The 57,671-nt window shown below is 70.4% G+C and carries 47 protein-coding genes, 1 tRNA gene, 1 pseudogene and 1 CRISPR repeat array (1 of these 50 only partly in view); of the genes and pseudogenes, 26 read left to right on the top strand and 23 right to left on the bottom strand.

What is annotated here, in order from left to right; translation table 11 throughout:
• Positions 1-1,138: the 5' portion of a polyamine aminopropyltransferase gene (locus tag ACFRFC_RS11415; protein ID WP_382680829.1), read on the bottom strand. 512 nt of this gene lie to the left of the window's left edge; the window shows 1,138 of its 1,650 coding nt (coding positions 1-1,138); it begins with the start codon at positions 1,136-1,138; the stop codon falls past the left edge of the window.
• Between the two features lie 410 nt (positions 1,139-1,548).
• The gene (locus ACFRFC_RS11410; RefSeq protein WP_382680828.1) at positions 1,549-2,070 is read right to left on the bottom strand and encodes a DUF2617 family protein; all 522 of its coding nucleotides are present in this window, start codon (positions 2,068-2,070) and stop codon (positions 1,549-1,551) included.
• 924 nt (positions 2,071-2,994) lie between these two features.
• Here ACFRFC_RS11410 and ACFRFC_RS11405 point away from each other — a divergent pair.
• Complete coding sequence (locus tag ACFRFC_RS11405; RefSeq protein ID WP_382680826.1) at positions 2,995-4,185, top strand: pyridoxal phosphate-dependent aminotransferase; 1,191 nt, start codon at positions 2,995-2,997, stop codon at positions 4,183-4,185.
• Positions 4,186-4,357: 172 nt separating this feature from the next.
• Here the strand turns inward: ACFRFC_RS11405 and ACFRFC_RS11400 are convergent, their stop codons facing one another.
• Positions 4,358-4,894, bottom strand: coding sequence for a YbjN domain-containing protein (locus ACFRFC_RS11400; RefSeq protein ID WP_382680825.1), 537 nt, complete (start codon positions 4,892-4,894; stop codon positions 4,358-4,360).
• A gap of 364 nt (positions 4,895-5,258) precedes the next feature.
• Positions 5,259-7,862: an ATP-dependent chaperone ClpB gene (clpB, locus tag ACFRFC_RS11395; RefSeq protein WP_382681086.1), complete on the bottom strand. Its 2,604-nt coding sequence runs from the start codon at positions 7,860-7,862 to the stop codon at positions 5,259-5,261.
• Between the two features lie 155 nt (positions 7,863-8,017).
• Here clpB and ACFRFC_RS11390 point away from each other — a divergent pair, with 155 nt between their 5' ends.
• The gene (locus tag ACFRFC_RS11390; protein ID WP_382680824.1) at positions 8,018-8,428 is read left to right on the top strand and encodes a pyridoxamine 5'-phosphate oxidase family protein; all 411 of its coding nucleotides are present in this window, start codon (positions 8,018-8,020) and stop codon (positions 8,426-8,428) included.
• Between the two features lie 145 nt (positions 8,429-8,573).
• Here the strand turns inward: ACFRFC_RS11390 and ACFRFC_RS11385 are convergent, their stop codons facing one another.
• Positions 8,574-8,909 carry a hypothetical protein gene (locus tag ACFRFC_RS11385; protein WP_382680823.1) on the bottom strand — a complete coding sequence of 112 codons (336 nt, stop codon included), beginning with the start codon at positions 8,907-8,909 and terminating at the stop codon, positions 8,574-8,576.
• Between the two features lie 342 nt (positions 8,910-9,251).
• On the opposite strand from ACFRFC_RS11385, the gene ACFRFC_RS11380 reads away from it, so the two are divergent.
• Both ACFRFC_RS11380 and ACFRFC_RS11375 read left to right on the top strand, forming a co-directional pair.
• Positions 9,252-10,229: a helix-turn-helix transcriptional regulator gene (locus ACFRFC_RS11380; RefSeq protein ID WP_382680822.1), complete on the top strand. Its 978-nt coding sequence runs from the start codon at positions 9,252-9,254 to the stop codon at positions 10,227-10,229.
• A gap of 55 nt (positions 10,230-10,284) precedes the next feature.
• Positions 10,285-11,274, top strand: a complete 990-nt coding sequence (locus ACFRFC_RS11375) for a helix-turn-helix transcriptional regulator (protein ID WP_382680821.1) — start codon at positions 10,285-10,287, stop codon at positions 11,272-11,274.
• Here ACFRFC_RS11375 and ACFRFC_RS11370 read toward each other — a convergent pair.
• The 7 genes from ACFRFC_RS11370 to ACFRFC_RS11340 all read right to left on the bottom strand — a co-directional run bounded on the left by ACFRFC_RS11370 (position 11,231) and on the right by ACFRFC_RS11340 (position 20,132).
• Complete coding sequence (locus ACFRFC_RS11370) at positions 11,231-12,268, bottom strand: LuxR C-terminal-related transcriptional regulator (RefSeq protein WP_382680820.1); 1,038 nt, start codon at positions 12,266-12,268, stop codon at positions 11,231-11,233. The two genes, ACFRFC_RS11375 and ACFRFC_RS11370, sit on opposite strands and share 44 nt — an antisense overlap.
• A 1,123-nt stretch (positions 12,269-13,391) precedes the next feature.
• Positions 13,392-14,498: a substrate-binding domain-containing protein gene (locus ACFRFC_RS11365; protein ID WP_382680819.1), complete on the bottom strand. Its 1,107-nt coding sequence runs from the start codon at positions 14,496-14,498 to the stop codon at positions 13,392-13,394.
• A 229-nt stretch (positions 14,499-14,727) separates the two neighbouring features.
• A complete protein-coding gene (locus ACFRFC_RS11360) occupies positions 14,728-15,189 on the bottom strand; it encodes a heat shock protein transcriptional repressor HspR (RefSeq protein WP_382680818.1) in 462 nt (153 codons plus the stop codon).
• A 5-nt stretch (positions 15,190-15,194) separates the two neighbouring features.
• On the bottom strand, positions 15,195-16,379 hold the full coding sequence (gene dnaJ, locus ACFRFC_RS11355) for a molecular chaperone DnaJ (protein ID WP_382680817.1): 1,185 nt from the start codon (positions 16,377-16,379) through the stop codon (positions 15,195-15,197).
• Between the two features lie 108 nt (positions 16,380-16,487).
• Positions 16,488-17,147 carry a nucleotide exchange factor GrpE gene (grpE, locus tag ACFRFC_RS11350; RefSeq protein WP_382680816.1) on the bottom strand — a complete coding sequence of 220 codons (660 nt, stop codon included), beginning with the start codon at positions 17,145-17,147 and terminating at the stop codon, positions 16,488-16,490.
• Complete coding sequence (gene dnaK, locus ACFRFC_RS11345; RefSeq protein ID WP_382680815.1) at positions 17,144-18,985, bottom strand: molecular chaperone DnaK; 1,842 nt, start codon at positions 18,983-18,985, stop codon at positions 17,144-17,146. Before dnaK ends, grpE begins: the two co-directional genes overlap by 4 nt.
• 94 nt (positions 18,986-19,079) lie before the next feature.
• Positions 19,080-20,132, bottom strand: coding sequence for an MraY family glycosyltransferase (locus tag ACFRFC_RS11340; RefSeq protein WP_382680814.1), 1,053 nt, complete (start codon positions 20,130-20,132; stop codon positions 19,080-19,082).
• 526 nt (positions 20,133-20,658) lie between these two features.
• Here ACFRFC_RS11340 and ACFRFC_RS11335 point away from each other — a divergent pair.
• The 6 genes from ACFRFC_RS11335 to ACFRFC_RS11310 all read left to right on the top strand — a co-directional run bounded on the left by ACFRFC_RS11335 (position 20,659) and on the right by ACFRFC_RS11310 (position 28,816).
• The gene (locus ACFRFC_RS11335) at positions 20,659-22,968 is read left to right on the top strand and encodes a (Fe-S)-binding protein (protein ID WP_382680813.1); all 2,310 of its coding nucleotides are present in this window, start codon (positions 20,659-20,661) and stop codon (positions 22,966-22,968) included.
• Positions 22,969-23,264: 296 nt separating this feature from the next.
• Positions 23,265-23,813: a GntR family transcriptional regulator gene (locus tag ACFRFC_RS11330; protein WP_382680812.1), complete on the top strand. Its 549-nt coding sequence runs from the start codon at positions 23,265-23,267 to the stop codon at positions 23,811-23,813.
• Positions 23,810-24,610 (top strand): GntR family transcriptional regulator, encoded by an 801-nt coding sequence (locus ACFRFC_RS11325; RefSeq protein ID WP_382680811.1) that lies wholly within the window; start codon positions 23,810-23,812, stop codon positions 24,608-24,610. The genes ACFRFC_RS11330 and ACFRFC_RS11325 overlap by 4 nt, the downstream gene beginning before the upstream one ends.
• A gap of 115 nt (positions 24,611-24,725) precedes the next feature.
• Entirely contained in the window at positions 24,726-25,997 is a 1,272-nt protein-coding gene (locus ACFRFC_RS11320) for an FG-GAP repeat domain-containing protein (protein ID WP_382681083.1), read from the top strand.
• Positions 25,998-26,266: 269 nt separating this feature from the next.
• The gene (locus ACFRFC_RS11315; protein WP_382680810.1) at positions 26,267-27,697 is read left to right on the top strand and encodes an FG-GAP-like repeat-containing protein; all 1,431 of its coding nucleotides are present in this window, start codon (positions 26,267-26,269) and stop codon (positions 27,695-27,697) included.
• Between the two features lie 138 nt (positions 27,698-27,835).
• A complete protein-coding gene (locus tag ACFRFC_RS11310) occupies positions 27,836-28,816 on the top strand; it encodes a Yip1 family protein (RefSeq protein ID WP_382680809.1) in 981 nt (326 codons plus the stop codon).
• 48 nt (positions 28,817-28,864) lie between these two features.
• On the opposite strand, the gene ACFRFC_RS11305 is transcribed toward ACFRFC_RS11310, so the two are convergent.
• Positions 28,865-29,368, bottom strand: a complete 504-nt coding sequence (locus tag ACFRFC_RS11305) for a phosphoribosyltransferase (protein WP_382680808.1) — start codon at positions 29,366-29,368, stop codon at positions 28,865-28,867.
• Entirely contained in the window at positions 29,365-29,940 is a 576-nt protein-coding gene (dcd, locus tag ACFRFC_RS11300; protein ID WP_382680807.1) for a dCTP deaminase, read from the bottom strand. The genes ACFRFC_RS11305 and dcd overlap by 4 nt, the downstream gene beginning before the upstream one ends.
• A gap of 619 nt (positions 29,941-30,559) precedes the next feature.
• Between dcd and ACFRFC_RS11295 the strand changes: the two genes are divergently transcribed.
• A tRNA-Gly gene (locus ACFRFC_RS11295) sits at positions 30,560-30,633 on the top strand.
• Positions 30,634-31,050: 417 nt separating this feature from the next.
• On the opposite strand, the gene ACFRFC_RS11290 is transcribed toward ACFRFC_RS11295, so the two are convergent.
• The 4 genes from ACFRFC_RS11290 to ACFRFC_RS11275 all read right to left on the bottom strand — a co-directional run bounded on the left by ACFRFC_RS11290 (position 31,051) and on the right by ACFRFC_RS11275 (position 35,176).
• Positions 31,051-31,530: an ASCH domain-containing protein gene (locus ACFRFC_RS11290; RefSeq protein ID WP_382680806.1), complete on the bottom strand. Its 480-nt coding sequence runs from the start codon at positions 31,528-31,530 to the stop codon at positions 31,051-31,053.
• Positions 31,527-33,581: a GNAT family N-acetyltransferase gene (locus tag ACFRFC_RS11285; protein ID WP_382680805.1), complete on the bottom strand. Its 2,055-nt coding sequence runs from the start codon at positions 33,579-33,581 to the stop codon at positions 31,527-31,529. Before ACFRFC_RS11285 ends, ACFRFC_RS11290 begins: the two co-directional genes overlap by 4 nt.
• Before the next feature lie 201 nt (positions 33,582-33,782).
• Positions 33,783-34,934, bottom strand: coding sequence for a tyrosine-type recombinase/integrase (locus tag ACFRFC_RS11280; protein WP_382680804.1), 1,152 nt, complete (start codon positions 34,932-34,934; stop codon positions 33,783-33,785).
• Positions 34,934-35,176, bottom strand: a complete 243-nt coding sequence (locus tag ACFRFC_RS11275) for a helix-turn-helix domain-containing protein (protein ID WP_382680803.1) — start codon at positions 35,174-35,176, stop codon at positions 34,934-34,936. Before ACFRFC_RS11275 ends, ACFRFC_RS11280 begins: the two co-directional genes overlap by 1 nt.
• A gap of 738 nt (positions 35,177-35,914) precedes the next feature.
• On the opposite strand from ACFRFC_RS11275, the gene ACFRFC_RS11270 reads away from it, so the two are divergent.
• The 4 genes from ACFRFC_RS11270 to ACFRFC_RS11255 all read left to right on the top strand — a co-directional run bounded on the left by ACFRFC_RS11270 (position 35,915) and on the right by ACFRFC_RS11255 (position 40,445).
• Positions 35,915-36,736, top strand: a complete 822-nt coding sequence (locus ACFRFC_RS11270) for a helix-turn-helix domain-containing protein (protein ID WP_382680802.1) — start codon at positions 35,915-35,917, stop codon at positions 36,734-36,736.
• 6 nt (positions 36,737-36,742) lie between these two features.
• Positions 36,743-37,432: a hypothetical protein gene (locus ACFRFC_RS11265; RefSeq protein ID WP_382681081.1), complete on the top strand. Its 690-nt coding sequence runs from the start codon at positions 36,743-36,745 to the stop codon at positions 37,430-37,432.
• A 728-nt stretch (positions 37,433-38,160) separates the two neighbouring features.
• Positions 38,161-38,745 (top strand): plasmid mobilization protein, encoded by a 585-nt coding sequence (locus tag ACFRFC_RS11260; RefSeq protein ID WP_382680801.1) that lies wholly within the window; start codon positions 38,161-38,163, stop codon positions 38,743-38,745.
• A complete protein-coding gene (locus tag ACFRFC_RS11255; protein WP_382680800.1) occupies positions 38,742-40,445 on the top strand; it encodes a mobilization protein in 1,704 nt (567 codons plus the stop codon). Before ACFRFC_RS11260 ends, ACFRFC_RS11255 begins: the two co-directional genes overlap by 4 nt.
• Before the next feature lie 243 nt (positions 40,446-40,688).
• On the opposite strand, the gene ACFRFC_RS11250 is transcribed toward ACFRFC_RS11255, so the two are convergent.
• From ACFRFC_RS11250 to ACFRFC_RS11240, 3 genes are all read right to left on the bottom strand, one after another.
• Positions 40,689-40,850 carry a hypothetical protein gene (locus ACFRFC_RS11250; protein WP_382680799.1) on the bottom strand — a complete coding sequence of 54 codons (162 nt, stop codon included), beginning with the start codon at positions 40,848-40,850 and terminating at the stop codon, positions 40,689-40,691.
• A 161-nt stretch (positions 40,851-41,011) separates the two neighbouring features.
• Complete coding sequence (locus ACFRFC_RS11245) at positions 41,012-41,974, bottom strand: FAD-dependent oxidoreductase (RefSeq protein ID WP_382680798.1); 963 nt, start codon at positions 41,972-41,974, stop codon at positions 41,012-41,014.
• 10 nt (positions 41,975-41,984) lie between these two features.
• Entirely contained in the window at positions 41,985-43,430 is a 1,446-nt protein-coding gene (locus ACFRFC_RS11240; protein WP_382680797.1) for a carph-isopro domain-containing protein, read from the bottom strand.
• 206 nt (positions 43,431-43,636) lie between these two features.
• Here ACFRFC_RS11240 and ACFRFC_RS11235 point away from each other — a divergent pair, with 206 nt between their 5' ends.
• The 9 genes from ACFRFC_RS11235 to ACFRFC_RS11195 are packed head-to-tail and all read left to right on the top strand — an operon-like array spanning position 43,637 to position 52,977.
• On the top strand, positions 43,637-44,239 hold the full coding sequence (locus tag ACFRFC_RS11235) for an ATP-binding protein (protein WP_382680796.1): 603 nt from the start codon (positions 43,637-43,639) through the stop codon (positions 44,237-44,239).
• 44 nt (positions 44,240-44,283) lie between these two features.
• The gene (locus tag ACFRFC_RS11230) at positions 44,284-45,594 is read left to right on the top strand and encodes a glycosyltransferase family 4 protein (protein ID WP_382680795.1); all 1,311 of its coding nucleotides are present in this window, start codon (positions 44,284-44,286) and stop codon (positions 45,592-45,594) included.
• On the top strand, positions 45,591-46,589 hold the full coding sequence (locus ACFRFC_RS11225) for a D-2-hydroxyacid dehydrogenase (protein WP_382680794.1): 999 nt from the start codon (positions 45,591-45,593) through the stop codon (positions 46,587-46,589). Before ACFRFC_RS11230 ends, ACFRFC_RS11225 begins: the two co-directional genes overlap by 4 nt.
• A gap of 3 nt (positions 46,590-46,592) precedes the next feature.
• The gene (locus ACFRFC_RS11220; RefSeq protein ID WP_382680793.1) at positions 46,593-47,708 is read left to right on the top strand and encodes a radical SAM protein; all 1,116 of its coding nucleotides are present in this window, start codon (positions 46,593-46,595) and stop codon (positions 47,706-47,708) included.
• Complete coding sequence (locus tag ACFRFC_RS11215; RefSeq protein ID WP_382680792.1) at positions 47,708-48,826, top strand: hypothetical protein; 1,119 nt, start codon at positions 47,708-47,710, stop codon at positions 48,824-48,826. The genes ACFRFC_RS11220 and ACFRFC_RS11215 overlap by 1 nt, the downstream gene beginning before the upstream one ends.
• A 16-nt stretch (positions 48,827-48,842) precedes the next feature.
• A complete protein-coding gene (locus ACFRFC_RS11210) occupies positions 48,843-49,634 on the top strand; it encodes a radical SAM protein (RefSeq protein WP_382680791.1) in 792 nt (263 codons plus the stop codon).
• A gap of 21 nt (positions 49,635-49,655) precedes the next feature.
• On the top strand, positions 49,656-51,383 hold the full coding sequence (locus ACFRFC_RS11205; protein ID WP_382680790.1) for a carbamoyltransferase C-terminal domain-containing protein: 1,728 nt from the start codon (positions 49,656-49,658) through the stop codon (positions 51,381-51,383).
• On the top strand, positions 51,380-51,994 hold the full coding sequence (locus ACFRFC_RS11200) for an HD domain-containing protein (protein ID WP_382680789.1): 615 nt from the start codon (positions 51,380-51,382) through the stop codon (positions 51,992-51,994). Before ACFRFC_RS11205 ends, ACFRFC_RS11200 begins: the two co-directional genes overlap by 4 nt.
• Positions 51,991-52,977, top strand: coding sequence for a glycosyltransferase (locus ACFRFC_RS11195; protein WP_382680788.1), 987 nt, complete (start codon positions 51,991-51,993; stop codon positions 52,975-52,977). The genes ACFRFC_RS11200 and ACFRFC_RS11195 overlap by 4 nt, the downstream gene beginning before the upstream one ends.
• 15 nt (positions 52,978-52,992) lie before the next feature.
• On the opposite strand, the gene gltX is transcribed toward ACFRFC_RS11195, so the two are convergent.
• Both gltX and ACFRFC_RS11185 read right to left on the bottom strand, forming a co-directional pair.
• Positions 52,993-54,363: a glutamate--tRNA ligase gene (gene gltX / locus ACFRFC_RS11190; RefSeq protein ID WP_382681078.1), complete on the bottom strand. Its 1,371-nt coding sequence runs from the start codon at positions 54,361-54,363 to the stop codon at positions 52,993-52,995.
• Between the two features lie 168 nt (positions 54,364-54,531).
• Positions 54,532-55,280, bottom strand: a pseudogene (locus ACFRFC_RS11185) (DUF317 domain-containing protein).
• 146 nt (positions 55,281-55,426) lie between these two features.
• Here ACFRFC_RS11185 and ACFRFC_RS11180 point away from each other — a divergent pair.
• Positions 55,427-55,720 carry a hypothetical protein gene (locus ACFRFC_RS11180; protein WP_382680787.1) on the top strand — a complete coding sequence of 98 codons (294 nt, stop codon included), beginning with the start codon at positions 55,427-55,429 and terminating at the stop codon, positions 55,718-55,720.
• A gap of 154 nt (positions 55,721-55,874) precedes the next feature.
• Entirely contained in the window at positions 55,875-56,501 is a 627-nt protein-coding gene (locus ACFRFC_RS11175; protein ID WP_382680786.1) for a hypothetical protein, read from the top strand.
• 139 nt (positions 56,502-56,640) lie between these two features.
• Positions 56,641-57,645: direct repeats of the CRISPR family, unit length 29 nt; unit sequence GGGCTCAGCCCCGCACACGCGGGGAGCGG.
• Positions 57,646-57,671 lie beyond the last annotated feature (26 nt).

Here is a 57,671-nt window from a genome sequence, read left to right as displayed (position 1 = left end):
GGTCGCCGTGGACATGGCCGTTGAGGGCGGCGAGGGCCGGGTCCTGGCGGGCCAGCCGGATCACCTCGGGGTCGATCTCCACGATGTCCACGCGCCGCACCCCGGGGTGGCGCAGCACCTCGCGGGCGGCGAGGCCGTCACCGCCGCCGAGGATGAGGACGCGTTCGTGCGGGCCGTTCATCACGGGGTGGACCAGCGCCTCGTGGTAGCGCCGCTCGTCCTGGCCGCTGACCCGGAGGCGGCCGTCGAGGAAGAGGGCGAGCGGCTCGCCGTGCGTGCCGCCGGTCAGGACGACTTCCTGGACCTCGCTCTTCACGGCGACCCGTACGTCGCTGCCGTACACCGCCTGGCGCGCGGCGCGTTCGAAGTCGTCGACGAGGACGGCGGCGGAGGCGAGCAGGCCGAGCACGGTGAGGTTGGCGGTGAGCAGCAGCCAGCGGGCGCGGCGGGTGAGGTCTCCGTGGAACAGGCCGAGCACCAGCGCGCCCCCGGCGATCACATTGACGGTGCCGGTGAGCAGCGCGCCGGTCAACTGGCCGAGGAACGGCAGGAGGAGGAAGGGGAAAGCGAGGCCGCCGACGAGCGCGCCGACGTAGTCCGCGGCGAACAGGTCGGCGACCGCGCCGCCCGCGTCCTGGCGGCGGATGCGCTGGATCAGCTCCATCAGCAGCGGCACTTCGGCGCCGATGAGCAGTCCGGTGCCGAGTGAGAAGGCGACCAGGATGAGGCGGGGGCCGTGGGACCACAGGCCGCCCCAGTCGCCGGTCCAGGCGAAAACCGCGTACAGGGCCATCGCGCTGCATCCGCCGACCAGGGCGAGGGCCACCTCGACCGCGCCGAAGGCCGCCGCGCCGAGTCTGCGCAGCCGTTTCGCCGCGAGCGAGCCGATGCCCATCGCGAAGACCATGACGGACAGCACGATGGACGCCTGGGTGACCGAGTCGCCTATCAAGTACGAGGCGAGGGCCACGAGTTCCAGCTCGTAGACCAGTCCGCAGGCGGCGCAGACGAAGACGCAGGCCAGGACCAGGAACCGTGCGGTGCCGGGCCGCACGGGCAGCCGCACGGTGCCGGGTCCTCCGGAGGTGCCCCAGGGCGGCGGGGGGCCGGGCGGGGCCGGGGCGTGCGGGTCGATCACGACTGCGACGTTACGTCACCGCCGCGGTACGTTATGTCACCCACACGTGTGAAACCGGGGTTGGTGGGGTGCCGGGTGTTTGGACGGATGTCGCCGGGGATCGCACCCCCGGAGCCCCGCTCCGGCGCGAACTGCCGGATGCGTGAACGCCGTACAGGCGTCCACGACCCGACCGGCACCGGCGTGCGCGCACCGGTCGGGATTCACGGCACGGCGTCCACGGCCAGGCGACCGCCGCACAGGATTCACGGCACGGCATCCACCGACAGGCGACCACCGCACAGGATTCACAGCACGGCGCCCACGGCCCGGCGACCGCCGCACGGGATCCATTCCACGGCGTCCACGGACAGCCGACCACCGCACGCGATCCATGCCACGGCGCCCGGCATACCCGCACCGGACGGCGTTCACGGCACCGCCACCGGTGTGCGGACCCCCACCCGGGTCCGCGTGGCCACCAGTTGCCCGTCCTGTGGATAGGCGTGCCACGTACGCCAGTGCACCTGGCCCTCGTGGCGCTGGGCGAGCATCGCGGTGAAGGCGTGGGGGCTGCCGGGGAAGACACCCGCCAGTCCGTTGGGGTGGTCGGAGACCAGGGCGAGGAGTTCCTGGGCGCGGCCGGCGAAGGAGCCCGGGGAGAGGGCCTCGACGCGGGCGGCGAACTCGTATTCCCAGTCGCCGACGCGTTTGGCGACCCCCAGCGGCAGCGGGGTGCTGCTGCCGGGGATGCATGCCACGGTCTCCGAGCAGTTGGTGCGCTCCTCCTCCAGCAGAACCTGGTGGGATGCGCCGAGGAGTCTCAACTGGAGTTTGGCTCCGGCGAGTTCGAGGTCGAGCGTGGCGAGTGCGGGCAGTGGCTCGCGCCCGAGGGTCCAGGCGAGGTCGGCCGCGCGCGTGTCGGTGTATGAGGTGTTCAGGGTCGTGAGCATGGATCGGCTCCGCTAGCACACAGAAAAAGGCGGTGTGGGTCCGGCGCACCCCGGTCGCCACCGGGAGGATCGGCCCGGTCAGCCCCGTCAGGAGAGGTGTCCGAAGGACATCCGAGGGGGCCGCGTTGGTGATTTAGAGGGAATCATGAACTGCGGTGCCCCCACAGCGTTTTTACCCAAGTTCGTGGGGTTTCCATCCCTCAGAGGGCTCGTCAGCTCAACTGTTCAACTCCGGCGTACGCCGTGGCGCCTGGGCGTACGCCGGGGCAATGCGCATTTCATACGAGCGCCCGCCCCGGATGAGCTGCCGCCGAGGACGACCGCACGCCCGATGCACGCCCCCCGCCGCACACGAACACCCGCCCCATACACGCACCCGCCACAGACGAGCGCCCGCCAGGACCTGATGTCCCGGCGGGCGTTCGGCAAGGCGGATGCGATTCCCCCTTCAGAAGCTCAGCTGCCCCGTGTCAGCTGCCTCCTCCACCACATCCGCCGCCGCCTCCACAGGACGACGACGAGCCGCCCCCGCAGGAATGTCCGCCGGAGTGGCCCCCTCCGGAGTCGCCGGACGAGCCGCCGTCGCCCGACGAGCCGCCGTCGCCGGACCACCAGCTGCCGGCCTCACCGGCGACCTCCCCGGCGCTGTCCCTCCAGGAGCCGCGGCGGCTCCCCGAGCCACGGAGCGTACGCGAGCGCAGCCGCCGCGCATGAGCCCGCGCGACCGCTGTGAACACGATGCCGAACACGACCACGAACGCGATGGCGATTGCCAGGATGATGCCGAGAACCATGGCGTCATCCTCCCTTCCCTCTCCCCCGAAGCGACCCCCCGTGGGTGCCTCATGCGGTGCGTGAACGGGGGATGCCCTCCCGGCTCACCCCCCAAAGCAGAGTTGAGGAAGTCCAGAGCTTGGGCGCAGGATGACCGGCATGACCTCACCCGCGCGCCCCTTCCTCAACCGCCGTCTCACCGAGTTCGGGACGACGATCTTCGCCGAGATGTCCGCGCTGGCGGTGAAGACCGGGGCGATCAATCTGGGGCAGGGATTCCCCGACACGGACGGCCCCGAGGAGATCCGGGAGGCGGCGGTACGGGCGCTGCGCGACGGGCGCGGGAACCAGTACCCGCCGGGTCCGGGCGTCCCCGAGCTGCGTACCGCGATCGCCGCGCACCAGCGGCGCCGCTACGGCCTGTCCTACGACCCCGACACCGAGGTCCTGGTCACCGCGGGCGCCACCGAGGCGATCGCCGCCGCGCTGCTGGGGCTGCTGGAGCCCGGCGACGAGGTGATCGCGCTGGAGCCGTACTACGACTCGTACGCGGCGAGCATCGCGATGGCGGGCGGGCGGCGCGTCCCGGTGACGCTGCGCCCCGCACAGGGCTCGTTCCGGCTGGACCTGGACGAGCTGCGCGGCGCGGTGACCGACCGCACCCGGCTGCTGCTGATCAACACCCCGCACAATCCGACCGGCACGGTCCTCACCCGCGAGGAGCTGACCGCGATCGCCGCGCTGGCGGTGGAGCGGGATCTGCTGGTGGTGACGGACGAGGTGTACGAGCATCTGGTGTTCGACGGCGCCGAGCATCTGCCGCTGGCGGCCTTCCCCGGGATGCGGGAGCGCACGGTCACCATCGGCTCGGCGGGCAAGACGTTCTCCTTCACCGGCTGGAAGGTCGGCTGGGTCACCGCCTCGCCCGAACTGACGACCGCCGTGCGCACGGCCAAGCAGTTCCTGACGTATGTCGCCTCGGGCCCGTTCCAGTACGCCGTGGCCGAGGCCCTCGCGCTGCCGGACGCCTATTTCGCGGAGTTCCGCGCGGACATGCTGGCCAAGCGCGATCTGCTGGCGGCCGGGCTGAGCGACGCGGGCTTCACCGTGTTCCGCCCGGCCGGCACCTACTTCATCACGACCGACATCCGCCCCCTGGGCGAGTCCGACGGCTTCGCCTTCTGCCGCTCCCTGCCGGAGCGCGCGGGGGTCGTCGCCATTCCCAACGCGGTCTTCTACGACCACCGGGAGGCGGGGGCGCCCTTCGTCCGGTTCGCGTTCTGCAAGCGGACGGCGGTCCTGGAGGAGGCGGTGCGCCGGCTGAAGGGGCTCGCGGGATAGCTCGCGGACGGCAACGCAACAACGCGGCTGTCCACAGCCTGTGGACATGGGGCGCGGGCCCGGAACGGCCGTCCACAGGCTGTGGACGGCGAGAGCCCGGCGTCGACGCGGGACCGTGCGGGTCCGCGCCGCGGCCGGGCTCGCGTGCGGCTACAGAGGAGTGCCGGGAGGGTTACTCGCCGTCCTCGGGCTTCTCCGGCTTCTCCGCGTCATTGACCTCCTGCTCCAGGCCAAGCTGTTCGATCAGCCAGCGGTCGAACTCGATCGCCGCGCGGACCCAGCTGACCGTCGACGACACAAAGAACTCCAGGTTGACCCCGGGGCCGATCAGCATCTGGGCCTCGCCGATCAGGCGGACCGTGCCGTCGTCATGGGTGTGGGTGTAGACCTTGGGCCACAGCGTGCGCCGGTTCCAGTCGTCGATCGACTCCAGGAGCTGCGGCTTCTCCTCGATCTGGTGGGGGCGGTCGTAGAACGTCCGCACCGAGAAGACCTGCTGGTCACCCTCGCCGCGGAACATGAAGTACGTACGGAACTGCTCCCACGGCGCCGCGAGGTCTCCCTCGTCGTCGACGACGTACTTCAGCTCCATCTGGTCGAGGAGCTGCTTGACGAGGTCCTGATCCGGGACGACGGGGCCCGCCGGTCCTTTGGACTGCGGCTGGGGCTGGCCCCCGAAGTTCGGAATCGAGGACGGGTCGATGGTCACCGTGAATTTCCCTTCGTACGGATTCCGCCATCCTCCCCCATGCGGGGAGGGGGGTGGCAAGCCCCGACGGACTCTGTCCGCCGTTGGCTGACGGGATCGGGCCGGGTGGCGGGCAGCGGGCGGACGACCGGGGCGCGGGGCCGGACGCGGCGGGGACGTCCGGCGGCGTCCGGCTGCCCCGGGCGGGACTGCGTCCTGCCCGGAGCGGGACTGCGTACAGGTGCACCCACCGGCACGGACAGAACACCTCCGCACCGCGCGCCCTTCACGACGCCCCGCGCGGACGTACCGGACTGGCTGGAGCACACCCACCCACTGGCCGTCCGCCGGGGGCGGAGGGTCTCGCCCACGAAGGTCGGCGGGGTCAGAGGGTCTTGCCCGCCGGGGTCGCCGGGCCGACGATCAGGCCCTCGCCGAAGGCGTCGACGCGGACCGTGTCGCCGTCCTTGACCTCGCCCGCCAGGATCTCCTTGGCGAGGCGGTCGCCGATCGCGGTCTGGATCAGGCGGCGCAGCGGGCGGGCGCCGTAGGCCGGGTCGTTGCCCTCGTCGGCGAGCCAGGCCAGGGCCTCGGGGGTGACGTCGAGGGTGAGCCGGCGCTCGGCGAGCCGCGCCGCGAGACGGTCGATCTGGAGCCGGGCGATCCGGCTCAGCTCGGCCTTGTCCAGGGCGGAGAAGACCACGAGGTCGTCGAGACGGTTGAGGAACTCGGGCTTGAAGGACGCCCGGACCACCTCAAGGACCTGCTGTTTCTTCTCCTCCTCGCTGGTCAGCGGCTCGACCAGATACTGGCTGCCGAGATTGGAGGTCAGGATCAGGATGGCGTTGCGGAAGTCGACCGTACGGCCCTGTCCATCGGTGAGCCGGCCGTCGTCCAGCACCTGGAGCAGGACGTCGAACACCTCGGGGTGCGCCTTCTCCACCTCGTCGAGCAGTACGACGCTGTACGGCCGTCTGCGCACCGCCTCGGTGAGCTGGCCGCCCTCCTCGTAGCCGATGTAGCCGGGCGGGGCGCCGACCAGCCGGGCCACGCTGTGCTTCTCGCCGTACTCGGACATGTCGATGCGGACCATGGCCCGCTCGTCGTCGAAGAGGAAGTCGGCGAGCGCCTTGGCCAGCTCGGTCTTGCCGACACCGGTCGGGCCGAGGAAGAGGAAGGAGCCGGTGGGCCGGTCGGGGTCGGCGATGCCGGCCCGGGAGCGGCGCACGGCGTCCGAGACGGCACGGACCGCCTCGCCCTGGCCGATGAGCCGCTTGCCCAGCTCGTCCTCCATGCGCAGCAATTTCTGCGTCTCGCCCTCCAGGAGGCGCCCGGCCGGGATGCCGGTCCAGGCGGCGACCACGTCGGCGATGTCGTCGGCGCCCACCTCGTCCTTGACCATGGTGTCCCGGGCGGCCTCCTCCTCGGCCTCGGACGCGGCCTCCAGGTCGCGCTCGACGCCCGGGATCTCGCCGTACAGCAGCTTGCTGGCGGTGTCGAAGTCGCCGTCGCGCTGGGCCCGCTCGGCCTGGCCGCGCAGTTCGTCCAGCTTCTCCTTCAGCTCGCCGACCCGGTTGAGGGACTGCTTCTCCTTCTCCCAGCGGGCATTGAGGCCGCGCAGCTCCTCCTCCTTGTCGGCGAGGTCGCGGCGCAGTTTGTCCAGGCGGTCCCGGGAGGCCGCGTCGGTCTCCTTGCTGAGCGCCAGCTCCTCCATGCGCAGCCGGTCGACGGCCCGCTGGAGTTCGTCGATCTCCAGGGGCGAGGAGTCGATCTCCATCCGCAGCCGGGAGGCGGCCTCGTCCACCAGGTCGATGGCCTTGTCGGGCAGGAAGCGCGAGGTGATGTACCGGTCGGACAGGGTGGCGGCGGCGACCAGCGCGCTGTCCGCGATCTGCACCTTGTGGTGGGCCTCGTAGCGGCCCTTGAGGCCGCGCAGGATGGCGATGGAGTCCTCGACGGACGGCTCGGCGACCAGCACCTGCTGGAAGCGGCGCTCCAGCGCCGGGTCCTTCTCGATCCGCTCGCGGTACTCGTCGAGCGTGGTCGCGCCGACCATACGCAGCTCACCGCGCGCGAGCATGGGCTTGAGCATGTTGCCCGCGTCCATGGCGGAGTCGCCGCCCGCGCCCGCGCCGACGACCGTGTGCAGTTCGTCGATGAAGGTGATGATCTGCCCGTCCGAGCCCTTGATCTCGGCGAGGACGGTCTTGAGGCGCTCCTCGAACTCGCCCCGGTACTTGGCCCCGGCGACCATCGCGCCCAGGTCCAGCGCGACCAGCCGCTTCTCCTTGAGGGACTCGGGCACATCGCCCTTGACGATCCGCTGGGCGAGCCCCTCGACCACGGCGGTCTTTCCGACGCCGGGCTCACCGATCAGCACGGGGTTGTTCTTGGTCCGGCGGGACAGCACCTGCACGACCCGGCGGATCTCCTGGTCCCGGCCGATGACCGGGTCCAGCTTGCCCTCGCGGGCGGCGGCGGTGAAGTCCGTGCCGAACTTCTCCAGGGCCTTGTACGAGCCCTCGGGGTCGGCGGTGGTGACCCGGCGCCCGCCGCGCGCCGCGCGGAACGCCTCCAGCAGCTTCTTCGGCGTGGCGCCGGCGCGGGTCAGCACCTCGCCGGCCCGGCCGCCCTTCCCGGCGATCCCGATCAGCAGATGCTCGGTGGACAGATACTCGTCGCCCAGCTCCCGGGCGCGGCCCTGCGCGTCGGCGATCACCGCGAGCAGCTCACGGTTGGGCTGCGGGGGCGCGACCGTGGACCCGGTCACGCCGGGCAGCGCGGCGACGGCTTTCTCCGCCCCGGCCCGTACGACGGCCTGATCGGCCTCGACGGCGACCAGGAGGTCCGTCACATTCTCGTTCTCCCGCCCCTGGAGCAGAGCCAGCAGCAGGTGCGCGGGGGTGAGATCCGGGTTCCCCTCGGTCACGGCCCGCTGGCCGGCCGCGTTGATCGCGTCCCGGCTCCGGTTGGTCAGCTCGGCGTCCACGTTCGCTGTCTCCTCCTCGGCGTCCCTGCCTGGCTCGTCCACTTCAGATGATTCCGCTGACTCATCTGACTCATCTGACTCATCCAGCGTACATAAAGTTGAGTCTATTCCACTCAAGGCAAACGGGGGGAGGTCCCGGGGGTTACCTTCCGGCCATGGCTTCGTATCCGCAGGACCCCGGGGCGCCCGACGCGCCGTACCTCAGCTTCTGGCGTGAACGGCATGTGTGCACGATGACCACGATCCGTCCCGACGGCACCCCGCATGTCGTCCCGGTCGGGGTCACCTACGACCCACAGGCGCGGCTGGCCCGGGTGATCACGGACCGGGCGACCGCGAAGGCGCGGCATGTGGCGGCGGCCGGGGAGGGGGGCGCCCGGGTCGCGGTCTGCCAGGTGGACGGCCGGCGCTGGGCGACCCTGGAGGGGCGGGCGGTGGTCCGGGCGGAGCCTGAGCACGTGGCGGAGGCGGAGCAGCGCTACGCCGAGCGTTACCGGACCCCGTCGGTGAATCCCACGCGTGTGGTGATTGAGATCACAGTGACGCGAGCGATGGGCCGGGGCTGAGACCCGCCATTTTCAGCCACGCCCAGGATCGGGCGATACCCGGAAATGTCCCCGCAAACGACAGCGGCGTCACCGTGTTCAGGTCACGGTGACGCCGCTGCCGGGGGGAAGCACCTGAGCGATCTGTTACGACGGGGGAATCGCGTCAGGCACTGCGGGGGGTGGCTGAGATGGTTCGTTGCGCGGCGGGCGTGGGCTCCGCCAGCTGATGGTCTCGCTGGTCCAGATTGACGAAGATCATTCCGTACCGGATGGCACACCGCACGGGCTGCGGCGCGCCCCGGGGCCGGCGCAGACATCGATAGGCGCGCACGTCCCCGTCCTCGTCCCGGGTCACCACCACGGGCTCACCGAAGACCGTCACCATCAACGAGTCACCACTGTGGGGGAGCGCGGTGACCAGATCGATGAAGTGCCAGCCCGAGCGGTAGGCCGTGGCCATTTCTCGGCGGAAGGAGCGGTCATCGGGTGGTGTAGTCATGTCAATCCCAGACGCTGTCATTCATACCGACCGGAGCGGTCACAAGATCCGTTCCGATGGCTACAGCCCCCCGCGACTGAACACTGCCCGCCTCATTGTCGCCACTCTTCCCACCAGCGAGGCCACTCAGCGCACCGAAGGCCAGGACGGCGGACAAGGCGGCGACAAGCATCGAGCGAAGCATTCTCTTACGCATAGTCGGCTTCGTCCTCACTTGAAGGTCCCCTCTTCCCCCGTCGGATAAGACGATGGCTCATTCAGGCACGTCATGGCCACACAATCGGTGCATCATGTTCCTGCACGTTCAGGACCCTGGGGGGTGGAAATTTGGTTTCGAATGGGATGAAAGCGACACATCCCCACGCGGTGACCGAGCTGTGTGCAGAAGGTGGCCGCGTTTATGCCAACGCTCTGCGTACAGGACGCGTCGCCCGTACGGAGGTGGAGACCGCTCCCTGCCTCATGGAGTACGCCCTCCTCCACCCCGACCCCGACGACCCGAACTGGCTGGTGCCCATCGCCCCGTCGATCGCCCTGGCCCAGCGGCTCACTTCGCTCGAACGGGAGATCACCGAGCGGCGGCGGCTGACCATCGAGCTGGCGGACGCGTTCGAGCCGTTCATGGCACTGAGCGCCCGGGAGGTCGCCCCCACCCACTCCATCACCGTGCTGGAAGGGCTGGACCGGATCAATTCGGCGCTCGACCTGGCAACCGCCCAGTGCCAGAACGAGATGCTCACGATCCAGCCGAATCGTGGCCGCCGCCCGGAGAACCGGCTGATCGAGGGGCTGGAGCGGGACCGCACGCTCATCGAGCGCGGGGTCCGCATCCGCACGCTCTACCAGCACACCGCGCGCCACAGCCCCGAACGCATCGCCTACACCGACCAGTTCGCCGACGGCAAGGCGGAATACCGCACCATCGACGAACTGGTCGAGCGCCTCATCATCTGCGACGAGACGGTCGCGTTCATCCCGATCCGCGACGACCGGCAGGTGGCCCTCGAACTGCGCCACCCCGGCCTGGTCAACTACCTGATCAAGGTCTTCGAGTTCATGTGGGACCGGGCGGTCCCGCTGAGCGCCGGCGCCCCGTACGAGACCGCCCCCGACGGCATCACCGACATCCAGCACTCCATCGCCAAGCTCCTGGTGGAGGGCCATGTCGACGAGGCGATAGCCCGCCGCCTCGGGATGAACGTCCGCACCTGCCGCGCCCACATCGCCAAGCTGGCGACCGCGCTGGGCAGCGGCAGCCGGGCCCAACTCGGCTATCTCATCGCGCAGTCCGGGATTCTGGACAAGGACCAGCAGCGTTGAGGGCGGTGAACCGCCCGGCCGCCGGGCCGGGGACCCGCCAGGAGGGTGCAATCGAGTGACCGCCGCACCCCACCCCGAGCACGGTGTGGAGGACCTGTGCCCCGCCGGCCTCGCCCTCTACGAACTGGCCCTGCGCGAAGGGTCGGTGGCCGGCGCGACGGCCGCCCAGGTGCCCTGTCTGGTGGACACCGGGCTGCTGGTCCCGGCGCTCACCGACCTGGACCGGCTGGAGCCCGTGTCCCCGGCGCTCGCGCTCCAGCACTTCCTGCGCGCCTCCGCGCTGCGGGTCGCCGACGAGCGCCTGCGCGAGACGCGGCTGACCCAGCTGCTCGAACCGCTGATAGGGATCGGCGGCCGCGCCGGGCCCCCGGCGGACCCGGGCGTCTCGGCACTGAGCGGACTGCGCGTGATCAACGACGCGATAGCCCGGGCCATGGCCGCCACCACCGAGGAGATGCTCTGCGTCCAGCCGCACAACGGCCTGGTCGGCAAGCCGGTGGAGAGCCACGCCGAAGCCATCCGGCGCGACCAGGAACTCCTCGACCGCGGCGCCCGGATCCGCACCCTCTACCAGCACACCCTGCGGTACGTCCCGATCACGGCCGGACGCTACGAGCAGCTGTCCGGCGATGTGGAGGCCCGCACGCTGGACGAGGTGACCGAGCGCCTCATCATCCTCGACCGCGAGGTCGCCTTCCTCCCCGCGAACCCGGACCGCACCCTCGCCCTGGAGATCCGGGTCCCCGCCCTCGTGACCTTCCTGGCAACCACCTTCGACCGCCTGTGGCACCTCGCCACCCCGATGTACCCGCAGGCCGTCCGGCAGCCCGCCCTCAACGGCGTCACCCATCGCCAGCACGCCATAGCGCGGCTGCTCGTCGACGGCCTGACGGACGCCGTCATCGCCGAACGCCTCGGCATGAACATCCGCACCGCCCGCGTCCACATCGCCAAGCTCGCCGCCACCCTCGGCAGCGAGAGCCGGGCGCAGCTCGGCTATCTCATCGCGCGGTCGGGGATTCTCGACCCTGACCGGGAAGGGTGAGCCCGGCCGGGGCGGAGGCGGGACTGTCCAGCCCCACCTGGGCTATGCGCACCCCCAGCTGGGTACGGCTGGCGGCGCCCAGGGTCTCCGAGAGACGGGCGATGTGCGCGCGGCAGGTACGGACGCTGATGCCCAGGCGTTCCGCGATCACCGCGTCCTGGTGGCCCTCCGCCAGCAGCGCGGCGATGGACTGCTCGCGGTGCGAGATGCCCTCGATGCCGGTGTCGGGGAGCGGGGCGGTCAGCGGGATCGCCAGCCGCCACAGGCGCTCGAAGACGGTCACCAGGTACTCCACCAGGCCGGGGTGGCGCAGTTCCAGGGCCATCGTGCGGTCCGCGTTCGCCGGGATGAACGCCACCGTGCGGTCGAACAGGATCAGCCGGTCGATCACCTCGTCCAGCGTCCGGGCCTCGACCGCCTCGCCCATCAGTTCGAGGTAGTTCAGCAGTCCCTGGCCGTGCCGGGCGACATGGTTGTACAGGTCGCGCATGCGCACGCCGCGACCGCGCAGCGCCAGCGCCCGGTGCAGGCCCTCGGACAGTTCGTGCTCCCGGCGGATGCCGCCCGGCTGGACCGTGAGCACCTGCGTCGTGCACGCCTCCGTCGCCTCGTCCAGCGCCGCCTGGATGCGGGCGGGGCCGTCCAGCACCCGGATCGCGGTGCCCTCACCCGGCGCCGAGGCCGGGGCCGGGCCGCCCAGGCCCGCGTACCACTCGACGGCGGCGACCGCCGCGCCCACCCGCCGCTGGCCCGCGCTGACCTCGTCGTAGACCCCGCGCAGCAGCCGGGTCATGACCTCCTGCGGGGCCGTGGGGACCAGCCAGTCCATGTCATCGGGGTCCGGGTGCAGCAGGGCCAGCTCCAGCAGACAGGGCACCGGCCCGGCGTCGCCGCGCGGCACCCGGCCGCGCCGTACGGCCCGGGAGTACACGCGGTCACCGGCCTCGCACAGTCGGTCGGCACCGTGGGGATGCTCCCTTCCGTGCCCGGCCATCGCCCATTCCACCCCCGGTCCCAGCCTCTCCGTGTCGTCGGCGCGGTCCGCCGACGGGCCCCGGCCACACCCGGGAGGCCGGCACCGACGAGCCCCTTCGGCCCCGCAACTATGCGCGGCCCGGACCTGCTCCGCAACACGGCTCTTCGGAACGGCGCCACAAGATCCCGCCGTTCTGCACCGCTTTCCCCCGTCCCCCGCACCTTCGCACACAACAAGATGACGACGGTGTACGGGACTTGCGGCGGGTGTGAGTGACGTACGCGAGGGGGCGGAGCCTGCGCGGCGCGAGGCCGTTTCCGGGCGGGGCGGGCCGTTTCCCGGGGGCCGTTTCCCGGAGGGCGGACCGTTTCCCGGCGGGGGCGGGGGGCGACGCGGGACCAGGCCCGCTTCCCGGCGGGGGCGGGGGCCGACGCGTTGCGCAGCGACAGCGAGGCGGACGCCTGTGGAACACCCCCGCATACCCAGGGCCGACACGGGACGAGACCCGTTCCGCGGCCGGGAGCGCCCCATGCGGTGGCCGTACTCCCACCGGGGTGTGCCCGGCACGGGTCCAGGCCCGTTTCCCGGCAGGGCGAGGCCCGACGCGCTGCGCAGCGACAGCACGGCGGACGCCTGTGGAACACCCCCGCACGGGCGGGCCCGACAGCCGGGAAATGTCCTCGGCCTCCTGCGCCCACGGAACACCCCGCATACCCGGGACCGACACGGGACGAGACCCCTTCCGCAGCCGGGAGCGCCCCGTGCGGTGGCCGTTCTCCCGCCGGGGTGATGGCCGGCACAGGACCAGGCCCGTTTCCCGGCAGGGGCGGAGCCCGACGCGTTGCGCAGCGACAGCAGGGCGGACGCCTGCGGAACACCCCCGCACGGGCGGGGCCAACAGCCGAGAAATGTCCTCGGCCCCCTGCTCCCGCGGAACATCCCCGCATACGCGGGGCCGACGCGTAGCCCTCGACCGGACCGCGCGGGTCGATCGGAACACCCCCGCATACCCGGGGCCGACGCGGGACGAGACCCGTTCCGCAGCCGGGAGCGCCCCGTGCGGTGGCCGTTCTCCCGCCGGGGTGATCGCCCGGCACGGATCCCGGCGCCCGCGGATCCGGCGTGATCCGGCCGAGAGGCCCTACGTCAGGCCCGCCGCCGCGCAGGCCTCCTCGTAGTCGGCCGTACAGATGTCCGACACCTGGTAGATCTCGTCGGCGACCACGGTGTCCTTGATGTTCTCCGCCGTCAGCGCCACCACCGTCACCAGCTGCGACGGGATGTCCTCGTGCGTCGGGCTGTCCACCCGGTCCCGGGTCAGCGCGTCGAACTGGATGTCCCTGCCCTGCACCCGGGCCACCGCCATCTCGGCGGCGGCCTCGGCCTCCTGCGGATAGGACTTGTATACGCTCATGAACTGCTCGCCGGTGAGAATCCGCTGCACGGCCACCAGTTCGGCGTCCTGCCCGGTGATCGGCGGCAGTTCGGTGACCCCGGCCGCCGCCAGCGCCTTGATGACCCCGCCCGCCATGCCGTCGTTCGCGGCGAGCACCCCGGCGATGTTGTCCGCGCCGATCTCCTTGATCGCGGCGGCCATGTTCGCCTCGGCGTTCTCCGGCTTCCAGTCCTTGGTGTCGTACGACTCGGCGATCGTGACCTGGCCCTCCAGCTCGTCCAGCGCGCCCTGCTTGAACTGGCCGGCGTTGGGGTCGGTCGGCGAGCCGTTCATCATCACGATCCGGTCGGAGGTGGAGACATCGCTGCCCAGCGCCTCCAGCAGGGTGCGGCCCTGCACCTCGCCCACGAGTTCGTTGTCGAAGGAGATGTACGCGTCGATCGGGCCCTCGGCCAGCCGGTCGTAGGCGATGACCGGGATGCCCGCGTCCTTCGCCTTCTGGACCTCGCCCGCGATGCCCTTGGCGTCGACCGCGTCCAGCACGATCGCGTCGACAGCGTTGTCGATCATCTGCTGGAGCTGGGTCTGCTGGAGTGCCGCGTCCGCGTCGGCGTTGGCGTACTCGACCTTGCCCTTGTTGTCGGTGAGATCCGCGACCTTCCGCTCGAAGATGGGGTGGTCGAACCGGTCGTAGCGCGTGTTCGCCTTCTCCGGGAGCAGCAGTCCGATCGTGAGGTCGTCGCCCTTGGTCGGGGTGGCGTCGCCGGCGTCCCCCGTCGCGCCCAGGACGCCGCAGCCGGCGAGCGAGAGGATCAGCGAGGACGTGGCCACGGAGCGGGCGATACGAGCCATTTGGTTCTCACTTCATGTGCGGATGGGACGCGGGTGGCGGTGCACAACCCGAATGACTGAAGAGCCAACGCGTCAAGCGCTGGAGACGTCAAGCGATACGAGTTAACGAGATGGCAATATCGCCTTCCGTTTACGGGGCGCTTCCGGAGGCCGCCGAGGTGGACACGAGTAAGGGCCGGGAGGGGCTGTTCCGCCCTCCCGGCCCTTGGCCGTTCATGGAACCGGCCGGTCAGTCCGGCTGCTGCCGCTTCGGCCGCCACACCACCAGCGCGCTGGTCTGCTGCACCTCCTGGTACGGCACCAGATCGCGGCGGTACGACGCGTGCACCTGCGCCTCGCGCTGGCGCATCGCCGCGGCGGCCCCGTCGACGGCGGACTCCAGCTCGGCGACGCGGGCCTGGAGCGCGGCGACCTGGTTCTCCAGCTCGATGATCCGCTTGATCCCGGCCAGGTTGATGCCCTCGGCCTGCGACAACTGCTGCACCTGGCGGAGCAGTTCGATGTCCCGGACCGAGTAGCGCCGGCCCCGGCCCGCGGTGCGGTCCGGGGAGACCAGGCCCATACGGTCGTACTGACGCAGTGTCTGCGGGTGCAGACCGGAGAGCTGGGCCGCCACCGAGATGACGTAGACCGGGGTCTCCTCGGTCATTTCGGGAATTCCCCCGCGCTGACGGGGACGACGGCCGTCCATCTCGATCAAGCTCCCTTCGCGGCCTGGAACAGCTCCGCCCGCGGATCCTCACCCGCGGTCGCCTCGCGATACGCCTCCAGCGCGTCACGAGCCTTCCCCGAAAGGTCCTTGGGGACACTCACTTCGACGGTCACCAGCAAGTCGCCGCGGCTGCCGTCCTTACGGACCGCGCCCTTGCCCCGGGCCCGCATCGTACGGCCGTTGGGTGTGCCGGGGGGCAGCTTCAGGGTGACCGGCGGACCGCCCAGCGTCGGGACCCGCACCTCGCCGCCGAGCGCCGCCTCCGTGAAGGTCACGGGGACGGAGACGGTGAGGTTGTCGTCCTTGCGGCCGAACACCGGGTGCTCGCCGACATGGACGACCACATACAGATCGCCCGCCGGGCCGCCGCGCTCGCCCGGCCCGCCCTTGCCGCGCAGCCGGATCCGCTGGCCGTCATGGACCCCGGCCGGGATACGGACCTGCATGGTGCGCGAGGACTTGGCCCGGCCGCTGCCCTTGCAGACCTCGCAGGGGTTCTCCGCGATCAGGCCGCGGCCCTTGCAGTCGGGGCACGGGTCGGTCAGCGAGAACCCGCCGCCCGAGCCGCGCGCCACCTGCCCGGTGCCGACGCAGGTCGGGCACACCCGCGGTGTGCCGTTCGCGTCGCCGGTGCCCGAGCAGGCCTTGCAGGGGGCCTGCGAGGACATCCTGAGCGGGACCGTCGCGCCCTCGATCGCCTCGGTGAAGCTGAGGGTGACCTCGGAATCGATGTCCTGGCCGCGCCGGGGCTGGACCCGGGTCCCCGGTCCGGCCCCGCCGCGGTTGAACAGGCCGCCGAAGACATCGCCGAGCCCGCCGCCGAAGCCGCCGCCCCCGCTGCCGCCCTGGGGCTGGCCGCCGCCGAAGAGATCGCCGAGGTCGAAGTTGAAGTTGCCCTGGCCGCCGCCCGGTCCGGGGCGGAAGCCGCCGTTGCCGAACAGCGCGCGGGCGTCGTCGTACTCCTTGCGCTTCTTGGGGTCACCGAGGACGTCATTCGCCTCGGAGATCTCCTTGAACCGCTCCTCGGCCTTGGCGTTGCCCTTGTTGGCGTCCGGGTGGTACTCCCGGGCCAGCTTGCGGTACGCCTTCTTGATCTCGGCCTCGGTGGCGTCCTTCGGGACGCCGAGGACCTTGTAGAAGTCCTTCTCGATGTAGTCCTTCGTACTCATCCCCGACGTCCCTCCTTCCCCGTCCTGCCTGTCCCGCCTGACCCGCCCGTCGTGCCCGTCCTGCCCGTCTTCCTCGGTGTGCCCGGCATCGCGGGCTTCCTCGTCGCGTCAGCCCTCGTCCGGGCCACCGCTCTCCTTGTTGTCGGCGGCATCGGCGTCGGCGGACTCGGCGTCGGATCCCTTGACCGTCTGCGCGCCCGGCTGCGGCTCGGCGACCGCCACCCGCGCGGGACGGATGGTGCGCTCGCCGATGCGATACCCCGGCTGGAGGATCGCGACGCACGTCGTCTCCGTGACATCGGGCGCGTACGAGTGCATCAGGGCCTCGTGGATCGTCGGGTCGAAGGGCTCGCCCTCCTTGCCGAACTGCTGGAGGCCCATCTTGGCCGCCACCGTCTCCAGCGACTCCGCGACCGACTTGAAACCGCCGACCAGCTCGCCGTGCTCCCGCGCCCGGCCGATGTCGTCGAGCACCGGGAGCAGCTCGGTCAGAAGGTTCGCGATCGCGATCTCCTTGACGGCGATCCGGTCCCGCTCGACCCGGCGGCGGTAGTTCTGGTACTCGGCCTGGAGCCGCTGGAGGTCCGCCGTGCGCTCACCGAGCGCCGTACGCACCTGGTCCAGCTGGGCCACCAGACCGGCTGTGCCGGTCCCGTCCCCGGCCGGAGCCGCCCCCTCCTCGGGGGCGGGCTTCGGCTCGGCGTCGTCGGGGGTCGCGCCGGAGGGGACGTCGGGCTTCTCCTCGAAGCCCGGGGTCTCCTCGGTCACGCCGCACCGTCCTTGCGCTCGTCGTCCACGATCTCCGCGTCCACCACGTCGTCGTCGGCCTTCGGCGTGTCACCGGCGGTGGCGCCGCCCGCGGCCTGCGCGGACTGGGCGTCCGCGTACATGGCCTGGCCGAGCTTCTGGGAGACGGCGGCGACCTTCTCGGTGGCCGTACGGATCTCGGCGGGGTCCTCGCCCTTGAGCTTCTCCTTCAGCTCGGCGACGGACTCCTCGACCTCGGTCTTGATCTCGCCGGGGACCTTGTCCTCGTTGTCCTTGAGGAACTTCTCCGTCTGGTAGACGAGCTGCTCGCCCTGGTTACGGGTCTCGGCGGCCTCGCGGCGGCGGTGGTCCTCCTCCGCGTACTGCTCGGCCTCCTGACGCATCCGGTCGACCTCGTCGCGCGGCAGCGAGGAGCCGCCGGTGACGGTCATCTTCTGCTCCTTGCCCGTGCCCAGGTCCTTCGCGGTCACGTGCATGATGCCGTTGGCGTCGATGTCGAACGCGACCTCGATCTGCGGGACGCCGCGCGGCGCCGGGGGCAGACCGGTCAGCTCGAACATCCCGAGCTTCTTGTTGTACGCCGCGATCTCGCGCTCGCCCTGGTAGACCTGGATCTGCACCGACGGCTGGTTGTCCTCGGCGGTGGTGAAGATCTCGGACCGCTTGGTCGGGATCGTCGTGTTCCGCTCGATCAGCTTGGTCATGATGCCGCCCTTGGTCTCGATACCGAGGGACAGCGGGGTGACGTCGAGCAGCAGGACGTCCTTGACCTCGCCCTTGAGGACACCGGCCTGGAGGGCGGCGCCGATGGCGACGACCTCGTCCGGGTTCACGCCCTTGTTGGCCTCGCGTCCGCCGGTCAGCTCCTTGACCAGCTCGGCGACGGCGGGCATACGCGTGGAGCCGCCGACCAGGACCACGTGGTCGATCTCACCGAGCTGGATGCCGGCGTCCCGGATCACATTGTGGAACGGGGTCTTGCAGCGCTCCAGCAGATCCGCGGTCAGCTGCTGGAACTGGGCGCGGGTCAGCTTCTCGTCGAGGTGCAGGGGGCCCTCGGCGGAGGCCGTGATGTACGGGAGGTTGATCGAGGTCTCGGTGGACGAGGACAGCTCGATCTTGGCCTTCTCGGCGGCCTCGCGAAGCCGCTGGAGGGCCATCTTGTCCTTGGACAGATCCACGCCGTGGCCGGACTGGAACTGCTTGACCAGGTAGTCCATGACCCGCTGGTCCCAGTCGTCACCACCGAGGTGGTTGTCACCGTTGGTGGCCTTCACCTCGACCACGCCGTCGCCGATCTCCAGCAGCGACACGTCGAAGGTGCCACCGCCGAGGTCGAAGACGAGGATGGTCTGGTCGTCCTTGTCGAGGCCGTACGCCAGGGCGGCCGCGGTCGGCTCGTTCACGATCCGCAGGACCTTCAGGCCCGCGATCTCGCCGGCCTCCTTGGTGGCCTGGCGCTCGGCGTCGTTGAAGTACGCCGGGACCGTGATGACCGCGTCGGTGACCTTCTCGCCCAGGTACGCCTCGGCGTCGCGCTTCAGCTTCTGGAGCACGAAGGCGCTGATCTGCTGCGGGTTGAAGTCCTTGCCGTCCAGGTTGATCTTCCAGTCGGTGCCCATGTGGCGCTTGACCGACCGGATGGTCCTGTCGACGTTGGTGACGGCCTGACGCTTGGCCACCTCGCCGACCAGCACCTCACCGTTCTTGGCGAAGGCGACGACGGACGGCGTGGTCCTGGCGCCCTCTGCGTTGGTGATGACGGTGGGCTCGCCGCCCTCCAGAACGCTGACGACGGAGTTAGTCGTGCCCAGGTCGATGCCGACCGCACGTGCCATGGTTGTTTCCTCCAGCTGACTTGAGTGGAACGGACTCAAGTGTGCATCAGTCTCTCGACTGGGTCAACAGAGCTGAGTCAACCTCGCTCAACTCTTATCCGTTCCTTACACGCAACTGCGCTCTGGCCTGGGAAGACGCACCCCGCCGAGCAGAGGTTGCGTGCACCCCAGGCATCCCCTGCGGCGCCCCATGCACCCGGAGCAGCGCCGCTACGACCATCAGCGCCCCGCCCGCCACCCACAGCACGGCCGCCGCGCCCGCCCACCCGGTGTGCACCAGCACCCCCACCGCCACCGCGGCGAAGGCGCCCGCGCCCAGCACCACGGTCGCCCCCTGGGCCGTCAGCCCCGCGCGGCGCAACCGGTGCGCCAGATGATCCGGACCGCCCGCGCGCAGCGCCCGCCCCGCGAGCCGCCGGGCGACCAGCACCAGCAGCACGTCCGTCACGGCGACCGCCGTCAGGGCGAACAACACGCCGAAGGACACGGAGATTTCGCCGCCCGCGCGCGTGAGCAGCGCCGCGCCCGCGAGCACGAACCCGGTGAACAGCGAGCCGGTGGCGCCGAGCGCGATCCGCGCGGGCGGCCAGTTGTGCATGAGGAACCCGGTCAGCGCCGCCGCGAGCACGCTCAGCAGCGCCGCGAGCCCGTCCATCACCTCCGCCGCCGCGCAGGCCCCGACCCCGAAGGCGGTCACCACCCCGACCGTCCCGGCGAGCGCGTCGGAGTGGTCGAGGGACCGGAAGGCCAGCGCGACCCCGGCGATCCAGCAGGCGGCCAGCACCCCGCCGACGACGCCGGTACGCCCGTACGGCACCACGCACAGCGCGGCGATCGCCGTAGCGGCGAGCAGGAAGCGGGTGCGCAGCCGCCAGAGGTCGGCGGCGAGGCCGAGCCCGGCGACGGCGAGGCCGGCCACCAGCAGCGCGCCGGCCTCGCCGCCGAGCCGGGCGACCCCGGCCCATTCCCCGGCCCCGGCGACGGCGGCGGTGGCCCCGACCACCGCCGCACCGCCGAGCACCGGCACGGGCCGCACCCGCCGACGCCGCTCCAGCAGCCCACGCCGCAGCGCGAGCGGGCGGAGCAGCGCCGAGAGCAGAGCGGCGAGCAGGAGTGCGGCCACGGCCGCGGCGATCCCGTAGAACACGTACACAAACTAAGCCGAATGTCACGATTTGTGATGAATACTGGGGGTGTCTCGGCGCGGCGTGGCGCGTGTACATGGGCGGAGTGGCTGGCCGCCGGGGGGGCTGGGCCGGGGCCAGGGGGGCCGGCCGGGGACCCGGGGCCGGTTACTGCGGTCGGCGCGCGCCACGCGCAGGCGCGCGCGGGCGGATAGCGGCGGCGGGCGACAGGCAAGCGGCATGCAGGCAGCAGGCAGCGAACAACAGCCGACAGGCGGCGGACGGGAACCAGCGGACGGCGGACCGGCGGACGGCGGACCGGCGGACGACGGACCGGCGGACCGGCGGACAGCGGGTGGCATTGCAGGAGTCACCGCCGAAGTGACCCACCCGGCAACCCCTCAGCGACACAGATCACCGAGTGCCTGGCTACAGTGCGAGGCGGGATGCGGGGTAATCTCGAAGGACCGCGTAAGTTACCGCTTAGTAATGACGGAGTCGCCGGAGCACCGGCGGGTCCCTCCCCCCGCAGGCCCGAGGAGCCCTGAGATGCAACTCGCCGCGATCATCGTGTCGGTGGTCCTCATCGTGGTCGGCGTCGCCCTGTTCGGCCGGGCCGTCCTCCAGATCTTCCGGTTCATGACGCTCGGCCAGCCGCTCCCGGCCGGAGCCCGCACCAATGACCCCGTGCTGCGCACGATCACCCTGGCCAAGGAGTTCCTCGGGCACACCCGCATGAACCGCTGGGGCGTCGTCGGCGTCGCGCACTGGTTCGTGGCGATCGGCTTCTACACACTCCTGCTGACCATCGTCAACGCCTTCGGCCAGCTCTTCAAGGCCGACTGGCTGCTGCCGGTCATCGGCGACTGGACGCCGTACAACGTCTTCGTCGAGTTCATCGGCACCATGACCGTGCTCGGCATCCTGGCCCTGATCGTGATCCGGCAGCTGTCGCGGCCGGGCGGGGCCGGGCGCAAGTCGCGCTTCGCGGGGTCGAACACCGGTCAGGCGTATTTCGTGGAGACGGTCATCCTGATCGTCGGGGTCTGCATCTTCATGCTGCACGCGCTGGAAGGCGCCATGCACCATGTCGACGGCTACGAGGCGTCGTTCTTCCTCTCGTACCCCGTGGTGTCGTGGCTGGAGGGCATGGACCTCGCCACCCTCCAGAACCTTACCTATCTGTTCGCGGGCGTGAAGATCGCGGCGTCCTTCACCTGGATGATCGTGGTCGCGCTCAACACCGACATGGGCGTGGCCTGGCACCGCTTCCTGGGTTTCCCGAACATCTGGTTCAAGCGCAACGCCAACGGTGACACCTCACTCGGCGCGCTGCTCCCGATGACCTCGGGCGGCAAGCCGATCGACTTCACCGACCCCGGCGACGACGATGTGTTCGGCGTGTCGCAGGTCGAGCAGTTCTCCTGGAAGGGCCTGCTGGACTTCTCCACGTGCACCGAGTGCGGGCGCTGCCAGTCGCAGTGCCCCGCCTGGAACACCGGCAAGCCGCTCTCCCCCAAGCTGCTGATCATGTCCCTGCGCGACCACGCGCACGCCAAGGCGCCGTATCTGCTCGCGGGCGGCGGCAAGTCGGCGGAGGGCGAGGAGAAGGCGAGCGCGGAGCAGCTCGCGGGCGTGCCCGCCGCCGCGCTGGCGGAGGCCGAGCGTCCGCTGATCGGCACGCTGGAGGAGAACGGGGTCATCGACCCGGACGTCCTATGGTCCTGCACCACCTGCGGTGCCTGTGTCGAGCAGTGCCCTGTGGACATCGAACACATCGACCACATCGTCGACATGCGCCGCTACCAGGTGATGATCGAGAGCGCGTTCCCCTCCGAGGCGGGCACGATGCTCAAGAACCTGGAGAAGAAGGGCAACCCCTGGGGCCTGGCCAAGAAGCAGCGGCTGGAGTGGCTGAAGGAACTCGACTTCGAGGTGCCCGTGGTCGGCAAGGACATCGAGGACCTCTCCGAGGCCGAGTACCTGTACTGGGTCGGCTGCGCCGGCGCCCTGGAGGACCGCGCCAAGAAGACGACGAAGGCGTTCGCGGAACTCCTGCACATGGCGGGCGTGAAGTTCGCCATCATGGGCGGCGACGAGAAGTGCACCGGCGACTCCGCCCGGCGCCTGGGCAACGAGCCGCTGTTCCAGGAGCTGGGCATGGAGAACGTCATGGCCCTGAACACGGCGTTCGGGGAGGAGCTGGACGACGACGGCAAGGTCGTCGCCGAGTCGGCGAAGCCCAGGTCGGCCAAGAAGATCGTCGCCACCTGCCCGCACTGCCTCAACACGCTGGGCAACGAGTATCCGCAGCTCGGCGGCGACTACGAGGTCATCCACCACACCGTGCTGCTCCAGCACCTGGTGGACGAGGGCAAGCTGATCCCGGTCACCCCGGTCGAGGGTCTGATCACGTACCACGACCCCTGCTACCTGGGCCGCCACAACAAGATCTACACGCCCCCGCGCGAGATCATCGCGAGCGTCCCGGGCCTGCGCAACGAGGAGATGCACCGGCACAAGGAGCGCGGCTTCTGCTGCGGCGCCGGTGGCGCGCGGATGTGGATGGAGGAGCGGATCGGCAAGCGCATCAACAACGAGCGCGTCGACGAGGCCCTCTCCCTCAACCCCGACATCATCTCCACGGCCTGCCCGTTCTGCCTGGTCATGCTGACCGACTCGGTCAACGGCAAGAAGGCCGCATCCGACAGCGGCTCCGCCGCGGGTGGCCAGGCCAAGGAGTCGATCCAGGTCGTGGACGTCGCCCAGCTACTGCTGGAGTCGGTACGGACACCGGTGGACCCGGCGGACGGGGCCACGGACAGCGAGCCGGCTCCCGAGCCTGAGCCGGTGAAGTAGCCAAGGTCTGTTCATGTGTCGCGGTGCCCCCGTCCTGATGGCTTGGGATGGGGGCACCGCGTTTCTTTGCGACGTTTCTTTGCGACGTTTCTTTGCGACGCCGGGGATGCCCGGTTGCGCCGGGGATGCCGGTAACAGCGGGTCTGCCGGGCCAACAGCCCGCACCCTCACCGCTCTTCACACATCGCGGCAAGCTCCCGTCAGGCTCCCGTCAAGCTCCCATCAGGCGAGGACCAGGTCGCCTACCGTGAACGACAGCAGAGCCGGTCGCGCGCGGTCAGCCTTGGGAGGACACCATGAACTCCAGCAAGTGGGTCAGTACGTCGATGCCGTATCTGACCCCGCGAGGGCAGGGGCAGGCCGACGCCTGGAGCGCGGACGCGGCGGCTCGGCAGCGGCGCGGCTCCCAGCGCATCCTGCACGCCGGGGAGGTGCCCGCGCCCGGCGAGATCGCGGGGCTGCTCGGCATCCCGGACGGCGAGCCGGTCGTCGTACGCCGTCGGCTGATCCTTCTCGACGAGGACCCGCACGAACTGACCGACACCTACTACCCCGCCGGGATCGCCCGGGGAACCGCGCTCGCCGGAACGGCCAAGATCCCCGGCGGCGCCGTGACCCTGCTGGCCCGGCTGGGCCACGTCGGCGTGCTGGTCCGCGAGGACGTGGGGGCCGACCTGCCGAGCGAGGAGGAGCGGCAGGCGCTGGCGATCTCACCCGGGGACCCTGTCCTGCGCCTCACCAGGCTCACGCTGGACCGCGACGAGCGCCCCCTCCAGGTCGACCGCATGGTGATGCCCGCCCGGCGACAGCGACTGCGACTGCGCTACGAGATCAGGATCGGATGACCGTGCCCAAGGCCGAACCCGACGCCCACGACCGGCGCTCGCTGCACGAACGCATCGCGGCCGATCTGCGCGACGACATCATGAGCGGCGAACTGCCGCCAGGCGCCAACCTGCCCTCCACAACAGGGCTCAAGGAGCGCTTCGACGCCTCGAACGCCACCGTCCAGAAGGCACTCCAGCTCCTCAAGAACGAGGGACTGGTGATCGGGCGCGCGGGGTCGGCGGTCACGGTCCGTCCCCACCGGCAGCGCACCATACGCCCCGCCGCGTCGATGACGCCCGCCGCCACCGGTTCCCACCCCTGGCTCGCGGAGGCGGCGCGACACGGCTCGGACGCCCCCTTCACCCTCCTCGACGTCACGGAGGTCACGCCGCCCGCGGACGTCCGTGCCGCCCTCGGCATCCCGGAGGGCGGACAGGCCGTCTGCCGCAGCCAGATCCTGCTGATCGACGGCGAACCCGCCGAACTCGTGAAGTCGTACTACCCATTGGACATCGCCGAGGGCACAGACCTCATGAACCGGCGCAGAATCAAGGGCGGAACTCCCGTCCTCCTGACCGAACTCGGCTACCCGTCCCGCCGAACCGTCGACCGGGTGTCGGCCCGTGTCCCCACACAGGAGCAGTTCAGGGCGCTGCGGCTCCCGGGCAGCCTGCCCGTGCTGTGCACTCTGCGCGTCGTCCACGCCGACGACGAACGTCCCGTCGAGGTGACCTCCATGGTGAAGGCCGGGCACCTCTACGAGTTGCGGTACGAGTTGCGGTACGAGTTGCGATACGAGTTCGCGCCGGAATGAGCGATCCGAAATCGCGCCGACCCAGGGTTGTCGCCGTGTCATGGACACCCGCATCATGACGGAGGTGTTGCAGAAGAGGCCGGCGAGGTGAGTGGTGCGCGTGCCAAGAAGCGCGATGGTGGTGGCGGTGGCCGCCGCCCTGGTGCTGTCGCTCGTCGGCTGCGGTTCCGGTGACGACGGTCCGCCGGACGGGCAGACCCCGGTGAACCAGGCGGCCGAGGCACCGCCCCGGCTCCCCGTCCCGGAGGGCGACGGCAGCACGACGCCCGACGACTTCAACGGCGACGGCCACCGGGACCTCGTACTCAACGATCTCGTCAAGAACCAGGCGCACGCCGACGACGCCGGGGTCGGGGTCGTCTACGGCGGCCCCGACGGACTCGCGCCGGGTGCCTGGCAGTTGCTCAGCCCCGCGCGGCAGGCCGCCCGGACCGACGGGCAGGCGCCGGCCGTCTTCGACGCCGAGGCCAGCTGCGACCTGGACGGGGACGGCTTCACCGACCTCGTCCTGTCCACCGATCCGCCGTACGACGGTCAGGGCCGGCCCCCGGTCCCGGTGCAGGTGCTCTTCGGATCGCCGCAGGGGCTGACCGGCAAGGCCGTCAAACTCGTCGTGCCGGACGCCGCACGAGCCGGGAACGACTGGCCGGACCAGCCCGTGTGCGGCGACTTCGACGGCGACGGCGCCCAGGACCTCGTCCTGCACGCCTCCGAGCAGCAGCTCACCTATCTGCGCGGCCCGTTCACCCGCAAGGGCGCCCCGCGCGCGGCCGGCGCCCCGGTCCCGGCCCCCGGCAACGTCCCGACCGGCCCCGCCGTCGACGTCGACCGCGACGGCTACGACGATCTGGTGATCCGTGCGGCGGCGGGCGAGGGCGACGCCTTCCTGGTGCTGGGCGGCCCCGACGGCCCCACCGGCGCCGAGATCGCCCTGCCGTCCGGCACCGATGTCGCCCTGGGCCGGTTCGGGCGCGGCGCCGCCCTGGACGCGGCGATCGGCGCGGAGTCCGGCACCGCCCTGCGCTACGACTTCCCCGACCCCACCCGCGCCACCCTCGCCGCCCCCGGTCCGCAGCTCGACGCCGGCGACTTCGACGGCGACGGGCTGACCGACCTGGTGGTGGGCGGCGCCGAGCCGCGGATCTTCCGGGGCGGTACGGAGGGACTGTCCCCGGAACCGGCCGCGACCGTCTCCCCGGCCGCCGACGGCACCTCCCGGGTGCTGGCCGTCGGCGACTTCGACGGGGACGAGCGCGCGGACCTGGTGGTACGGACGTACCGGGGCGAGACGTGGGACTCGGTGACCGTCCATCCAGGGGTGGAGACGGGTCTGGTGGGGAGCGCGGCGGCGGTGACCTTCTCAACGGCGGAGTTCCTCGGCGGCTGAGTCACTTCCCCCCGGGGGGCGTCGCCGCACACAGGAAACTCACAAAAAACCCGCGGATCTGTACAACCCCTACCCTCCCCCGCAGGTCTCATGATCGATCGATTGATCGATCGCCGACCGTGCACGCACTGCGGGGTACTCACGGTGAGCAAGTCCGGCGATCCCGCGAGGCGCCGGTTCCACCACCCCTCGTACAACCGCCACCCACGTACAACCGCCTCTCCGTTACCCAGAGACATCCTCTCCACCGCCGTACAAGGGAGCCTTCCTTGCGCAAGCGCAGCGTTCTGCTCGTCACCACCCTGACCACCGGTCTGCTGTCCGCCCTGCCGGCCACCGCCGCCACGGCGGCCCCCTCGCGGCTGGCGCACGACTTCAACGGGGACGGGTACCGGGACCTGGCGATCGGCGCGTGGGGCGCGAACGTCGGGGCGGCGCACGGGGCGGGGGCGGTGGTCGTGATGTACGGGTCGGCGTCCGGTGTCTCCACCAGGAAGGCCGTGTTCACGCAGAACTCGCCGGGCGTGCCGGGCGTCGCCGAGGCCGACGACCGCTTCGGCTACAGCCTGGCCGCGGGCGACCTGGACGGCGACGGCTACAGCGACCTGGTCGTCGGCGCCCAGTATGAGAGCACCAGCACCAAGCGGGGCGTCGGCGCGCTCGTCGTCCTGTGGGGCGGCAGCTCCGGCCTGTCCGGCGGCGGGCAGCTGCCCCAGCCCTCCGGCCTCTCCCAGTGGGGCGGCTACGGTTCCGACGTGGCGATCGCCGACGTCGACGGCGACGGCAAGCTCGATGTCACCGGCACCGGCCAGAGCAACACCCACCTCTACTACGGCCCGTTCACCCGCACCGGCACCCCGCGCTCCCACGGGCGGGTCGACGAGGTCGGCTCCACCTACGAGGCCATCGCGGGCGATCTGAACGGCGACCGCAAGGCCGAGCGCGTCTACCCCTTCGGGGTGGACGGCGACGAGCGCGGCGACATCCGCTACCTCACCCACACCCCGGGCAACGGCAGCTCCCCCGAGTCCGACTACAGCCTCGTGGCTCTGCCGAAGGCCGACGGCGACCCGGGCGCGATCGGCGACATCAACGGCGACGGTTACGGCGACCTGGTCCTCGGCGACTACCGCGACCCGGACCGTTCCGTGCCGGGCGGCCACAAGGGCGGCCAGATCTCCGTCTGGTACGGCTCGAAGAACGGCCCCGACCCGGCCCAGCGGCCGACCGTCATCCACCAGGACACGGCCGGAGTACCGGGCGCGGGCGAGACGTACGACGGTTTCGGCTCGGCGGTCGCGGTCGGTGACGTCAACGGCGACGGCTTCGCCGACGTGGCGGTGGGCGCGTCCGGCGAGGACAACGGCACGGCGAGGGACTCGGGTTCGGTGACGGTGCTGTTCGGCTCGCGCACGGGCCTGAAGGGCACCGGTGCAAAATCGTTCACGCAGAACACCGCGGGCGTGCCCGGCGCGAACGAGCAGGGCGACGCCTTCGGCCTCACCGTCCAGCTCACCGACCTCACCAAGGACCGCAAGGCCGAACTGATCATCGGCTCCGGCTACGAGAACGAGGCGGGCGCCATCACCGTCCTGCGCGGCACGTCCGCCGGGCCGGGCACGTCCGGCGGCAAGTCGTTCACGGCGGCACAGGCCGGGGTGAAGGGCAACGCGGCCTTCGGCTGGGAGATCGCCGAGTGAGCGGCTCTCCGCCCGGCGGGGTAGTACGGCGCCGCCCAGCGGGGTAGTACGCGCGAGGTACCTCTGGGGCGGCGGCGCACTCCTGGGCAGTAGGCCCCCCGGATCCCCCTGAGGAAACTCTTAGGGTGCCCTTAGGGGATGTCACAGCTCGGCCGCAAACCCGGCCCCGGTTGCCCGGCTCCCGTACGTCACTCTCCGAGACCAGGTACGTTCGATGACGTGGCTGGATTCAGGATCGGACGCGGCGGCCGGGACAACCGTGCCCCGCAAGCGCGACCGCACACCCCTCCGTACGGGCAGCAGGCACCCCAGGGACCGCCGCCCTCGTACGGCTATCCCCCCGCGGCGGCACCACAGCCGCCGCAGCACCCGCAGCCCCCGTACCCGCAGCAGGGCGGTGGCTACGGGAACCACGGCGAGCCCGAGTACTTCGGCGACGGCGGCTACCACCAGGGCACACCGGACCCGTACGCCGCGAACAACCCCGGGCACACCCAGGCGTTCTCGGTGGACGAGGCGGCGGACTACACCCAGGGCCAGACGTATCACGCGGGCGCGACCCCGCCGCCTCCGCCGGGCCCGCGTCTGCACTGGAAGGCCCTGCTCAAGGGCATCGTGCTGGCCCCCAATCAGACCTTCCTCCAGATGCGGGACCACGCGATGTGGGGCCCGGCCCTCGTCGTCACCTTCCTCTACGGCCTGCTCGCCGTCTTCGGCTTCGACGGCGCCCGCGACGAGGCGATCAACGCCACGCTGTCCAACGCGATCCCGATCGTCCTGACGACGGCCATCGCGATGGTGCTCAGCGCGTTCGTCCTGGGCGTGGTCACCCATACGCTGGCCCGCCAGCTCGGCGGTGACGGCGCCTGGCAGCCGACGGTCGGCCTGTCCATGCTGATCACATCGATCACGGACACCCCGCGTCTGGTGGTGGCCATGTTCGCGGGCGGCGACGCCCCGTTCGTCCAGATCCTGGGCTGGGTGACCTGGGTGGCGGCGGGCGCGCTGCTGACCCTGATGGTCAGCCGCTCGCACGATCTGCCGTGGCCGAAGGCGCTGGGGGCGTCGGCGATCCAGCTGATCGCGCTGCTGTCGATCGTGAAGCTGGGCACGTTCTAGAGGGAACGCGAGCAGGGAACGCGGGCAGGAACGCAGGCAGGGAAGCCGTCAGAAGGCTTCCCTGTTCGAGCGGACGGGTGGCAGCACGGACCACGGAAAATTGATCCAGTCATCGGTCCGCTGCCAGACGTACTCGCATTTCACGAGGGAATGCGACTTCTCGTAGATCACGGCGGACCGCACCTCGGCGACGGCGTCGAGACAGAAATCCCGGACCAGTTTGAGGGTCTTGCCGGTGTCGGCGACGTCATCGGCGATGAGCACCTTCTTGTCGGAGAAGTCGACGACGTTGGGAACGGGCGCGAGCATGACGGGCATATCGAGCGTGGTCCCGATACCCGTATAAAACTCCACATTCACCAGATGAATATTCTTGCAGTCGAGGGCGTAGGCGAGCCCGCCGGCGACGAAGACGCCCCCTCGGGCGATGGAGAGCACGACGTCGGGCTCGTACCCGTCGTCGGCGATGGCCTGAGCCAGCTCACGAACGGCGTCACCGAACCGTTCGTAGCTCAGCTCCTCCCGAGCATCGCTCCCGCCCGAACCACTCACACCTGCGTCCGATGAAAATTGAGGAAGGACCGCGAGGGGGTGGGCCCGCGCTGCCCCTGATACCGGGACCCGTACTTCTCACTCCCGTACGGGAACTCGGAGGGGGAGGTAAGCCGGAACAGACACAGCTGCCCGATCTTCATTCCGGGCCAGAGTTTGATCGGCAGGGTGGCGAGATTGGACAGTTCGAGGGTGACATGCCCGGAGAACCCGGGGTCGATGAACCCGGCGGTGGAATGGGTGACGAGTCCGAGCCGCCCGAGTGAACTCTTTCCTTCGAGCCGCGAGGCAAGATCATCGGGAAGCGTGATCACTTCATAGGTGCTGGCGAGCACGAACTCACCGGGATGCAGAATGAACGGCTCGTCCCCCTGCGGCTCGACGAGCCGCGTCAGATCGACCTGCTCCACGGAGGGGTCGATATGGGGGTACCGGTGATTCTCGAACACCCGAAAATACCGGTCCAGCCGCACATCGACGCTCGACGGCTGCACCATGGATTCGTCATAGGGGTCGATCCGTACCCGTCCGGTGTCGATCTCGGCCCGGATGTCCTTGTCAGAGAGAAGCACGCCCCGAGGATACGCAAGGCACGCGGACCCACCACAATCGCGGCGACTCCGCGCGCCCGCCCTGCCTGCGCCTACCGGCCCCTACCGCGTCTCAAGCCGCCTCTCGGCCCGCTCCTCAAGCCGGTCCTCAAGCCGGTCCTCAAGCCGCTGCTCGGGCCGGTCCTCAAGCCGCTTCTCAAGAACGGCAACCGGCACGACACTGCGCAGCCGCGCACATCGCGGACACCGCACAAGCCGACCCGGCCCGAGCCGCTCGGCCTGCTGCATCGGGAACGAAGCGGTACTGAACACGTGCCCCTCGGCACAACGGACGACGGTGCGCTCCATCAAGTCCCAGAGTCCCTTCCCCAGAGCCGCGCCCGACTACTCCTCGCCGGACGACGAACCCACACATTACGGGACGAAAGGGACGCCACTCCAGACGGCACTCCGCCCCGGCCACACCCTCCCGAGGACCTCCACCGTACGCCTCAACTGACCCCCGCCACACCCACATCCACCCCTCCGACCCACCCCACCCGCCACGCACAAAGGCCCCCGGCATCAGCACCGGGGACCTGGCATGGGGTAGAGTGAGCGCACGTTCGGACCCGACGGAATCATGGAGTCGGGGTCCTGCGCGGGTGTAGTTTAATGGTAGAACATCAGCTTCCCAAGCTGAGAGCGCGAGTTCGATTCTCGTCACCCGCTCCATGATGAAACCCCAGGTCAGCAACCTGGGGTTTGTTCGTTGTCTAGTCCAATTTGGGGACTGCGTGCCCTCTGCGTGCCCTAAGTTGAGGTCAAGCGGCCACCTCAGGGGCGTTCGGGGACCACTCTGGGGCACTGGACTCCCTGACGTCTCAACAGGCGAGACCCGCTTCATGTGACTTGCGCCACTGTTGCGCGTCAGCTCTGCGAAGTCGCATACGCAAGCAGCAGTTCTGTCGAGCAGCCAGAGCCCGGACGGATCAGGGTCGCGTATCTGCGGGTGCAGGAGGCCCTGGGCGCGATCACGACCACGGCAGCCGGCCTTACGCTGCTGGCGCAGCAGCGGCAGGACGCGTACCAAGCTGCGTTTGGCGGCTGGTCAACGGCAAGAGGGCTCTGGGGCCGGAATCCCTGCCCCTGCTAAGCGTGAACCGCCTCCGGCAACATGCGGCGAAGCGCACTCCTCACAGCTGGCCCGGCCTCTGACACCTGAAGCAGGTCAGCGCCCTTCAGGTAGCGGTAGCTCTGTGGCGGATGGAAGGTCCCCGCCGCACGCAGGGCGCTGAGCGTCACCGGCTCCTCGAAGGAGACGGGGTCTTCCAAGGTCAGACCGCTCGCCTGGGCGGCACCATCCATGTAGGCGTCGTACTCACGTCGTGTGATCCCTGTCTGGGCTCGATGCGCTGACCAGATCTCCTTGGGGGAGGCCACATGGACCGAGGCGATACGTGCCATGCCCACCAGGGCCATGGTGGGCGCGGTTGCGTAGAGCAGGACGGGCGTTCCGGGAGGGGCGGCGACGCGTTGGCGGCGAACCTCCACCGTCTTGCTGCCGGCCAGGATCGCGGTGGCGAAGCGCGGGTGGACGGACAGCAGCATCGCGCGTTCCGGATCGTTCACGTCGTTCGGTGCCCCTCGTTGTAGACCGCCTGGAACAGCTTGTTGCTGATCTTCGACAGCGAGATCAGCGACAACGGTAGTCCCAGCTCCTTGGCCAGTGAGGCCAATCGCCGCAGCGTCACCGGGTTCGGGAAGATCTCGGTGTCCGAGAACCTCAGCGCCATGGCGCGGCCGGAGGCATCCGCTGCTCCCTGTACCTCGCCCTGACCATATACGCCCAGGTGTTCGAATTTCGAGAACAGGGTGTCCGGTGTGTCGACAAGCACCTCATCGAGGCGTGAACTCCCCACCACCATCTGGCCATCCACACCGGCGCCATCGCTGACGTACCAGAGGAGGCGGGCAGGAACGCTCTCCCCTCGGCGCCCCGACGAACGGTAGTAGACGTGCTCCCTGCTGATGCCCAAGACGTGGCTACGCGGCAGGAGCATGGCCGGGACGTTGAACAGTTCGGTGGACCAACGCGGTTTGATCGGCGCAAGGAAGGACGGCAGTCCGGAGTCGATGACCTTCGCAGGCCACCAGGCGCGTTCCACTACGGCGGCCACCTCGGCGGACATCCCAGAGTGCAGGCCGGCTGCCTCGACGGTGAGCTCGCGAGCGAGTCCACCGGCCACCGCCTCCACCTCAGCTGCTGTACCGCACACATTCACCAGGAGAGCCACGAGCCTGCCGTCATGCTCGAAGAAGCCATCGTCCCCAGCAGCTGCCTTGGCGACTGAGGAGGGATGCGGATCTGTGATCCGTATGATCTCAGCGCCGCAGTCGCGCCCAAGGCGCTTGAGGAGGAAGAGGAGTTGCCTTGCCAGGGTCTCTTCCAGTGGGTGCTCCGCGGTCCGGAGCACAGGGACGATCAGTGTCCGCCCGTCGAGCGCCCATGCGTACAGGGCAACGGGGTGGCCCTCGCCGTCCCGCAGCAGCTCGCGGCGCCATAGGACGGTGTCCGCGTCCAGGGACCGCAGACGCTCGGCGAAGGCCGAACCGTCATCCCCACCTGACTGATTGAAGAACGCGATGAGCCCGTCCTCGGCCCCCGGGGACACCTCGGTGGACCGGAAGTCCGTGCCCATCAGATCGGCCGGGCGATACACCTGGGCCTGACGCAGCTCATCCACGTGGAGCGTCACGGTGGAGGGCGATACGACGCGCACCCTGGCGACCTCCCAGGCCACGTCGACCAGGCGGAACAGGAGCGGGTTCCGGGTGGCCAGCACTTGAAGGCCGGCGCACGAGGTCTCGGCCACGTACTGCACACAACGACGGAGTGCTCCGCTGTCGGGCAGGTCTGGGAGCGACTCCTTGGCCGCACCGAGCAGTTCAGCCGTTCGTTCGGCCACGGCCGCAGGGTCGGGCGTGAGCTGGCGCAGGCCATGCAGAGCCGTCCTCTGGTGCTGGCGCTCTGTGGTGTCGGTGATGTCTCGGATCTGATGGACCAGTTGGGGCGTGTAGGCGAGTTCGACGAGATCCGTCATCCAGCCCGCTTCCAGCGCGCGGGATTCCTCGGCGTCGGCTGTGTCGGAATGTCCGCGTAGATCGGCGAACACTCCGTGGTCGACCGTGACCACCAGCAGAGCGTCGCTCGCAACGTCCGTGAAGAGGTCCGGGTGCCCGAGGTCCAGCCACCATCCGTCGAGGATCTCTCCGTCCCGGCCGCGTCCCCGTACCTCGCCGTGGGGGACGAACCCCAGACTCGTCCACATGTTGCTGAGTTCGTAGTCCCGCCGGCATTTGGCCTTGATACCGAGCCGTTGCGGAAACTTCGCCTTGATCGCATCCACCAGCAGTCGGGCGATGCCTCTGCCTCGCTGCTCCTCCGCCACGCAAAGGTGAGCAAGGCGTATGTGCGCGCTCCTCTTCGGTAGCCCGAACAGCGCGTAGCCGATCACTTCGTCCGCTTCAACAGCGACCAGTAGGCCACCGTCCGTCGCCGCCTGGCGGTACGCGGGAGGCGCCAAGAGCCCCAGCCTCTTGGTGTAGCGATCGCCCAGTGCGATGGCCTTGTCGATCAGGTTGTTCTGCGCAGGCACGACCGGCAGCACCTTGATCGCCACTACTTCCCCCTCCCGAAGGGCCGGTCGAGACCAGCCTTCACTCCCCTGTCGGTGCACACAGGGAAAGCTGATCTCAACGGAGGCCGTCACTCAAGGGAGCATGAGGGGCGCACGGTGCTGCAGGGGCCGGATCAGCACAGCTACTCGGCACGAACCCGGCCGGAAACCTGTCCGGCCGGGTTCTCTATAGCCGCCGCTTCATCATGCTTCTGCGGCGGGCCTTCCCTCCGACGCAGCCCCGTGCAGTTGCTGCCGCACCTCGGCGTCGATGCCTTGAGCGAGCCTGCGCTGATGCTTCACCGTCGAGTGCTGGTAGATGAGCTGGGCCCGCTCGGAGGACTGGCCGGCGCGGACCATGAGGTCCTTCAGCTTGGCGCCGGTGTCGGCGGCCAGGGTGTTGCCGGTGTGGCGGAGGTCGTAGAAGCGGAAGTTGTCCGGCATCCCGACCTTCGTCCTCGCTTTGCGCCACTTGCGGCCGAAGGTCGAGCGGCGGAAGGGAGCGCCCTTCTCCCCGACGAAGAGGAGGCCGTCGCGTTCCTTCTCGGCGAACCACTGGAGGTGGCGGCGCAGCTCAGGGAGGAGGAAGTCGGGGAGGTGGACGGTGCGTTTGCCCGCGCGGGTTTTGGGGTCGCCGGTGGCGCGCTTGCCGTTGGTCAGTTCCGGGGAGGCGTGGGTGATGCGGAGGGAGCCTTCGTCGAGGTCGATGCTGTGGCGGCGTAGCTCGGCGAGTTCCTCGGGGCGGAGGGAGGCGAAGGCGCCGAGGAGGACCATCAGGCGCCAGCGTGGGCCCATGGCATCGGCAAGGTCGAAGACCTGCTGGATGGTGGCGGTGGGGCGTTCGTCCGCCTCTTCCTTGCCCGCGCCCTTGATGCGGCAGGGGTTGGTGCGCAGGAGGTCGTCGTCCACGGCTGTCTGGAGGATGGCTCTCAGGAGGCGGTAGGACTTGGCGACGCTGGTCGCGCCTGTGGCCTGGAGGCGGTCGGCTCGCCAGGTGCGGACCGAGGGCGGGGTGATCTCGTCCAGGTCGGTGGTGCCGAAGGCCGGGAGGATGTGGAGGCGCAGGAGGCCGGTGTAGCGGTCGACCGTGGTGGGGGCCAGGCCGCGTTCCTTCAGCCAGCGGAGCGCGTATTTCTCGAAGTTGACCGCACCGGCGTCCGGGTCGTGCCAGTGCTCGCGTTCGATGTCGGCGCGGGTGAGGTTGAGCCAGTCCTGGGCGTCGGTCTTCGTGTCGAAGGTCTCCGGGGCGGTGTAGCGGAGACCGGTCGGGCCGATGTAGCGGGCCTGCCAGCGGCCGGAGGCCAGTTTGCGGACGGTGCCGAACTCGCGTCTCCGCTGCGGTTTGCGTCCCGCCATCAAGCCGCTCGTCCGTAGCGGGAACCGGGGCGGGGGCGGGGGCCGACAAGGGGGCGGGTGCGGTGGCGCGGCTCGACCGTGCGCGCCTCGATGAACTCGGCTATCGCGCTCTCCGGGACACGCACCGGGCGGCCGAGCTTGATGTAGCGGATGCGGCGCTCGGCGATCAGGCGGCGGACGAAGCGTTCTCCGGTGCCCAGCAGTTCGCCTGCCTCGGCGACGGTGAGGAGGCGGTCAGGCATGGGCGGTTGCCTCCGTGCGGGTGGTGCCGGAGGACAGTGGTGGTGGGTCGGGCTGGGGGTGTTGCGGGGTGGGCAAGGGCGGTGCGTCCTTTGCGTGGAGTGCTGGGTGATGGGTGGTGCGGGATCTGGGTCGGTCTGATGTCGCGTGCGTGAGGCGGGCGGCCAATTCGTGCTGGGCCAGACTTCGTTCGGTGCGGACGGTTCGGAGGGTTCGCGCCGTCCCTGTTTCGGTCAGGTTGCCTTCCAGGGTTCGTGCTGCAATGGATTCAATGCTCCCCCGCATTCGCCGGTTTGGTAAACCGGCGATCGTCGGCTACCTTGCGCCCCGCACGGGGGAGGAACGCGGATGAAATGCAGGTTCGCGATGCCGGCGGGCGGACCGTTGACACCTTTACGGAAGCCTTCCTGACGTGGGGTGTTGTGTTGTAGCTTGCGCCCTCGCGGAACGTCAACGGTCTTCCGGTGTGATCCTTCTGGCTTTGCCTGATGGGCGGTCCATTTCGCCAACCGGGGATGTGGGTCCACCGTTTTAGGAATGGATCGCAGAACGTGTTCGCCGTCGGCTGTCTGATTTCTTCGGGTGAATGCTGGACTTCTACGGCGGTGGTGTGGCTGCCTTGGCCAGGCGCCCGATCCGCTGAACTGAGGGCCTGGCATGCCCGCCCTCTGGGCCGGTCGGCCGCTGCGCAGCCAGAGCACCGCCCACCCCCACCTTCACTCCCTAGGAGCCGCCGCCCGATGAGTCATGACGCCCGCGAATGGGTCTGGGAACACAGTCGCAGCAAGGGCACCGCACGGATCGTCCTCGCCCTGATCGCCGACCGCTGCCCCGACCGGCACTGCGTCGCGTACGCGTCCGTACCCGCCCTCATGAAACGCGCCAACGCCTCCCGAACCGCCGTACGCGACGCCCTCGCCAAGCTCGTAGAAAGCGGTGAGCTGATCCAACTCCACAGCCGCAAGGGGCCACGGGGCGAGACCTACTACCAGCTTCCCGTCACTGCTCGATTCCTCGCCGGGCAGGGTGCGGAGGGGGGCCAGAATCCGACCCCCGGGGTATCGGAATCCGGCCCTGCGCAGCCGCAGGAAGAGGGGCCGGAATCCGGCCCGGGGGAACGGAATGCGACCCCAGGGGGACACAGAATCCGACCCCTCGGGGGAACGGATTCCGACCCCCAGAACAGAAGAGAACCGAAGGTGAACAGTAAGAGCAGCAGCAGCTCTGCTCCACTCATCGCATCCGGCGAATGGCAGATCGATGACGACACCCGGGCCTGGCTGCATCAGCAGGGCCATTTCGACCGCCTCGGCGAGAACGCCCTCCGTGCCGCCGATGAGAAATGGCGTACCTACCGGGACTCGTGGCAGCGGCGCACCGCCGCTGCCTGGGCTGCCGACTGGCGTGCCTGGATCACCCGGGAGCACACCCCCGCCCCTGGTCGGCCGAACCTCTACGCCGTACCCGACGGCTCCCCCGCCGCCGCGCCTCGCATGACCCGGAGCGAGCAGCACATGGCCGCCCTGCTCGCCGCCCTCGACGAACCCACCGGAACGGAGTGACCCGCCCTGGACCGACGCGAAACCGCCGCCGTCCTCGCCTACACCGGACGCCTCGACCCCCGCGCCATCCGCACCGACCCGGCCCAAGCCCGCGACCAGCTCGCCCAGTGGCACGAACTGCTCCACGACGTGCCCCTGACGACCGCCCACGGCTGGGACATCCGCGCAGCGATACGTGCCCATGTCCTCGACTCGCCGTATCCGATCCTCCCGGTGGACATCGCCCGCAGGTGGCGAACCCACCGCCGTGAACGCCTCGACCGGCACACCGACCCGACCCCCGCTGCCGACCCCGATGATCCCGTCGCCTGGCGAGCCGAGCTGCTGAGCAAGCGCAGCGCTGTGGCCGCTGGTGTGGTGCCCGTCTCGACACATCGAGAGATCAGCGGTGGCCCGCCCTGGGACATCGAGGTCCGGCTGCGGGGGATCGGGTCCTGCATCCCGCCTGCGGTCCGCGCCGAGCTGGCCCGGTTCCGGCCGGCCCGCGCCGCCCGCGAAGCCGCCATCGCCCGTGGTGCACCCGACCCGCTGGGTGTCCGCTGCGAGTGGTGCCAGGCGGCAGAGGGAGAGCCGTGCCGCCAGCGCCGGTTGGGTCCCGACGGCGCCGCCCGTGGGAATGCCATACGTACCTCACCGCATCCGTCACGGGTGGACCGGGCTGCGGCACGGGTGGACCGGAAACCGACCGCCGCATGAAGTAGACCGCAGGTCCGGGAGGGGTGAGGGGTGGGTGGGCTTCGTCTGCGGAGGGGTGGGAGCCGGGTCTGGTCCGGGGGCGCGGACCATCTGCGGACCGTGGTCCGGAGACTGCGGACCAAGCCGGGATCACGGACCGCGGCCCGGACCAGACCGACGGCTGCGGACCACCTTGAGGACCGTGGTCCGGGGACCCGGGGCCGGGCTGGGGACCGGGGACCGACCGTCTGTCCTCAGGGGCCCGGCACGCAACCGTCTCCCGGAAAGCTGCTGCTCAGGGGGAGCTTCGGTCGGTCCCCAAAGCGGTCCTGGTCCACGCGGGTCGAGACCGGGGACCGGCGTACCAACCGCGGAGAAGACAGAGACCGTGGTCCGGGGACCAACCCGTGGACCCCGGACCAGCCTCGTGGGAGGGCCCGGGAGTGGACCGCGGACCACGGGCCGGCACAGCAGCCGCGGACCACGTCCCGGACCAGACCGGGGACTGCGGACCATAGCGCGGACCAAGAAGGGACCGCGGACCAGCCCTGCGGACCAACACTGGACCGGGGGACCGAACAGCGCCCGGAACCGAGTGCCGATCAAGACCCAAGACCGCGAGCCCTCAGCTTCACAGGCCACGGCCCATCGACCACATCACAGAGAGACCGGCACATGCGCGATCAGCACCGTCAACAGCCCACCACGCGGAACGGCATACCCACCAGGCCCACCATTGGCGGAGCAAGTTGGAGGTTCGGACACTCCCCCGCAGGGGGTGCGCCCGAACCCGTGCCCGCCCTGGGGACGGCGGGGCCCGTCCGGCACCAGGGGGCGCCGGACGGGACGAGTGCCGCGACCGGAGGCGGACCGCAGCGGGGCAAGCCCGGCCCCACGGGCGCCGCCCGGCGGGGAAGGTCCCGCCCGCGGGACAGGAAGCGCCGTCCCGCCCGCGGGACAGGAAGCGCCGTCCCGCCCACAGCGTCCGCCTCAACGAAACCGAACTCGCGATCATCCAGGCTGGCGCCGATCACGTCGGGATGAGCGTGGCCGGTTTCCTCGCCCACTCCGCGCTCGCCGCCGCCCGCGACCAGTCCCGTACTGCCGCCTCCATCGCGACCGAGCGGGACGTCCTGACCGCGCTGTTCGGCGCCCGGCGCCAGCTCGGTTGGGCGGGCAGCAACATCAACCAGATCGCCAGGGCCCTGAACTCCGGAGCCGACGCACCCCACTTCGCCGCCGCCCTCGACGACCTGCAACGCGCCGCGCGGGCCGTCCAGGCGGCGTCCGACCGGGTCACCGAGCACCGGGACCGGGAGGGTGACAGCATTTGATCCCCCGCATCCACCGGCAGGGCAGCCGCACCCTGGGACTCCTGCACTACCTCTACGGCAGAGGCACCCATGAGGAGCACGTCGACCCGCACCTGGTGGCGTCCTTCGACAGCATGGCCCCCGACCCCGGCCGCGACCCCGGCGCGACGAAAGACGACCTCGCCCGCCTCCTCGACCAGCCCCTCGCCCTCCTCCCGCTCGGCCGGGGACCCGCACACCACGTATGGCACTGCTCGGTGCGCGCGGCCCCCGACGACCTGGTCCTCACCGACGGCCAGTGGGCCGACATCGCCCACCGCGTCATCGCTGCCACCGGCATCGACCCCGGGGACGGCGCGGGCTGTCGCTGGGCCGCCATCCGCCACGCCGATGACCACATCCACCTCATCGCCACCCTCGTCTGTGAAGACGGCCGCCGCCCCGACCACCACCGTTCCGGCATCCGCGCCCAGGCCGAATGCCGCCTCATCGAGGCCGACTTTGACCTGCACCGGGTCAAGCCCGGCGACGGCACCGCCGCCAAGCGTCCCACCAGCGCCGAACGCCACAAAGCAGACCGCCACCACCGCCAGCGCACACCACGCGAGGAACTTCGCGAGACGGTCCGCCGCTCGGCGGCCGGCACGGCCGGCGAGGAGGAGTTCTTCACCCGCCTCACCACAGCCGGCGTCCTCGTCCGGCGTCGCACCGCACCGTCGGGCGACACCCTCGGCTACACCGTCGCCCTCCCCGACGACCTCAACGCCAACGGCGAGCCCGTCTTCTACTCCGGCTCCACACTCGCCCCGGACCTCTCCCTGCCCCGCATCCGCAAACGCTGGCACCAGCCCAATGCTGATCAGGATCTGTCCCTGCCGGAGGTGACCGGTCCCGCGTCCGCCCGCCGCCGCGCCACCACCGCCGCCTGGCACGCGCTGTCCGTCCTCGACCAGGGCGACGACGGCGTCATCACCGCCCAGATCGCGGCGGCCGGGGAAGTCCTGGACGCCCTCGCCCTCACCTCCGCACCCGACACCCGCCACGAACTACGAGCCGCCGCCACGGCGTTCGAGCGGGCCTCCCGCTCCCACATCCACGCGGTCCACGGCCACGACCGCGCCCTGCGCCAAGCCGCCCGCGACCTCGTCCACAGCGGACCCGCCCCCGGCTACAGCGAAGACAGCGCAGCCACGGCGATGGTCATCGACATGCTGCTCTTCCTGATCACCGCCGCCGCGCACTGGCACGCCAGGAAGCGGCACGCCCAGCAGGCCGAGGCCGCACAGCGAACCGCCGACCATCTACGCGTCGCCTACCAGACCGCCGCCGAGCACCCTCTCGCCGTGCTCCACCAGCGCGGCAGCCGCATGGCCCCGTCCCACCAGCGGCACCATGCGGCCGTACTGCGCCACAGCCTGCCCGAGGAACTGGCCGACCGAATCATCTCCGAACCCGGCTGGCCCGCCCTCGCGGCCACCCTCGCCGAAGCCCAGAACGCCGGCCACAACCCGACCGCCCTGCTCACAGCGGCAGCATCAGTCCGCGAACTGGACACGGCGGAACGGATCAGCGACGTACTCGTCTGGCGGCTGCGACGAACGGCCGGCCTCCCCGCACACCCCCAGCGCCAGCGTGTCCGAGGCAGGCACCCCGTTTCCCCGGCGGAGCAGGCGGGCCGTACCGGAACCAGGCCCGCGAGCGGCTCCCCGCGACAGCGCTGAACCGCCAGACCAGGCCGCTGAGGGTAACCGACGATCCCCGGTTGGGATAACCGGGGATCGTCCGGACCCTGGACAGAAACACACCGGCATCCACACACCCCTACCGAGGAGCCCCCCCATGCCCACCCCCGCCCCACGCCCCCACGTCATGGCCTGCTGTTCGACACGGACTTCAACCGGCCCCCGAACTCCCTCGTCTTCCGCCACCTCGACGGACGCCCCTTCACCGAAGAGGAGCAGGCCCTACTGCGAGACGCGACCGCCGAAGAACTCCAGGCCGCCGGTGTCCACGTCCACAACCCCGAAGCCCAAGCCGAAGCCACCGCAGCCGCGCGCCAGCTGGCCGAACTCCTGCACAAGTACGCTGCCCGGCACCATGACGCCCTCGCCTCCTTCATGGACCACGAGGACCTGCTCACGTACGACAGGCTGTGCGGAATCATCCGCACGGGCTCCGGCCGATACCACCTGCGAGAGGACTGAGCCAATAGACAAGACACTGGCACCGGCACCCGACGGCTGGTAGCCGCGCTCCCCCAGCCGTCGTTGAATCCCACCCGCCAGCCCTACGACTGATCCACGTCCAGCACGAAACGCTGAACCTCGTCCGCACACCCCCACGACAGCGTGACGCCAGCCCCTCCATGCCCGTAGTTGTGCACGGTCACGACTCCGTCCTCCGACCGCTGAGCCTCCACACGCACCGCCCCACGGGTCGGCCGGGCACCAATCCGGTGCCCCAGGACGCGAGCCTCGGCAAGACGGGGTTCGACCTCGGCGCAGCGGGCAAGGATACCGGCCGCCGCAATGTCATCGGCGGCCAAGTCGTCCTCGCCGTCGATGGCGGTTCCGCCCAGGACGACGGTGTCGCCGTGGGGGTAGAAGCACAGCAGATCGGGCGAGGGGCCAGTGTCCTCGGAGAAGAACTCGGTCAGCCCTGGATTGGTGACGACTACATGCTGGCCTCGGATGGGCCGCAGGCCGGAGTCCGGGACCAACCCCTGCGCCCCCAGGCCAGCGCAGTTGACGATCGCGGAGGCCGGTCCGGCGTCCGTGAGCGAACCCAGGCGGCGGCGCTCGATCGTTCCCCCAGCGGCATCTAGTCGGCGCAGCAGGTAGTCGAGATAGACAGGCATGTCGATCAGCGGCACGGTGAACCGGTACCCGGACGCGAACCCGGTCGGCAGTTCGGCCGACTCACACGCACGGAAGCCGGGCAGAGCTGTGGCCCAGTCCGGCGGGACCTCGGCCGTGCGGGACGCCTCAATGCCACTGGCGAGCCGGACCCCCGTGACCGGGTCCGCCGCCAGTTCCCGAAAGACCTCCAGAGACCGCTGCCCCCACCGATCGACCTTGTCCTTCGGTTCGACCAGATACGGCCCCCACATCGCCCCGGCCGCCAGCGACGTAACGCCCGGCACCTGCTCGGCAACCACACGTACCGGAACCCCGGCCTCGGCGAGAACGACTGCCGTGGTCAGCCCCGCCACCCCAGCCCCGACAATCGCAACGCGCTCCCCTGCGGTCATGATCCCGAGACTAGCGGCCAGGTGGCGCCGACGGAGCGTGGTCGGCGAGGGCGTTCTCCAGGACCGGCAGGAAGCTGCGTACGTGGGCGTTGCGCTGGCGGCGGCGCAGGTCTGCGGCGAGTTGGTGGAGCAGGGCCGCGCTGCGAGGCGAGCGCACGGCGTCGAGGCGGTCGGCGGCGATCGTACCGATCTCGCAGGCGGCCTCCAGGTCGCCACGGGCGCTGTGGCCCAGGGCCAGCCAGGCCCCTTCGAACAGGGCCCTGCGCTGACTGGGGTCGCCGCGCGGGACGTCGTACGCGCCGGACTGGAGTATCTCCGTGCCTTGGGAGAGGAAGTGCCTTCCCTTCGTGCCACCATCCGCTTTCAGCCGCGCACGACCCATCTGAATGAGGCCGTAACCGGCTTGGCAGTCCAGGTGGTTGTCGGTGAGGAAGTACATCCAGCGGGGTTCCTGGTGGTCACCGGCCCGGTCGGCGATCAGCTCGCGGGCCACTCCGCGGGTGTGGGCGAAGTCGTTGTCCCGGCCGGCGGCGGCGTACGCGTACGCGAGCCGGGACAGCACGGATGCCCGTACGACCGGCGGGGCGGCGTCGCTCGCTCGGCGTGCGGCCTCTCCGAGGGCGATGGCGTCCGCGGGGTGGCCCCGGCTCGCCGCCTGGAAGGAGAGGTCGCCGAGGATGTGGGCGGACAGGGGCAGGTCGTTGACCTGGTGTGCCGCACGCAGTGCGGTGACGAAGTAGCGCTGTGCCAGACCGTGATCGGCGGCGTCGAAGGCCATCCAGCCGGCCAGCTGGCCGATCTCCGCAAGCGCGCGGATAAGGCGTCCCTCGGCGGCGGGAGAGTGGCCGCCCTCACGGATCAGCAGCCCGACCGCGCGGAACTGGGCACCCACGTACGGGAGATGGCGTGCCCCTCCGTGCTCGTCGTCGAGCGCGGAGAGCATGGGCAGATGCTGTTCGACCTGGTCCACGAGCGGATCGGCGCGTGAGGAGGACGTGATCCGGGGCGTGTACTGGCCGCGCCCGGCGGTGCCATCGAGGTACTGGGCGACGATCGCGAGGAGACCCGCGCCCGAGATCGCGAGGTACCGGCGGCGGTCGACGAGCCCTCCCATCACCCAGTCCGCCACGATCGCCTCCATGCCCTGCACGGTCCAGGGCCGCGCGAGATCCGTGTCCGCCGGGACGAACGCCGAGGAATCGCCCACGCGGCCCTGCCAGAGTTCGGCCACCGGGACAGGTCTACCCAGTTCCTGGGAGAGCACGTAGGCAGCCATCATCGGTAACGGTGAGCGCGGCAGCGAGCCGGCGTCCCGCCAGTGGTACGGCGCCGACTCGGCCACCGTTCCCGCTCCGAACACCCTGTTGAGCTTGCGGGCGAGCGCTTTCGGGCTCCATCCGAGTTCGTCGAGGCACCCTGCCAGTACTTCGTTGGGTTCCCCCGTCTGCGGTGCCACGTGCGACCACCTCTTGTCTCAGTGGTTCGTCCATCACTTCTCGCGCTCCCTCATGGTGACGCCTTCGGGTAGCTGGATCACCACCCGCTCAAGGAAGTTGACCGAGTTGACCCGTTGATCGGGTCCTGCGTGACCGGTCTCCCGCGGTGTTCTTGGATCCCGGCGGAAGGCGCCGCATCTGACGCCGACGGAGAAAGAGGTGGGTCTTGGGACACCACACGAGCGCCTCCCGAGGCAGTGCGGATAGTCCGGGCGGTGTGCTGGAGCGCGACATCGGACGACCGGCCTCCACCGCCCCCGTCGCCTCCACCGCCCCCGTCGCCTCCGTCGCCTCCGTCGCCTCCGTCGCCTCCGTCGCCTCCGGACAGGATCACGTCGGCTCCGCCGGCACCACCACCCTGATCACGGATCTTCCGTACGGGCCGGAGGTGGCCGAGGTCTCCCGGAGGGCTGTGACGGTCGCACTCCACGGCACCGAGTCGGACCTGCTCGATGACGCCCGCCTGATCACATCCGAGCTCACGACGAACGCGTTCGCCTCGGGCAGCCCGCCCTTGGTCCTGTGCGTCGACCGCACGATTCCGACCCCCGGCGGTTGCCTGGAGGTCGAGATCACCGTCACCGACGGTGGCTGCCCGCGCCCGGCATCCACCTGTCCCTCGGCACCTGCGGAGGAGGCCGAATCGGGACGCGGGCTGGTCATCGTCGAGGCCCTGGCCGACTCCTGGTCGCTGACGACCGGCGCCCACGGCACCCGCGCCTGGTGCCGCCTCACCCGCGAGGCCGGATCCTCGGCCGCCAGCTCCTGATGCCCACGCCCGCGAGACCCCGTCTTCGAAGGAGGCACCACACGGTGCGCATCGACCATGCGGTTCCACCGTCCCCACCCACAGACGTGCGGGAGGCAGCCCGTCGTCCTCGTGTCGTCGTCGCCCTCCACGAGGGCTTCTACGGCGCCGAGTCGGGCACCGGCTTCAGCAACCGTTCCTTCCTCACAGCCCTCGCCCGCCTGCTGCCGCCGGGCCGTCTCTCCGTGATCACCCCGCATGTACCGGAAACGGCCCGAGCCCGCGATCGGAGGTGGACCAACGAAGTCCAGCAGATGCTGCGACAGGCCAATGCCCAGGTCATCACGGTCCCAGAGGTCGAAGCGGCACCTGACTCGATCCGCGGCTCCATGCAGCTGTGCACCATGGCAGGCGAAGCAGCCGTACGCATCGCCCACCATGCGAGCCGCTGCCTCCTCATCGGCCTCGACATCCCGTTCCTCGGACTGGCCCCCTACACGTCGCCGACCACGGATCTGCTGCTCATACCTCGCTCCACGACCGCGCTGACGCGGCCCAAGGACGTCTCCCGGGTCCGCTGGGAGCGGGACGCCCTGCGAGCGGCGACTGCCCGCGGCGGGCGGATCGGTGCCATCTCCTCCCACATGCGAGGCCACCTCGTCATCAACTACGCCGTCCCCCGGGCGAGCATCGTGGATGTCCCCAACGGACTGATCCAGGAGGAGATGGCGAGGCCCGCCAGCACACCGGCTCTGCCCTTCAAGGCCCGCGCCGGATTCCTTCTCGCCATGGGCCGTGCCGTGCCGACGAAGGGCTTCGACGACCTCCTGGAGGCGCTCCACATCCTCAAGGAGCGCAGGGTCCGCGCTCCTCACCTGATCCTGGCAGCCGTGTCCTCGGGCGGGCCCGAGCGACCCACCGCGTACCAGGAGGACCTGGCGGCCCGCATTCACGCGTACGACCTGGACGCGACCCTGATCACGCGCTTCACCCCCGCGATCCGCACCTGGCTGCACAGCCCGGCCCTGCGCGCGGTCGTCGTTCCTTCCCAGGAGGAACCCTTCGGTCGTATCCCGCTGGAAGCGTTCGCGGCCGGTGCCGGCCCGGTGGTGGCGACCACGGCCGGGGGGCTGGCACAGACCGTCATCGAGGGAGAGACCGGCTTCACCGCCGCACCACGGAACGCCGGGTCCTTGGCGTCCGCGCTCCACCGTGCTCTCAACGTCCTGCCCCGAGAGCGCGACCGGCTCCGAAGCGCCGGGACGGCCCTGGTGCGCTCGCGCCACGACTACGAGGCCAGCATCGGTGCCGTCGTCGAACGTCTCGCCCCCTGGGCTCTGGATACGGCGTCCAGCGCGGATGGCCGAGCGCGATGAACAGGCCGGTGGTGCTGATCAGCCTGGAGTCCTCGCACTCCTTCTGGCGTTTGTCCCCCGGGCACGAGCGGGCGCTGTCCGCCGCCTTTCCCGGTGTCGAGTTCCGTACGGCGACCGAGGAGGAAGTGCCGCAGCAGCTGGCCGAAGCGCACATCTACTTCGGTTGGAGGTTCGAGCCGTCGTGGCTGCTCGACGCGCCCCATCTGAGGTGGATCGCCTCCCCGGCGGCGGGCACCGACCATCTGCCCGTCGCCGAGGCCCACTCGGTCGGGGTGGCCCTGACCCGCTCGTACGGGTTCCACGGCAGGCCCATGGCCGAGCACGCCATGGGGATGATCCTGGGCTTCTCACGCGGGCTGTTCATGAGCCGGCTGGTCCAGCGGAACCGGACCTGGTGGAAGGACGACCTGGCCGAGGAGTTCTTCGACCTGGCGGGGGCGACGATGACCATCGTCGGCTGTGGCAGCATCGGCGGACACCTCGCACGTGCGGCTCGCTCCTTCGGTATGGACGTCATCGGCGTACGGCGGACGCCGCCCCTGGCTGCTGGGGGCGGGATCACATGGACGCGCACGTCTGCGGTGCGCCACGCGGTCGCCGTCGCCGACGTGGTGGTCGATCTGCTCCCCGCCACCCGGGCCACGGACCACTTCTTCGACCATGACCTCTTCATGGCGTTCAAGCCCAGGTCCCTCTTCCTCAACCTCGGCCGCGCGACGACCGTCGACCAGGCGGCTCTCCTGGCCGCACTCAACGCCGGGCACCTTCGCGGCGCAGCGCTGGACGTCTTCGACCCGAAGCCCCTGCCCTCCCGCCACCCCCTGCGGCTCCACCCCCGGGTCGTCCTCACCCCGAAGAGCTCCACGCTCAGCCGCACATACATGGATGAAGCGGTCGGGTTCTTCGCCGACAACCTGCACCGCTACCTCACCGGCCAGCCGCTCAACGGCCTGGCCGAGGCGCCCGCTTCCCACTCTCCCTACGTCGGAGGCTGACCCATGCCCACCACACACCACCCCGAGCTGGCCGCTGCCTTCGCCGCGACCGGCCGCAACCACCCCTACCTGGCCCTCACCCTCAACTCGCTCTGCAACCTGGACTGCGTCTTTTGCAAGCCGCGCTGCATGCCGGACTACGGGCACAAGGACCGCCCCCTGACCGCCGCCGACTACGCGGCCATCGCCGCCGAGGCCGGAGCCTGGAAGATCAAGAAGGCCCACTGCTCCGGCGGCGAGCCGACCCTGAGGGCGGACATCCTCGACGTGATCGCGGGCCTCGCTGACGGCCTCGGCTCCGATGCCGCGATTGGCATGACCAGCCACGGCAACCTGCGCCGCGGCCTGACCGTCGAGAAGCTTCACGGCGCGGGCCTGACGTATCTCAACCTCAGCCTGCACAGCCTCGACCCCACCCGGTCCGCCGAGATCATGGGCGGCGGCGACCCGCGCACCACCCGGCGCACCCTCGACACCGCCCTCTCCCTCGGCCTGCGAGTAAAGATCAACTGTGTTCTCCAGCGCACCTACCTGGACGACGCCTTCGCCGTAGCCGAACTCGCCCGCGACCTGCCCGTCGCCGTCCGCCTGATCGAACTCCAGAACATCGGTCCCGCGCAGGCGCTCTTCGACACCGAGTTCATCAGCGAGGCCGAGGTCCGCGACCGTCTCCACGAGTGGTTCGCGAACGCCGGTGAGGTGCGCAGGGACGAACTCGGGGTCCGCAGCCCGGGGCGCTATCTCCGCCCGGACGGCTGGGCAGGCTCGATCGGCTTCATCTCCAACTCAAGCTGCGCCACCTGCTCCGACGCCAACCGCATCAAGATCACACCCACGGGCGTGGCCCGCCCCTGCATCCTCCACAACCGCGACATCCCCCTGAAGCCCCACCTCGCCGACGGCACCCTCGGCGACGCCTTCGCCCACCTCTTCCAGTCCATGCTCGACCGCAACGCCAACGACGCCTGGCAGGGCTTCCATTACGTCGACTACGACCTGCGCTGGGACCGGATGGAACGCCCCGAAGGCACGCCCGTCACCTTCCCGGTGCTCCCTCTCCTCACCACGGACACGCCCCGGCCCGCCGCCTGCGCACGCGCCTCCACGGGGGACCAGTGATGGCCGTGGCCGAAGCGCCGCCCCTCTACCTGGGTCTCGGAGCGTTGTACGAACGCGAACTGGACGCCCACGGCATCGGCGCGGTGATGCTCACCCACAAGTGGCAGCCGACCGATCTCCTGGCTCCCCACTCCGACATCGACGTACGAGTCCTCCTCCCCCAGGCCCCGGCGGACTGGGAAGACTGGAACCACGGCCTGGCCGCCGCGCACTTCACCGCCGTAGGCAGGGAGGTCTCCCACCGACGCCTTCTGGAGCATCCGCCCGGCTTCGCGTTCACCGTGGCCGAGACGGAGGGACGGCTCGTCTCCGCGCCCGAACTGGCGACCTGGTCGCTGATCAGCGGGAGCGCCCGGGACTTCCAGCGCTGGAAGTCCCGGGCCCAGATGGCGCCGTGGCGCGAGACCGACGAGCGCTTCTATCGGGGCATTCTCCAGGGACGGCTGGGCGGCCGGTACCAGCTGGCGGCGGACAGCACCGACAACGTGGGGGAGGACATCACCGCGTACCGGCGCCACTGCGTGGCCTGGCACTACCTCGCCCCGTGCTGGTTCGCCGCTGCCGCGCTCGCGACCCGGACCCGCTGCCCCGGAAAGACGGCTGCCCTCACGCAGTGGCGGCCTGACGGGCTGGACGGGTACGCCGAACTGTTCCTCGGCCATGCCGACGACCGACCCGATGCCGGTCAGCGCAGCCCACGTCACCTGCTCCGGGCAGCCCACGTCGCGCTGGAGGCGGCGATGCGCCGTGTCCCCGATGCGGGCCACCTTGTCGGCCAAGGCGAAGAGCACGCCCGTACCGACTGGGTGATGACGGCCGGGATGCTCCGCGTACGCGTCGCCCGCTGGACGTACTACCTCGCCCCGCCACCGGGAGTGGCGACCGATTACCTGATCCGTCGAGAGGCGAAGGAACTCCGAGCCGCCGCGCAGACCTTGAACAAGCTCGCGGCAGACAAGACCACCCCAGCCCAGCGGCTGGCCGCCCGGATGGCAACGCTGATCCCCACCGGTCCGACCACCGCCGACGTCCTGCGCGCGGCCCTCGCGCTCTGGCACCGACAGAAGTGCACCGTGCAGGACTTCCTCAGCCTCACCCTCAATGACGTCCACCCCTGACACAAGGAGCCCCGCCATGCCCGCGCGTGCGCCCCTGCCCCGCGTCCTGAAGACAGCGAAGATCAAGATCACGACGAAGTGCAACCGGTCCTGCGACTTCTGCATCTTCGCCGACGGCGCCCAGGGCGAGAACATGCCCCTGGAACTCTTCTCCACCGTCCTGAACCGGCTGAAGACCATCCCCTTCCAGCAGCTGCACATCAACGGCGGCGAGCCCACCGTGCACCGGGACTTCCCCGCCCTCAGCGAGGCGGCCCGCACACGCCTGCCGGACAAGGTCATGGTCCTGGGCACCAACGCAATCACCCTGGCCCGCAACAAGCGGATCATGGAGGCCACCCTCCACTCGTACGACCAGATCCTCATCGGCTGTGACGACGAGCACGAGAACTACGACGAGGTGCACGCCGTAGTGCCCCGCCTCCGCGAGGCCGGCAAGACCGTGGTGATCAACAGCGTCCTGGAAGGGATCGCCCCCTCCCGCCTCGCCCAGCTCGCGAAGCTCTGCGCCGACCACGGCGCCATCCACGTCACCAACCACGTGCACCACATCGACGTCGGCCAGCCCGCAAACGAGCTGCACGGTCTCTGCGACCGCTACCTCGACCAGCACCTAATGATCGAGATGGACGGCTCCTGCTACCGCTGCTTCAACGCCATGGCGAAGGACGACAGCGAGTTCAGCATCTGGGACGAGGATTTCGCGGCCAGGGTGTTCGCGCCCCGCGACCAGCACTTCCGGTTCTGCCTGCGCTGCCACGAGTACACCGACTCCGGCCACGCGCTCGTCCCCGCCCTCACTCACTGACTGATCGGGAGGTACACCGCCATGCCCGCAGTCCTCGGACTGAACTTCCACCACGACACCAGCGCCGCGTTGGTCGTCGACGGCCGCCTCTACGCCGCCGAAGAGGAACGCTGGAGCGGCATCAAGCACAACCACCCCGCCCGCAAGGGCACTCTCACTGCCCCGACGCGCGCACTCCAGTGGTGCCTGGAGGCCGCCGGTCTCGAACCGCAGGACATCGACGCCGTCTGGGCCGCATCCATGCGCCCCAACCCCGCCGCCGGCTGGTGGCTGGCCGAGGAACGCGACGAACTCGCTGCCCGCCTCCCGGCCCCGCTCGGCGAACACCTGCGTCTCCTCTCCCACCACACGGCGCACGTGCTCTCCGGCTACCTGCTCTCCGGTCACGAGCACGCGGCGGGCCTCGTCATCGACGCGGGCGGCTCCTCCCTCGGCTCCGATTTCGGCCCCGGCCGGGAACGCATCACCGGTTACGACCTTCGCCCCGACCGCATCGACCGCCTCCACCAGGCCATGCCGACCGTCGTCCCCGGCCCAGCCGGGCCCCGTCGTATCCACTCCTCGCTCGGGCACTTCTACCGGAACCTCGCCCAACGGGTGATCCCGCCCGGTGACGAGCCCGAGGGCAGCATGATGGCGCTCGCCGCCTTCGGCGATCCCCAGCGGTACAGAGCACAGGTCCGTGAGCTGGTCCGGCTCGGAGAGCACGGCGAGGTCCGCATCGACCACTCCTGGGGCTCTGCGGACAACAGCACACCCCTACTCCTCGACAGCCGCGCCTGGACCGCCAGCAACGTCGGGGAGCAGCCGGAACACAAGCGAGCCGACCTGGCCGCCGCTGTCCAGGAGGTCTTCGCCGAATCGGTCGTCCACGTCGCCCGACACCTGAGACGACTCACCAGGGCCTCGGCGTTGCTGTTCTCCGGCGGATGCGCCCTGAACTCACAGCTCAACGGCCAACTGGCGGCCGAAAGCGGCTTCGACACCTTGTTCGTGGCACCGGCGCCGCACGACGCGGGCACCGCCGTGGGCGCCGCGCTGTACGGCTGGAACTACCAGCTCGGGGAGGAACGCCTGCCCGTACCGACCGACGCGGCCTGGGGCCCGTACCCCGGCACCCTACCGACGACGGCGACACCCACCGGGTACCGCACCCTGCCCGCCCTCGGGCCGGCACTGATGCCCACGGTCGCCGCGCTCCTCGCCGAACACCGCATCGTCGGCTGGGCGCGGGGCGGACTTGAATTCGGGCCGCGAGCACTCGGCCACCGCTCGATCCTCGCTCACCCGGGCGACACCGCCACCCGTGACCGACTCAACGCGATCAAGAAACGGGCCGGGTACCGCCCCTTCGCCCCGGCCGTCCTCGCAGAGCACGCCATGGAGTGGTTCATATCGGAGGGCGACCCGTTCATGAACCGGGTCGCACGCGTCCGCCGCTGCCGAGCCGACCGCATCGCCGCAGTCACCCATCACGACGGCACCGCCCGCGTACAGTCCGTCAACGCCGACCACCAGGGCCTACGCGAACTCCTGGACCACTTCCACGACCGCACCGGCCTACCGCTCCTCCTGAACACCTCCTTCAACCGCAAGGGCACCCCGATCCTGCGGACCGCCGAGCAGGCGGTGGAAGCCGCGGCGGACCTGGGTCTGGACGCCGTCGCGGTCGGCGACACCCTGCTGCTCGCCGACCACGTACCCGACCCGCGTACGACGCCGCTCCTCCGGACGGGACAAGGCGGATGAGCCCCATAGACCTGGACAGAGTCCTGACCGCCCTGGACATCACCACATGGAGTCCCGCCGAGAAGTCCCGCGCACGAGTGACCGCGAACCTGGCCCTCACCATCTACGACGGCCACACCCGCGACCAGGCAACCCCGTACCTGGAACACCCACTGGCCGTCACCACCCTCCTGCGCACCGAGATCGGGGTCAGCCGCCCCAAGACGCTCCTCCTCGCTCTCCTCCACGACGCCTTGGAGGTGTCCCCCGAGTCAGCGCCGCTCCTCACCAACCACCTCGGCACCCCCTTCACCGATCGCCTCCGCGCGATGACCGCCGACCATCGCCTCGAACAACGCCCCAAGGCGGCCGACGACGAGACCCGCTGGCGCACCAAGCAGGCCGCGCTCCCACCCGAGGACCTGGCCATCCGCCTCGCCGACCGCTTACACAACCTGCGCGACCTCGCCGTCTCCCCCAACATCGACCGGCGCCGACGATTCCTCCAGACCCTGAAGGACTTCCACCTCCCGCTCGCGGAGACGGCCCGCGACCTCAGCCCTCACCTGGAGGCCATGCACGCCCTGCTCCACGCCGAGTACGTCCGACACCAGCAGGAGGTACGCCCGTGAAACGGATCGTCCACTCGATGGAGCCGGTCGGCCGGACCGGCGGCCGGGTCTACCTGCGGATGCTGCACGAGGCGATGGCCGACGACATGGAGTGGCGCACAGTCCGGGACCACAAGCGCACCTACCGCACCCGCCGCTGGCGCAAGCTCCGCCACCTGACCCGCCTAGCCCCGACCTTGAGAGCGCTGGAGGACACCACCGGCGCATTCGTCTGGGACGACCTGAGCCTGCTGCTCTTCACACCGCGGATGCGAGCCCGCACGGTGTTCGTCTTCCACCACTACGAGCCGTTGCAGCACGACTCCGCCCCGATCGAGGCGATGCTCTGGGAGCGATTGTTCAGGGTGCTGCCAGAGTGCGCCGCCGTCGTGTGCGTGGCTCCGTACTGGGCGGACTTCCTCCGGGCCCGAGGCGTCCACAACGTGCAGGTGATCTACAACGCCTTCGACGCGACGGAGATCGAACGGGCACGTGGCTTCGACCGCGCCGAGTGCCGTGCCGAGTTCGGCCTACCCGAGGACGTGATCGCCGTATACGCGGGCAAGGCCGTCCACTGGAAGGGCACCGAGGAGGTCTTCGCGGCCCTGAACGGCACCCCTGGCCTGCGGGTGATCACCAGCGGCAGCAACACCATCGGCTTCGCCGGAGCCCACTACGACGTGGAGCGTGAGCGGTACCTGCGGCTGCTGCGCGCGTGCGACGTCGGTGTCTTCCTGCCCCGGATGCGGGAGGGCTGGAGCCGCTGCGCGGCCGAGGCCCTGCTGCTCGGGCTGCCCTGCGTGATCCGCCCGGTGGCCGGCCTGGGCGACCTCGCCACACTGACCGGCCAGCCGCCCCCGGACCTCGACCGCCTGCCGGCACAGGTCCGGGACCGCGCGGCGACAGGCCAGACCGAGACCAAGGCCGCGTACGAGGCCCTGAGCAGGTTCGACACGAACTACTTCGCCAACGCCTGGGGCGACCTCCTGGCGAAGATCGCCTGAAGCACGGTTCTATGCCTAGGCGGCGCCCAGCTTCGTAGCCGCAGTATCCAGCCGTGCCAGCACGCGCTCTCGCCCCAGCAGCTCCATGGACTCGAACAGCGGGAGCCCGATGGTCCGGCCGGTGACCGCGACCCGGATGGGCGCCTGGGCCTTGCCCAGCTTGAGCCCGTGCTTCTCACCGACAGCGAGTAGGACAGCCTTCAGGTCGTCCGCCTTCCACTCCTCGACGGCGGCCAGCTCGACACGCGTGTCGGTGAGAATGCTGTCGGCGCCCGCCTTCATCGCCTTGTTCCACGACGCCTCGTCCTCGACCGGCTCGTCCAGGAACAGGAAGTCGACGTAGCTGGTGATCTCCGACAGCAGCGCCAGCCGGGTCTGGGCCAGGGGCGCCACCGCCTCGAAGAGGCCCTTGTCGAACGCCTCCGGCCCCCATGGCGCGTACGGGGCGACGAGCCACGGGGCGCAGGCGTTGGCGAACTGCTCCGGCGAGAGCGCGCGGATGTAGTCGCCGTTGAAGGCCGTCAGCTTCTTCACGTCGAAGAAGGCCGGGGCGGTGTTGACGTCCTCGATCCGGAAAAGCCGCTCCAGCTCCTCGTACGGCAGGATCTCCTGGTCATCGCCGGGCCCCCAGCCGAGGAGCATGAGGTAGTTCACCATCGCCTCGGGGAGGAAGCCCTCGGCGAGGTAGTCCTCCAGCGCGACCTTGTCACGGCGCTTGGACAGCTTCTGCCGCTTCTCGTTCACGATCACCGGGAGGTGCGCCCACACGGGCGGCTTCGCGCCGAGCGCCTCCCACAGCAGCTGCTGCTTCGGCGTGTTCGACAGGTGCTCCTCACCACGGATGACCTGCGTGATTCCCTCGTCCAGGTCGTCGACGACGTTCGCGATCAGGAACACTGGGGACCCGTCACCACGGGCGATCACGAAGTCCTCGATCGCGCTGTTCGGGAACGCAGGCTCCCCCCGGACGACGTCGACGACGACCGTCTCACCCTCGTCCGGCGTCCGGAACCGCAGCGCCCGCCCCTCTTCAAAGGCCAGCCCCCGCTCCCGGCAGAACCCGTCGTACCCGAGGTGCTCCGACCCCGTGCGCTCCTTCAGCTGCTCCCGGGTGCAGTCGCAGTAGTACGCCCGACCGGCCGCGAAGAGTTGCTGAGCCGCTTCCCGGTGCCGGTCGGCGTTGTGCGACTGGAAGTACGGCCCCTCGAAGGCCGGGTCCTCACCGTGAATGCCGATCGCCGCGAGCGCGCTGATGATGCCGTCGATCCACTCCGGCTTGTTCCGGGCCGCGTCGGTGTCCTCGATCCGCAGAACGAACGTACCGCCGGACTGTCGCGCCACTGCCCAGTTGTAGAGGGCGGACCGGGCTCCGCCGACGTGGAACATGCCGGTCGGGGAGGGGGCGAAACGGACGCGAACCGGGGCAGTAGACATGCCTTCCAGGGTACCGACGCCGGACCCTCGCCCCGGACCACTCCGCCTACGCCCGCGCTGCCATCCGCTCTCGCATGGGGGAGATCCGCTCTCCGCGCGTCGCTTGCAGGAACGTCATTGCTACGTACGGCGGACGACGGTGAGTCTGCCCTCAGTGCCCTCGGGCAGCCTGCGACGCGGTACAGGAACCGGCGAGGCGAGTGAGGTCGCGAACGCGGCAACGAGAGCGTGCGGAACGCTGGGGCTGAACGAGGCGCACCACAGGTAAGGGTCACCGACGACCGGTTCGGCCCACGCCTGCCAGCCAGCGGACCCGGGCGGGGTTCGCTGTCCTGAATGAGTGCCAGTACAACCCCCAAAGAGACGCTGGTGGAGAAGCCGGGGTCCGAGGCGGTGGTGGAGGGGTGGTCCAGGTCCCGCTTCCACCCCTGCACGGTGAGCGCGGCGAGGACGGAGTCCGGCACCGTCCTCACCACATCACCGGCGAGGGTGGCAGTGGCGGTGATGAGATCGCCCAATGCCTCCGGAGGGGTTCCGGGAGTGAAGTAGGCGTTCCATTCGGCCATCGCGGACGCGGTGTGTGATCGGGCGCTCAACTGCCATGCGACTGGTAGTCCACCGAGTTCGAAGGGATGGGCGGCGAGAATCCACTCGGCACCGTGCAGTCCGTCGGGGCTGAGGTACAGGAGAGTGTCGCGGGCCGTGGGCCACATGTTCCAGCCGAGCGCGGTGAGAGTGTCGCCGACGGCCTGACAGAGCGAGTCGTCGTCGCCGGCCAGATGGCGTGGTGAGACCCAGTAGACGGGGTACGGGGAGCCAGGTCCGTCAGGATTGCCGGAGAGCTGATATGGCGGCAGAGGCACCTCCAGGTAAAGGGCGCGGCCAAGATCGGCTCCGCGCCCCAAAGGTTTCGAAGGTCGTCTACGTTGACATGCCGCGTCAGCGGTATTCCAGCCGGTTCGAGATCCGGGCAGGCCGCCGGGCGGATCGCCGCTTGGACGTAGGCCGGGACGGCGTGTACGCAGCGTATGCAGCGTCGGGGGCCCGCCACGGTGTCGCCTTCGCCCGCCGGGCGGCCACCGCCGGTCCGCGGGAGTTCGGGAAGCTGAACGACCCGGTGTGGCTGCGGGCCCGGTTCACCGCCGTGCACGGCACGAAGGGCATCCGGGAGGGCGTCGTATGGACCGCCCGCCGGACGAACCCGAGACGGTTCCGCTGGTGCTCATCGAGCCGTACGCGTTCCGGCTCGGCGGCCACCACCAGCGCACCCTGCTGGCCCTGGCCCGGGCCGTCCCGGGCACGGTGGTGATCGCCCCGCACGGCATCGCTCGCCCCACGGCCACCACACTGCGCCACGCGCCTGTGACGGTGGTGACCGGCGCCGCCGTTGGGCGTGACGGCTCCTGCTGCGGGCGGCAGGTCCGCTGTCGAGGCAGTCCTGGGCCGGGCAGAAGCTGCTCCGTATGGGCCGGTGGCCAGACGCCGTGCGGCGCTGGCCCCATCAGATCACCCTCCTCGCCCGGTGCCTGGTCGAAGCATCCGCTCTGCGCACCGCCCGCCACAGGGCCCCAGGCACACGGGCAGGGGCGGTGACGGTGGTGGTCCTGAGCACGAGCGAGGGCCTGCGCGACACGGCTGCCCTCCTGGGCGCGCAGGCGCATCTGCGGTTCGTCCACGAGGTCGTCACCACCGAGGACCTGCCGCTGCGTCTTCTGGGACGGCTCGCCCGGAAAGGTGAGCGGCGGGTGACGGCCGTGTGCCCGACCACCGCGGTCCGCGACCAGGTCGCCCGCAGGTTCCCGCAGCTCGCCACGCAGGTGCGGGTGTTCGCGGTCGATGACGGGCTGCGCCTGAGTCAGGGCGAACGTCACGGCGGCCGGGCCGCCTTCTCCATCCCGGAAGCCGAGGCCGCGATCTGCATGATCGGGGGCTGGTGGCCGCACAAGGACATCGCCGTCATCGGCCGGGCCCTGGCCCGTCTCACCGAACCACTGCACGTCAGCGTCACCAACCACCCCGTACACGACACGGTCCTGGCCCGCTGGCAGGCACTGCCCCACGTCCGCCTCCACGTCGAGCCCGGCCGGTGAGCGAACCCGTACTGCGCCTGGTGTATGCCGCAGCGGACGCCGTGGTGGTGGCCCGCCGTCCGGGGGTGGGTAAGGAACCCGGGCTGGTGACGGACGCTGCCCGCTACGGCGTGCCCCTGATCGTCCCCGAGTTGGATCGGGGCTCAGCCCCGCACACGCGGGGAGCGGATTTCATCGCCCCGGACGCCGCGGCGATCACAGGGCTCAGCCCCGCACACGCGGGGAGCGGGGTACTGCTGCTCGTCAAGAACGGCGACTCCAGGGCTCAGCCCCGCACACGCGGGGAGCGGGTCGTTCACCAGCTGCGTGGCTCCATCAGGATGGGCTCAGCCCCGCACACGCGGGGAGCGGCCATGTCCGGGTGCGTTTTCCGGTTCGTGCGCGGGCTCAGCCCCGCACACGCGGGGAGCGGGCCGATGCGATTGATCTGTCCGCGCTTGGTGAGGGCTCAGCCCCGCACACGCGGGGAGCGGTTTGTGACGCGCGACCGACCGGCTACATCAGCAGGCTCAGCCCCGCACACGCGGGGAGCGGAGTGAGTCCGCCGAGGAGTCGCCGCTGGTGGTGGGCTCAGCCCCGCACACGCGGGGAGCGGTGTGGGACTACGCGGCCGGGGAGCACGTGACCGGGCTCAGCCCCGCACACGCGGGGAGCGGGACGAGGACCTGTACGCCAACCCGGCGAGGACGGGCTCAGCCCCGCACACGCGGGGAGCGGACCAGGTCGCCCTTGAGCGCGGAGTTCCCGATGGGCTCAGCCCCGCACACGCGGGGAGCGGCACCCGTTTTGGCCCCGATCCGGCCATGGATCAGGCTCAGCCCCGCACACGCGGGGAGCGGAGGTCGGCGGCGGCCACCGTGGACCACGCCGAGGGCTCAGCCCCGCACACGCGGGGAGCGGCCCTTCGGACCATCCGCCGGGACCGGCGAACAGGGCTCAGCCCCGCACACGCGGGGAGCGGCGGGATCTCGACCTGTCCGACCGGCAGGGGACGGGCTCAGCCCCGCACACGCGGGGAGCGGCCGACGGTGACGATGCCCGTCGGTCCCTGCCTGGGCTCAGCCCCGCACACGCGGGGAGCGGACATCCCACCTGGCAGCCCTCCGACCCGCCGAGGGCTCAGCCCCGCACACGCGGGGAGCGGCCGACGGTGACGATGCCCGTCGGTCC

This window comes from Streptomyces sp. NPDC056734 (assembly GCF_042790455.1).
Classification (GTDB): domain Bacteria; phylum Actinomycetota; class Actinomycetes; order Streptomycetales; family Streptomycetaceae; genus Streptomyces.
The sequence above is the reverse complement of the archived record's forward strand: the minus strand, read 5'-3'. Positions and strand labels throughout refer to the sequence as shown.

What these genes read in the sequence shown, in the direction of transcription:
- ACFRFC_RS11410 (WP_382680828.1), bottom strand. Translation starts at nt 2,070, where the DNA reads ATGCTCACGACCCTGAACACCTCATACACCGACACGCGCGCGGCCGAC.
- ACFRFC_RS11405 (WP_382680826.1), top strand. Translation starts at nt 2,995, where the DNA reads ATGACCGGCATGACCTCACCCGCGCGCCCCTTCCTCAACCGCCGTCTC.
- ACFRFC_RS11390 (WP_382680824.1), top strand. Translation starts at nt 8,018, where the DNA reads ATGGCTTCGTATCCGCAGGACCCCGGGGCGCCCGACGCGCCGTACCTC.
- ACFRFC_RS11385 (WP_382680823.1), bottom strand. Translation starts at nt 8,909, where the DNA reads ATGACTACACCACCCGATGACCGCTCCTTCCGCCGAGAAATGGCCACG.
- ACFRFC_RS11380 (WP_382680822.1), top strand. Translation starts at nt 9,252, where the DNA reads ATGAAAGCGACACATCCCCACGCGGTGACCGAGCTGTGTGCAGAAGGT.
- ACFRFC_RS11370 (WP_382680820.1), bottom strand. Translation starts at nt 12,268, where the DNA reads ATGGCCGGGCACGGAAGGGAGCATCCCCACGGTGCCGACCGACTGTGC.
- ACFRFC_RS11365 (WP_382680819.1), bottom strand. Translation starts at nt 14,498, where the DNA reads ATGGCTCGTATCGCCCGCTCCGTGGCCACGTCCTCGCTGATCCTCTCG.
- ACFRFC_RS11360 (WP_382680818.1), bottom strand. Translation starts at nt 15,189, where the DNA reads ATGGACGGCCGTCGTCCCCGTCAGCGCGGGGGAATTCCCGAAATGACC.
- dnaJ (WP_382680817.1), bottom strand. Translation starts at nt 16,379, where the DNA reads ATGAGTACGAAGGACTACATCGAGAAGGACTTCTACAAGGTCCTCGGC.
- dnaK (WP_382680815.1), bottom strand. Translation starts at nt 18,985, where the DNA reads ATGGCACGTGCGGTCGGCATCGACCTGGGCACGACTAACTCCGTCGTC.
- ACFRFC_RS11335 (WP_382680813.1), top strand. Translation starts at nt 20,659, where the DNA reads ATGCAACTCGCCGCGATCATCGTGTCGGTGGTCCTCATCGTGGTCGGC.
- ACFRFC_RS11330 (WP_382680812.1), top strand. Translation starts at nt 23,265, where the DNA reads ATGAACTCCAGCAAGTGGGTCAGTACGTCGATGCCGTATCTGACCCCG.
- ACFRFC_RS11325 (WP_382680811.1), top strand. Translation starts at nt 23,810, where the DNA reads ATGACCGTGCCCAAGGCCGAACCCGACGCCCACGACCGGCGCTCGCTG.
- ACFRFC_RS11320 (WP_382681083.1), top strand. Translation starts at nt 24,726, where the DNA reads ATGGTGGTGGCGGTGGCCGCCGCCCTGGTGCTGTCGCTCGTCGGCTGC.
- ACFRFC_RS11310 (WP_382680809.1), top strand. Translation starts at nt 27,836, where the DNA reads ATGTCACAGCTCGGCCGCAAACCCGGCCCCGGTTGCCCGGCTCCCGTA.
- ACFRFC_RS11280 (WP_382680804.1), bottom strand. Translation starts at nt 34,934, where the DNA reads ATGGCGGGACGCAAACCGCAGCGGAGACGCGAGTTCGGCACCGTCCGC.
- ACFRFC_RS11275 (WP_382680803.1), bottom strand. Translation starts at nt 35,176, where the DNA reads ATGCCTGACCGCCTCCTCACCGTCGCCGAGGCAGGCGAACTGCTGGGC.
- ACFRFC_RS11270 (WP_382680802.1), top strand. Translation starts at nt 35,915, where the DNA reads ATGAGTCATGACGCCCGCGAATGGGTCTGGGAACACAGTCGCAGCAAG.
- ACFRFC_RS11245 (WP_382680798.1), bottom strand. Translation starts at nt 41,974, where the DNA reads ATGACCGCAGGGGAGCGCGTTGCGATTGTCGGGGCTGGGGTGGCGGGG.
- ACFRFC_RS11225 (WP_382680794.1), top strand. Translation starts at nt 45,591, where the DNA reads ATGAACAGGCCGGTGGTGCTGATCAGCCTGGAGTCCTCGCACTCCTTC.
- ACFRFC_RS11220 (WP_382680793.1), top strand. Translation starts at nt 46,593, where the DNA reads ATGCCCACCACACACCACCCCGAGCTGGCCGCTGCCTTCGCCGCGACC.
- ACFRFC_RS11215 (WP_382680792.1), top strand. Translation starts at nt 47,708, where the DNA reads ATGGCCGTGGCCGAAGCGCCGCCCCTCTACCTGGGTCTCGGAGCGTTG.
- ACFRFC_RS11210 (WP_382680791.1), top strand. Translation starts at nt 48,843, where the DNA reads ATGCCCGCGCGTGCGCCCCTGCCCCGCGTCCTGAAGACAGCGAAGATC.
- ACFRFC_RS11205 (WP_382680790.1), top strand. Translation starts at nt 49,656, where the DNA reads ATGCCCGCAGTCCTCGGACTGAACTTCCACCACGACACCAGCGCCGCG.
- ACFRFC_RS11200 (WP_382680789.1), top strand. Translation starts at nt 51,380, where the DNA reads ATGAGCCCCATAGACCTGGACAGAGTCCTGACCGCCCTGGACATCACC.
- gltX (WP_382681078.1), bottom strand. Translation starts at nt 54,363, where the DNA reads ATGTTCCACGTCGGCGGAGCCCGGTCCGCCCTCTACAACTGGGCAGTG.
- ACFRFC_RS11175 (WP_382680786.1), top strand. Translation starts at nt 55,875, where the DNA reads ATGGGCCGGTGGCCAGACGCCGTGCGGCGCTGGCCCCATCAGATCACC.